We start from the raw sequence: 52,090 nt of genomic DNA, 5'->3' as shown, positions 1-52,090 counted from the left end.
GGCGACCGGTTTGCCGGTGGTCGTGTTCCAGATCCGCACGGTGCCGTCGTCTCCGGCGGTGGCCAGGGTGTGGCCGTCCGGGCTGAACGCCACCGAGCGCACCGCGCCAGTGTGGCCGGTGAGTGGGGCGCCGATCTGCCGGCCGGTGGCCGCGTCCCAGATCCGCACCGTGTTGTCGTCTCCGCCGCTGGCCAGGCGTTTGCCGTCCGGGCTGAACGCCACCGAGTTCACCTCGTCGGTGTGGCCGGTGAGTGGGGCGCCGATCTGCCGGCCGGTGGTCGTGTTCCAGATCCGCACGGTGCCGTCGTCTCCGGCGGTGGCCAGGGTGTGGCCGTCCGGGCTGAACGCCACCGAGAACACCGGGCCGGTGTGGCCGGTGAGTGGGGCGCCGATCTGCCGGCCGGTGGCCGCGTCCCAGATCCGCACCGTGTTGTCGTCTCCGCCGCTGGCCAGGCGTTTGCCGTCCGGGCTGAACGCCACCGAGTTCACCTCGTCGGTGTGGCCGGTGAGTGGGGCGCCGATCTGCCGGCCGGTGGTCGTGTTCCAGATCCGCACCGTGCCGTCGTCTCCGGCGGTGGCCAGGGTGTGGCCGTCCGGGCTGAACGCCACCGAGAACACCGGGCCGGTGTGGCCGGTCAGGACGGCGCGTGCGGGTTGGCCAAGGAGCGCGGCCATGCTCACCCGCGCCTCGTCGGTCGGGGCGAGGGCCTGCGCCGCGGCGGCCAGCCGCGCCGAGGTCGCCGGGTCGCCGGGCAGGGCTTGGCTGTCGGCGGCCGCGTCCCGGGATGCGGCCTGGGCACTGCGGGCCAGTGCCAACGCGCGTTGCTGGTTGGCGTCCTGGGCGGAGCGCACCGCGACCACCACGGTGATGATCGCGACCACCAGCAGCCCGGCCAACGCGGTGAACACGGCTTGTCGGCGGCGGGTCCGGGTGGCGGCCCGGGTGCCGGCGTGCAGGAAGGCCGCCGCAGACCCGGGCAGGCCGAAGGCCCCATAGCGGCTCGGGTCGGCCTGCCAGCGGGCGGCGGCCTCCTCGGCGGCCTGCAGGCGGACCCCGCGATATAGAAACGACGCATCCCGGTCGCGCTGGTCCCACTCGTCGGTGTCCTGCAGGATCTCGGTGTGCAGGGCGCGGTCGGCGCGCTCGTCGGCCAGCCAGGCGCGCAGTCGCGGCCAGGAGCTCAGCAGCACGTCGTGGGAGATCTGCACCCGGTCGGCGTCGACGACGATGAGCCGCCGGCGGGCGAAGACCTCCAGCACCTCCTCGACCGCGGCGCGCCCGGCCTCGGGGCGGCCGGTGTGCAACGCGGTGCGCTCGACGGTGCGGCGGGCCAGTACGTCGTCGCCGGTGACGGCCGTCAACTGTTCGAACACCCGCTGGGTCGTTTCCTGGCGGTCGGGGGCCAGGGCGGTGTAGGTGGTCTCGGCGCTGGTGGCCACCGCGTGGGTCACCCCGCCGGTGCGCGCGTATCCCCGGCTGGTCAGGCGGTCGCCTTCGCGGTGCTCCCAGACGGTGAGCATGGTCTGCGACAGCAGCGGCAACACCCCCGCCTCACACCCGCCGCCCGGGGCGCGCAGCTCGCTGAGGATGACGTCGACCAGGCCGGGCTCGATTTCCAGGCCGGCTGCGTCGGCGGGGCCGGTGACCACCCGCCGCAGGTCCGCCTCGCGCATCGGGCCGACGACGAACGGCCCGTCCTGCAGCGCGGCGGCCAGGTGCGGGTGGGCGGCGCAGCGGTCGACGAAATCGCCGCGCACCGCGACCACCACCAACGCCGCCGGAGCCTCGCCCGGTCCGCACGGGACGGTCGCGGCCGCGTGCAAGGCGGCGATGAACGCCTCCCGCTCCGCCACGGCCTGCGTCGCCTGGGTCGCCTGCTCGCCGGTGTCGGGGGTGAGGGTGAGGGTGAAGATCTCCTCGAACTGGTCGACGACCAGCACCAGCCTGCCCCCCGCCGCAACCTGGGCCGGGAGGGTGCGGCGGCGGGCGTCGGTCTCCACAGCCTGGCGCACCAGCAGCGGCGCCTGCCGCGGATCGCCGGACAGGCTGCGCACCACCTCCGGAGCCGGGAGGTTCGCCAGCGCGGCCAAAGCACCGGCCAAGCGCGTCAGCGGGGAGCCGGTCGGCTCCACAACCAGCACCGGCCAATCCCGCGCCGCCTCCGTCAGCTCCCCCCGGCCGACCGCTGGCAACAGGCCCGCGCGCAGCAGCGAGGACTTCCCCGCCCCCGACGCGCCGGTCACCACCACCATCCCCGGGAAGGACAGCCGCCGGGACACGGAGGTGACCAGCTGCGCGGTGGTCACCTCCCGGCCGTAGAACACCTCGGCGTCGGCCTCGGTGAAGGGCACCAGCCCCCGATACGGGCACCCCTCCCCCCACCGCACCCGCCCGCCGCCGAGCGCGCCGTCCGGGGGTTGGCGGGGAAGCTCCGACACCAGCTGCAACAGCAGCCGGATATCGGTCGCCTGCCGATACTGCAACCCCACCACCACACCCAGCTGCGCCCCCTGCGCATCCTGGCCGTCCCGCAGCACCCGCAGCCGATCCTCAACAGCCGCCAAAGTGAAGCCGAACTCGGCGAACTCCCGCCCCAACCCGGCCAACCCACAGGCCAGCTGTTCTTGCAGGTCACGATCCCCGGCCTGGATCGCCGCCTCGATCGCCGCACCGACCGCACCGACCCGGTCCAGCAGACGCGCGATCTCCGCACGCAGCTCCTCGGCCTCCTGGCCGCCGCCTTCCAGGATCTGCTGGATCCGCCGCTCCAGCTCTGTCTCCAACCCCTGCCGCGACGGCTCACCATCGCCGCCGTCACCGGTGTTGCCGCCGAGGCGGGCGATGGCGGCTTTGACGATGTCGGTCAGCAGGTTCCCGCCAACCGCGGTCGCGGCTCCCAGCAGCGCGGCCCCCGACGCGGCCCCGGCCGTGGCGTTCTGGGGGTCACAAAACGCCCCGAACGCCCCCGCCGACAACACCGCCAGCAACACCGGAGACGACCAGCGGCGCGCCCCGGCACCGGTGGTGTGCGCCAGCCGCGCCACCCGGGCCCGTACCCCGGCCCGCATCAGCTCCGATCGAACCTCGTTCTCCTCGTACTCCCTGTGCTCCCTGTTCTCCTCGCGCTCTTCAATGCTCACCCCGCCAATATCACGTACCCATGATCGGAAAATCCGCATAATCACTGATCATCTGCCGATCCACAGGAAGATCGGCTGAAAACAGCCCCGCCCCCTGGCTCGGGGAAGAGTCTCGCGAGGCACTCGCGCAGGCGCGCCTGCCGATCCCCCGACCCGGCGGAGGCGGGCGTCGGCCACCGGCACTCCCCACCCCCTCTGAAACTCCGTGGCCCACGGAGTTCGGGGGGCTTCCCGGGGGCCTCGGCGACCGCGCGGGGGCGGGGGTTTCGCGGCCTTGGCCCCGCCCCGGGGCGGCCTTGGGGCTGGCTACCGGGAATGGGTATTCCCAGAACCTCCTGGGACGGCCTTCGGGGAGGATCGGAACCGAACCGTTGTCAACCCCGCCGGGCTACCGCCAAAAACCGGTCCGATCCTCCCTCAGGCCGATACCGCCGGGATGTGGCCGTGAGGTTCGGAGCTGGAGAGAGTCCGGCTGCCTAGCCGTCGCCGTGTGGGGGAAGCCGACGGTCCGGTCACCTCACCTGAGGCTGTGTGCTCAGCCAGTGAAAGTGAAGGGGATGGTCGGGGTTCCTTTGGAGAGGAAGTGGTCGATCAGCGTTGTGAGCCCGACCGGGTAGACCACCTGGTCGGTGGCACGCAGGTCCGCCGGAGCCCACCACTCCCAGCCCAGGATGCCGTCGGTCTGGGTGGCGCGGGCGGGGGCGACGCGGGCGGCCGGGATCCGGACGACGAAGTAGCGCTCGATCTGCCGGACGGACTCCCCCTGGATCAGATGCTCCTTGATGCGGGTGGCGATCTGCGGGCCGAGTTCCACGTCGGTGACGCCGAGCTCCTCGCCGAGTTCCCGGCGAAGGGCGGCCTGGTAGTCCTCACCTGGGTTGAGCGCGCCTCCGGGAGTGGCCCAGAAGACCTTGCCGCCCTCGTCGTAGCGGAGTAGCAGGACGCGGCCGCCGTCGTCCAGGACGATGGCGCGGGCGGCCTCGCGGATCCTCGGGGTGCTCATCTCCCTATCGTCCCAGCACGCCCACCTCATCGGATCTTCTCCACCAGATAGTCCCCCAGGCACAGCACATCCAAGTCGCTCGCCTGGAATGTCGCGAGTGCATCGGCCGGGGTCTCCACGATCGGCTCGCGGTCGTTGAAGCTGGTGTTGAGTACGACGGGCACGCCGGTGAGGGCTCTGAAGTGTTCGATGAGCGCGGCGAAGCTCGGAGAGGTCGCCCGGTCGACGGTCTGGACGCGGGCGGTCCCGTCGACGTGGACCACGCCGGGGATCCGGTTCCTGGCACCGTGGCGGACGGCGGGTGCGAGCAGCATGAACGGGGACGGGCCGTCCAGGTCAAACCAGCGGGAGGCGTCGGCGGAGAGGACGGCGGGGGCGAACGGCCGGAAGGGCTCTCGGTGCTTGATCCGGCTGTTCAGTGCGTCCCGGCCGGTGGCGCTGCGCGGGTCGGCCAGGATCGAGCGGTTGCCCAGTGCCCGGGGGCCGAGCTCGCTGCCGCCCTGGAACCAGCCGACCAGGCGCCCGTCGGTAAGCATCTGCGCCGCGCAGGCGGGGATGTCGCTCTCCCGGCGCCAGGTGAAGGGGGCGAATCGGCGTTCAACGAGGCCCGAGCGGGGATCGCGGTTCAACGCCAACTCGATCTCCTCGTCGGAGTAGGAACGGCCGAAGGAATCCACGGTCAGAGGACGGCGAGGCAACTCGCCGGTGAGGTGGTGCAGGCCGTACAGGGCGTTGCCGAGGGCCTGGCCGCGGTCGGAGGCCGAGGGCGGGACGAACAGACCGGCCACCTCGGGCAGACGGCGGATCCTGTCGTTGGCGACGCAGTTGAGCGCGACCCCGCCGGCCATGCACACCTCGCTCACCCCGGTGATCGAGACGATCGCCTGGACGAGCGCGCACAGCACCTGCTCCACCTGGTCTTGGAGATAGGCCGCGGCGTCGATGCCACGCGGGTGATTGCCCTGGCTGCCGGGCGGGCCGAAGTCGAAGCCGGTCGCCGCGGCGAGGGTGGCGACACCCCGAGCGTGGGTGGTCTCCAACCGTCCGTAGACGCGGGTGTCGTGGATGTCGAACAACGGCGCGAGGTAGGCGGCCGGATTCCCATAGGAGGCCAGGGCCATCGTCTTGCCCGCCTCCTGCGGGTGCCAGCCGAGGTGTTCGGTGAAGGCCTCGTAGGTGGCGCCGATCCCACCGTGGCGACCTCGCTTGGGGTCGTTGCCGCCGAGCCGTTCGATGCCGTCGGGGCCGGCCAGGTAGAAGGTTTCGGTGTCGGCGTGGTTGCCCGCACCGTCGGCGACCAGCACGGTGGCCATGTCGTAGGGGCCCAGGCAGTAGGCGGTGTAGGCATGGGAGAGATGGTGGTCGAGGACGCGGATCCTGCTCTCCTCGACGCCGAGATGGAACAGCCCGGTGTCGGACGGGACGGCCGGAGTGCGACCGACGTTGCTGACCACGATCAGGTCGACGTCGTCCAGGCGCAGCCCGGCGGCTCGCAGGCAGTACAGCAGGGCGGCCTGCCAGCCGGGGCTGTAACGGGTGCGGTTGAGGCGCTCCTCGCCGATGGCGATCATCTCATCGGGAGTAACCAGGGCGGCGCCTCCGTCGTGTCCGAGGTTGATGCCCACCGCGCACGGCGTCTTTCTGCTCATGAGCCGGTCTCCGTGAACCGGCCGGACCCGAGGGGGTTCCAGAGGGAGGTGCGGTCGCCGGCCTGGTGCAGGGCGGCGAGCTGGAACATCTGCATCAGCCCGCCCCGGTAGATGAAGGCGGGGGTGACGGGATTGCCGAGAACGGCGGCTCCGCCTGCGGCGTTGTGAGCGATCGCGAAGGCGTCGTCGACGAGAGGTCTGGGATCGATCGGCCACACGTCCGATGGGAGTGAGACCCCGGCCACGGCCAGTTCGGTGGCCACGATCTCCAGAACGGCCTGTCGGCTGAGCGGCCCGGTGTCGATGACCAGCGGCGGTCGGGGGCACAGCCCGGGCGCGTGCTCACGGTAGAACAGATCCATCTGTTCCAGGAGGTCCGGGTCGTACCACTGCTGCCAACGGGGGTGGGCGGGATGCCCGCCACGACGGTGCAGGCTGTCCCCGGCTCCGACCTGAAGGATCACCGTGCGCATGTCGGCGGGCAGCACCGGTGCGATGTGCTTCCGGTGGTAGTCCAGGGCCTTGGCGTAGGGAAGCGCGTCGGGATGGCGGGTGGCGAAACAGTAGGCCAGCACTCCCAGGTGGTTGCGGTCCAGTAACACCACCTGGGCGTCGTGCTTCACCGCGCAGTCCGACAGGACGGCGGCGCGTAGTCGTTCCGATCGCAGATACCACAGGGTGTGGGCCGCGGTGCCGGGGTGGACGGGCGCCTCCGTGCCGCTGACGAGCTTGATGTTGGGTTCGGAGAAGAACACGCACCGGTCACCGAGCGTGGGAACGAGGGCGGCGAGCAGGCTGGTCTTGCCCGCGCCGGGTGGCCCTTCGAAGGCGAGTGTCACGGAGGGGGAAGCCTCCAGGCGCGTCACGATCATCGTGGATGACCTCCCTCACGTTCGTGGAGTACACGGGGGACGTCGATCCACGCTCCGTCGGCCTGGGCGGAGGTCGCCGCGGCCTGGGCCAGGGCCAGGGTGCGCAGATGGTCGCCGACGTGGTGAGGCGGGAGCCGGTCATCGGCGAGAGCCTGCGCGAACGCGGTGTAGGCGGCCAGGATCCCGTCGGGCACCCACTCTCCGGGCGGGGTCCGGGAGATGGTCTTCCCCGTGGCGGTGTGCAGGGTCGCGGTGGTGTAGGTGAGGTGTGCGTCTCCCTTGGTGCCGTTGACGAACCAGTTGCTCGCCCACGCCGCCACCGAGCGGGTCGCGTCGTACAGGGCTAGAGAGGCGACCAAGGGCGGGTCGTCGAATCGCAGCATGATCGTGTAGGCCAGCGGGCAGAACGCGCTCTGACCTGGGATGCGGACGGTGCGGGCGGCGACGGCGACCGGCTCACGCCCGGTGTGCCAGCGGACCAGGTCCAGGTAGTGCAGACCGTGGTCAACGAACAGGTAGTCGGGGTGGTCGGTGTACCAGGTGCGTTCGTCCTCACCGAAGTGGTGCACGTGGGCCAGATGCACGATCTCCCCCAGTTTCCCGGCGGCGATCCACCCGGTGAGCACCCGTTGGGGCGGTGCCCAGCGCAGGTTGTGGTTAACCGCGACCGGTACCCCCGCGGCCGCCGCCTGCTCAGTGATCGTGACGGCCTCCTCAAGGGTGTAGGCGAGGGGCTTCTGAACCAGGAGCGGCTTGCCATACGGCAGTAGCGAGGCGATCAGCGCGGCCCGGCCGGTCGGCGGGGTCGCGATGTCGATGAGGGCGACATTCGGATCTGCGGCCAGTTCGGCGGCGCTTGCGTGGACCCGCAAGGGGTCACCCGGCCAGGCGGCCGCAAGGTTCTGCGCGGAGGTTCCGGTGGCGCTGCAGACGGCGACCAGTGGGACGCCACCGGCGGCGTAGGCGGGCAGGTGGCCGGTACGGGCGATCCGGCCCGCACCGATCAGTCCTACCCGCGGTCGCCTCCCCGGCGGTTGTTCCGTGCTGTTGTCGTTCATGCGAGGAGCCGCCTCTCCATGAGGGGAACGGTTTCGTTCGGGATGGAGGCGAGAAGGGCGAGATCCAGGGCGAGCCGCTCGATCCGTTCCGCCAATTCGGTACTGCCCACCTGCTGCCAGACAGGTTCCGCTCCGAGTACGGGAAGACCGGAGGCACGGCGCAGGCGGACATCGATACCGCTCCACATCGAGGCGAACGCCCGGTGTGGCGATCCCGCCTTCTGCTGTCCTTCGCCTCCCGACAGGCCCGTCAGGTACGGCGAGGCGAACGCGAGGGTCTCCGAGCGGTTGCCGATGTCGAGATGAATCTCGTCGCGATAGATCCCGGTCGACGCGCCGGTGATGATCACGGTGAACACGGCGTCACCACCGCGGACGAGGGCGTGGAGGGTCCCCACTCCGAGGGTGGTGACGCAGGCGAGCGCCGTAAGCTCGGGGCAGATCACCGCCAGAGTCGTGAGCTGGTGGTATCCCTGCCACAGCAGCACCTGCAGTACCCGCATCCGGTGCGCGTCCAGCCTGGCCGGCAACGACGGCGGCGGATCGGCGCCGAAGGTGTACGGCGCGAAGCCCGCCGGAAGAAACGCGGCCCTGGCGGCCTGGTCGGTCCCGTCGGCCTTGGTGAGAACACCACCGTTGATCTTCCCGGCCGGGACCGTCTCCAGCAGCGCGTGCAAGGCCGGGTCGTAGGCACGCATCGCCCCCACCTCCAGCAGCAGGCCCGCCCGGAGTGCTTGCTGACGCAACTCGGCGGTACGCCCGGCGTTCAGGCTGAGGGGCTTCTCGGTGAAGACATGTGTCCCCGTCTCCAGGGCCAGCTCGATCAAAGGTTCGTGTACGCCGGTGAGGACCAGGAGCATGTCGGCTTCGTCGAGCACCTCGACCACGTTGGTCGCGAAGCGCGGAACGGCGAAGCGGCGTGCCGCCTCCCAGGCTCGGTCCACCTCGCGGTCGGCGACGGCCATCACCTCGAACGCCGGATGAGTGGCGAGGAGCGGCAGGTGGATCCCGAACGCCGCTCCGCCGCACCCGGCGATCGCCAGCCGCCATCTCCGGCGCTCACCGGTCCCGGTGTTCATGCGGTGTCCACGATCGCTCGGGTGGTCAGGTAGGCACGGGTGGCGATCTCGGCCTCCGGCAGCAGCCGCAGCTCGGGGTTGAACAGTTCGACCGACAGCGGCCCGCCGTACCCCGCGGTTTCGATCGCTCGTACGAACGCTGCCCAGTTCAGGGCCCCTGCTCCGGGAAGCAGCCGCATCTTGTCGGTCCACTGGTCCGGCGGCTGCTCAGCCGGAATGTCGGCGATCTGCACGTGTTCGATCGGCAGTGGGGCCAGTCCGGTCAGGTGCGTGGGGTCGGCACCGGTGGCGGCCCAGTGGAAGGAGTCCACGCACACGCCCACGTCGTCACGGCCGACGCGCTCCAGGAGTTCGGCCAGGCGTGGGAGACTGGCGGCGACCTCGTGCGGCCCTTCCAGGCAGGCGTCCAGACCGGCACGGGTTCCGACGGCCTCGACGGCCAGCCGTACTCCGTGGTCGGCAGCCGCCTCGGCCAGGCTCCGCAGTCGCTTAACCGCGGTCGTGATCGCGGCCCGTGGGTCGCCTCCGGTGCGCGGGTTGAGCAGTACGGTGGCGACCGGGCAGCCAATCATGCGGAATGCGGCCAGTCGTTCGGGAAGGTCGGCCAGCGCCGCGGTGTAGGCGTCGTCGGTGATCAGCAGCGGCGCCGGCAGCACCGGCCCGGCCGGGACGATGCCGCTGGCGGCGGCCACGCTCAGCCCGAGCTCGGTCAGGAGCTCGGCGGTTTTCTCCGGCCCGTAGGCGATCGCCTGCTGGATCGACAGCTCTACGGTGCGGAAAGATGTCGCGGCGGCCAGGTACAGGAAGTCCTCTATGTCCAGGCCGGTAACGGTGGCCGGGTTAAGGCAGGGTGCCAGGGGCGGCCGACCGGAATGGGAGATCATGGGGTCGCTCCTTCAGACGGTGGGGAGCGCGCCGTCCAGCAGCGCGGTACGGATGTCGTCCAGGTCGTCCATCACGACCGTCACCGCCTTGCGGATCAGGTCGAGGTCGAGGCGTTCGTCTCCGGAGGCCTGCACCAGGACCTGCCAAGGGTCTGTGAGGTCGCGTCCCGACTGGGAGACCAGCGCCACGGCGTACGTCCGGCCGGTCTCCTCATGCAGCCTCACCGCGACCCGCTGGGCGGCCAGGTTGTAGAGCTTGCCGACGTGGTAGACGGAGTTCTTGCCCGAGACGCCTTCCATGGACATGGGGCGGAACATCGAGATCAGCCCGTTGACGCGGTTGCCTCGCCCGACCACCCCCTCGTCCCCGGACTCGATCGAGGAGCCGATCGCGGTCAGGTACAGCTCGCGGCGCGCGTCGTCGTCGCGGGTGTTGACCGCCACCTGCACCCGATGGCCGGGAGCCAGGTCGGCGGCGAGGTCGGTGATCAGCTCTCCGGCCTGGGCTCGATGGGCGACGTAGGCGTCCAAGTCGGGAGTGTGCGCGGCGATCTGCGGAACACACGCGGTCACGTGCAACCGCGTCCCGGTGCGCACCACCATGAGCTTGACATCCGTCCCGAACTGCGGGTGCACGGCGGTGAACTTCGGGGACGTCAGAAGGGACTCGACCTTCAGCGCGAGCCGTTCGGCCACGCCGAGCGGGGCGTATCCGACCCCTGCGGAGGTGTCGTTGGCGAACATCCGCTCCAACTCGGGCAGGTCTTCCAGGCTGCGCGGCATGAACCAGAACCGGCGCCCTGCCCGCTGGTCATCGGTCGGCCCGGCGACGGCTCCCGGGCTGGACGCCTGCGACATGCGGGAGCGGATGACCAGGTCGGTCTCCGCGTTCAGCAGCGGCAGGGCGTGGCCGAGGAAGTCCGTCGTCGCGGTGGCGATGATCTCCTCGACCGGGATGACGTGGTCGCCGAGGGCGGGGGTGAGCCGCCCGTTGACCAGGGCGACGATCGGCTCGGTGAGGTGCCCGTGCCCGAAGCCCACCTCGGCCGCGCCGCCGAGCAGCGCGGTCTTGTCGGTGTTGTGGTGCAGGATCGCGCCGAAGTGCTCCAGGCAGTAGATGCTGTACAGACGGGAGACCGCCTCGGCGACGCCGTCGGCGAGTGTGTCAGGGTGTCCGGCTCCTTTGCGCTCGACGAGTTCCATGTCGAGCCGGTCGACGGCGGTCAGGCCGGTCGTGGTGATGAGGTTCATGACGTCAGCACTCCTTGGGAGAAGACAGGGTCGGCAGGCGGAAAGCCGCCCACCGGTGCGGGGAGCGATGGAGGAGGCGGAGGCGTTCGGTGTGGTAGGCGCCGATGCGGATCAGGTCTCGCGCGCCGCGCACCGCACTCGCGCGGTCGAGGAAGCCCCACCCCATGACGAGCGCTTCGAACGCCAGCGCCATGGCCTGCCGGTCGGCCTGGATCGCCGCGGGATGCACTCGCACGCTGGAGTGCATCCGCGCCACGCAGACGCCGTGGCAGAGCCCCTGGGTGAGGAACCAGCGTGCGGTGGTCTCCCGGCGGCCGATGGGGTGGGTGACGACGGCGGCCGGTTCGATCACCGCTGTCAGGCCTCGCTGGACGGCGCGGTCGACCCATTCCAGGTCCTCGCAGTCCAGTGGCAGTCGGCCGCGCCGTCCCAGATCGGTCCGGAATGGGCCGATCCGCAGCGCGGCCGCGCGGTCGATGAGCATGTTGGCCGTGGTGATCCAGTACGGCCAGCCGTAGCCGGTGCGCGCCTGCGGCCACTTCGGCGGGCCGTGGCATTCGAGAAGTGGCAGGCCGGAGGAGACGTGCAGAGGCACGACGGTCCCGCCGGGATAGACGGTGTCCGTACGGCCTCCCACGACTGCGGCTCCTTCCTCCTCGGCCGCGTCGACCAGGAGGGTGAGCCAGTAGGGGTCCGGGGTGACGTCGGGGTCGGTAAGTGCGACGAACCGCCCCCGGGCGGCGAGGATGCCCTGGTTGCGTCCCCGGCTGAGCCCGGCGCGGGGCTCCCGCACGACTCGGACCGGGAACGGCCGGACACCGCGGGCGGCGAGCTCCACGGCGCCGTGCCGCCAGGGTGGATCGTTGTCCACGAGGACGACTTCCAGCCTTTCCAGGGGAAACCTCTGCTCGGCGAGCGAGGCCAGAAGGCTCCGCACGTGGAGCCCGTTTCCTCGTACCGAGGTCACCAGCGACACCAGGGGCTGCCGCTCACGCATCGTCGTCCCGCCCTTCACCGTCCGTTCGAACCCGGTGAACGCATGACAGCAAGCACTCTCGGTGTCTGACTACGGACAACGTGTTGCCGGAGTGTTGCCGACTTCCCCTGACCGCCTTGTCAGGCAAGTACGGTGAGCGTGCAGGGACCGGTTGTGGTTGAGGAGCCGCGCGATGGGAAGTGAGTCCTACCGGCACCCGCTGGCCGCGTTACGCGCCCAGCTGGGCCTGTCCGCCAGTGAGTACCTGACTCTGCTGGACCGCCGGCATCGCGAGCTCGGTCACGGAGCGATGGCAATACGCCGGGAGAAGGTCGCCCGCTGGGAGGCGGGCCGGTACACGCCCGAGCTGACCGCCCAACTGGCCATCGCCAGCCTGCACGGCATCGCCGAGCAGGCCGTACATGAACTCGGCTGGCCTGACTGGCTCCTGCTCACCTTTCCCGACGACCGAACTGCCCTTGGCGCCCCCTGGACCCTGGAAGGTACCGTGGCTTCAATGGCCGCTTCCAGGCGGGGAGGATCCATGGACCGTCGAGGATTCCTGATAGCCACTGGGGCGACACTGGGTGGCATCGTCACACAGTGGAGCGAGTCGTTCAACCAACTGCCCACCGCATCGGCGGGACGGCGAACCATTACCGTTGACACGGTCACCCGCCTCGAGCAACGCCTCGACGACCTGCGCCACCTGGACGACGTCCTCGGTGGAGGAGAGCTCCGGCAAATCGCCACCGCGGAGCTCCAATTGATCAGCTCTCTCGCCGACAAGGCCACCTACACCTCCGAGACAGGACGCCGCCTGTTCACGACCGTCTGTGAGGCCGCACGCATCTGCGGCTGGCAGCACTTCGACGCGGGCCGGCAGGCCGCCGCGCAGAAGTACTTCATCACCGCGCTACGGGCCTCGGCCACCGCCGGAGACCCGGAGGCCGGCGCGCATGTTCTGGCCTTCATGGCGATCCAGACCTACTCCGTCGGGAACCCGCAGGACGCGGTCAACCTCGTCCAGACCGCGCAGAACCAGACCGGGCGGCGCACCACTCCCCGGGTCCGGTCGATGCTTCACGTCCGGGCGGCCCGTGCCCTGTCCAAGACACCCCACGGTCGGAACGCCTGCGCCCATGAGCTGTCCCTGGCCCGCGAGACCTTCGCCCAGGGATCACACGACGACGACCCGCCCTGGACCTACTGGATGACCGAAGGCGAGATCGAGATGCTCGCCGGGGCGTGCGCCCTCGACCTGGGCGACCCTCGGCAGGCGCTCCGTTCCTTCGAGGCCGCCCGTGTCGCGGAGTACTCCGCCGACGGCTACGTCCGCGACAACGCTCTCTATCTCACCCGGGCGGCTGAGGCCCACTTTGCGCTCGGCGAGATCGAAGAGGCTTGCACGGCCGCACGGCAGGCTTTCGAGCAGAGCGGCGGTGTGGACTCCACCCGCCCATCCGGAGCCATCGCCGACCTCCGTAAACGACTGAGGCCCCACCGCCAGACCCCGATCGTGCGAAACTTCCTCGAACTCACCGCCTGACGGAACCGCGCGGGAAAATTCGGCTTCCGAACATTGGTCATTCGCCCCGGAATCCCGAAGGTCTACATTCACGACCTGCGGCACACGGGCAACACCCTGGCGGCGCTGACCGGGGCGTCGCTCAAGGAGCTGATGGCGCGGATGGGCCACTCCAGCACCAAGGCGGCGATGGTCTACTTGCACGCGGCCAAGGACCGAGACCGAGCTATCGCCGACGCCCTCGGGGAGATCGTCAGGGAAGGACTCAAGCCTGAAGAAGACGAGCCTCCCGCCAAGAGCAAGATCAACTGATCTGGCACGGAACTGGCACGCGAGGGGGAAATGACCCCGGAAACAATCAAGGCCCAGATCGGGAAACCGTCCCTGACCTGGGCCTTCATGGTGAGAGCGGGTGACGGGAATCGAACCCGCGCTGTCAGCTTGGGAAGCTGATGTTCTGCCATTGAACTACACCCGCAGCGGTGGGCCGCGCCCTCTACTGTAGCGGAAACTCGGAGGGCTCTTGCCGTTGTCGGAGGGGAGTTTCCCGGTCTGTGGGGTGGTGGGGCGTTGGTAGGTTGCCTCACGTGCTGCTTTCCGACCGTGACATCCGTACCGAGATCGAGTCCGGCAGGGTCAAAATCGATCCCTTCCAGCCGGAGATGATCCAGCCGTCGAGCATCGACGTGCGGCTGGACCGCTACTTCAGAGTCTTCGAAAACCACCGATATCCCCACATCGATCCGTCGATCGAGCAGCCGGACCTGACACGGGTGGTCGAGCCCGAGGGGGACGAGCCGTTCATCCTGCATCCCGGTGAGTTCGTCCTGGCCAGTACCTACGAGGTCATCACGCTTCCCGACGACGTCGCCTCGCGGCTGGAGGGGAAGAGTTCGCTGGGCAGGCTGGGCCTGCTCACCCATTCCACGGCGGGTTTCATCGACCCGGGGTTCAGTGGGCATGTGACGCTGGAGCTGTCCAATGTCGCGACGCTGCCGATCAAGCTCTGGCCCGGTATGAAGATCGGCCAGTTGTGCATGTTCCGTCTCAGCTCGCCCGCCGAGCATCCGTACGGCTCGCAGAAGTACGGCTCGCGGTATCAGGGGCAGCGGGGGCCGACGCCGAGTCGTTCCTATCTGAACTTTCACCGGAGCCGGATCTAAAGGGACCCTGCTCACCGGTCGTGGTGGCCGGCCGTCGCCCTCAGGGCGGTGCCGTCGTCCTCAGGCCGGTGTCGTCGTGTCGCTCGATGGTGGTTCGGGCGTCTGCGGTACATCCGGTGGCCGTCGTGCCGATCGGGATTCAACCGGATGAATGGTCTGATCTGACATCAATCATCCTTACTGGCCGTTTACATAGGTCAACACGACGAAGTCAGCCGAGAGGGTGAGATTCCTGAGAGTGGGGCGGTTCGACGGCCTTATGTTTATAGGAATGTATGCATAAGTGTAGCTAAGGGTTGGCATACCTGGCATAAGAGGCCGGTAGGTGAGGACAAGATGAAGGTTCGCCCCAAAAAGGTTAGGGAAGAGGAGGGTGGCTCCATTTGGGGCGCGTGACGGCGTAGCGTGACCGCAAGTCAATGCGATGGTCACCGGAAACGGAAACCCTGGAGGACCCTCGACCCTGATGTCGTCGGCCACGTTATGGCCGGCGGCGATAGGAAAGGTCGGGTGTTCAAAAAGGTGAGGCCCTATCTCCGCCGGTGACCGTACGTTTCCAACGTCCCATCCCCGCATATCTGGAGAGCGACGTGCCCCTGCGCCTTACGCCCAGCGAGGACAGCTACTACGAGATGTTCGCCGCCTTGGGGAATAACCTCGTCACAGCGTCCCACCTGCTGTCGGAAATCGTCAGCGACGGATCGGACAGGCGGGCTCTGGCCGAAAAGCTGCGTGCCTGTGAGCACGCCGGCGACGAGCGTACTCACTCGATCATGAGCCTGCTCAGCAGGAGCTTCATCACCCCCTTCGACCGAGAGGACATCTACCGTCTCGCGTCGGCCCTCGACGACGTGATGGACCACATGGAGGCCGCCGCCGACCTCATGGTCCTCTACCAGGTCGACGAGCTCCCCAAGGACGTCGTCCAGCAGGTCGAGGTTCTGACGATGGCCGCCGAGCTGACCGCCGAGGCCATGCCCCGGCTGCGCTCGATGAAGAATCTGAGCGACTACTGGATAGAGATCAACCGGCTGGAGAACCAGGCCGACCGGATCTACCGTCACCTCCTCGCCTCCCTCTTCAACGGCGAAAGCGAAGGGTTGGCCTGGTTCAAGGTGAAGGAGGTCGTCGACCAGCTGGAGATGGCCGCGGACGCGTTCGAGCGGGTGGCCAATACCATCGAGTCGATCGCGGTCAAGGATAGCTAGTGGACCTGACGCTGGTACTCATCATCGGCGTGGTGGTCGTGGCCTTGGCCTTCGACTACACCAACGGCTTCCACGACGCCGCCAACGCGGTCGCGACCGCGGTTTCGACACAGGCGTTGAAGCCGAAGACCGCTTTGATCATGGCCGCGGGGATGAACTTCCTGGGTGCGAACCTCGGCACACAGGTGGCGTCGACCGTCGGAAAAGGCATCATCGACGCCCCCAAGGGCACGCACGGCCTGGTGATCGTGGCCGCGAGCCTGCTCGGCGCGATCGCCTGGAACATCGTCACCTGGTACTTCGGCCTGCCCTCGTCGAGCAGTCACGCGCTGATCGGCGGCATGGTCGGTGCGGCGCTCGCCTCGTCGAGCATCATCCATTGGGAGGGCGTGTTCCACAAGGTCGTCATCCCGATGATTCTCTCGCCGTTGGTCGGGTTCACCCTGGCGGGGGCCATCATGATCGGCTTCCTGTGGACCTTCCGCCGCTCCAACGCACCCAAGGTCAACCAGGGCTTCCGCCGCTCGCAGATCATCTCGTCCGGGGCGCTGGCCCTCGGACACGGTCTGCAGGACGCGCAGAAGACCATGGGTGTGATCTTCCTGGCGCTCGTGGTCGGCGGGTTCAAGAACAACGGTGATCCGATCCCGCAATGGGTCATCCTCTCCGCCGCGACGGCCATCTCGCTGGGCACCTACGCCGGTGGCTGGCGGATCATGCGGACGCTCGGCCGCCGGATCTCCACGGTCACCCCTCCCCAGGGGTTCGCCTCGGAGTCCGCCGCCGCGTCCGTGCTCTACATCGCGGCCTTGGGCTTCGGCGCGCCCATCTCCACCACCCACACGGTTACGAGTTCGATCATGGGTGTGGGTGCGGCCCGGCGTCTGTCGGCGGTGCGCTGGGGGGTCGCGGCCAACATCGTGACCGGCTGGGTTCTCACGATCCCCGCCGCGGCGCTCGTCGGAGCACTGGTCTACTACGGGTTCCACTGGGTTTTCGAGTAGAACCCGGACGAACGCGATGGGACGTCGATCGAGTGGCTGCGATCGGCGTTCCATCGCGTCTCGTCATTTCCGGTACATGACGTCGACGTCCCACCGGGTGAAGCCCAGCTTCTCGTAGAGGCGGATCGCCGCGGTGTTGCTCTCGTCCACGTACAACATCACCTGGGCCAGGCCCCGCGACCTCAGGTGGGCCAGGCCCGCGAGCGTCAGCGCCCTGCCCAGTCCGCCGCCCTGCTCGGCGGGATCGACGCCGACGACGTAGACCTCGCCGATCGGCTCGTGTCCGTGGCCGTCGTCGCCGTGCACCTTGGTCCAGTGGAAGCCCACCAGTCGCTCGCCGCCCGCCGAGCCGTCCCGCCCCTTCACGACGCCGGTTGGGCCGGTCCGCTCCGTGAAACCGGTGGCCCCGACCTGCCGTTCCGCGAGGCTCTCGGCCCGGGTCCGCCGTTCCGTGGGGCTCTCGGACCCGGTCAGCCGCTCCGTGAGCTGCGTGGGGGCGGTTTCACGCACCGCGAGGAAGAACCCCGCCGGGTCGAACCACGGCTCCTGCTCGCGCCGCCTCAGATCCTCGACGGTCCACGCTCCCTGCTCGGGGTGGTCGGCGAACGCCTGGGCGTTGAGCGCCACCAAGGACTCCTCGTCGGAGGATCCCGGCTCGAATGCGCGCAGCCGTACGCCGGGGGGGAGGTCGAAGCCGGGGACCGCCGCGAGCAGGGGGCGGCGCATCTGCCACAGCGATCTGACCTTGGTGAACCCGGCCGACACGGCGAGGGCCTCGGCTCCCGTGTGGTCGCCGTGCGCCCACAGGCGGAGCCGCCCTCCACTCCGCTCCAGTACGGCGCGGAGCAGACGCCGCCCGTACCCGCGCCTCCGGAACGCGGGGTGGATCACCAGTTCCCCGCTGGGCCCCTCGACGGGGTCGGTCGGGTCCACGTGCGCGTAGCCCACGAGGTCGTCCCCGGCGTACAGGAGTACGGCCCCCGCCTGCTCGTCCCCGCCGTAGCGGAGGTGCAGCATCACATGTTCGTTGAGCGGCCTGACCCCGTCGGCCTCCGTGGCGGCCTCGACGACTTCGAGGACGGCGGCCACCTGTTGTTCGTCAAGTCGTCCCCTGTGTTCCACGCGCACGTTCATGTCCTGGACTCTAGGCGGCCCCGGATTCCAGGGGATCGCCGGGGACTGGCAAAAACCGCCATGTGATGCATCGGTTAATCGTTACCTCTCGGACATTCCTTCCATGGGTTGCCGATTTAATGTCGTGGTTCATGATGCCTCGCTCCTTTCAGCGGTTGGTCATGGCCGGGGTCCTCGCCGGAACCGGTCTCGTGCTCGTGACGGGTCCGGCGGAGGCGGGCGGCAAGCCTCCCAAGACGGTGCCGGTCCGCCTGCTCGCCCTGAACGACTTCCACGGCAACCTCGAACCGCCGACCGGCTCGTCCGGCCGGATGGTCGACGAGACCGGCGCCACCGTCGAGGCGGGCGGCGCCGCCTACGTGGCCACGTATCTCAGGCGGTTGTCCGACGAGAACACGCTCAAGGTCGCCCAGGGCGACCTGATCGGCGCCACCCCGCTGCTGTCGGCGGCCTACCACGACGAGCCGTCGGTGGAGTTCCTCGGCAAGGTGGGCGTCACCGCCTCGGCCGTCGGCAACCACGAGTTCGACGAGGGCTACGCCGAGCTGAGGCGGATCATGCGTGGTGGCTGCCACCCGGTGGACGGCTGCTCGCCCGCCGGCACGTGGAAGGGGGCGGGCTACAGCTATCTCGGCGCCAATGTGATCTTCAAGCGGCCGGACGGGGCCGCCGAGCGGGAGGCGCTCGCCGCGTTCGGCGGGCAGAACACCGGCCCGCTGCGCGCGCCGCTGAAGGACTACGGCATCCCCGCGCTCCCCCCGGTCACCGTCCGCTGGATGAACGGTGTGCCGATCGGCTTCATCGGCCTGGTCACCCGGACCACCCCGAACATCGTCACCTCCGAGGGGGTCGAGGACCTGGAGTTCGTCGACGAGGTCAAGGCGGCCAACGTCGCCTCCCGGCTGCTCAGGCTCGTCGGCGTCAAGGCCCAGGTCGTGCTGGTGCACGAGGGCGACCAGGTCACCCCCGGCCGGTCGCCCGACGCCTGTAGCGCCCAGCCGGGGGTGGGCAACCGGATCGCCACCCAGGTCGACGCCGAGATCGACATGATCCTCAGCGGTCACTCCCACCAGGCATACCTGTGTACGGTGTCCGACCCCAAGGGCGGTACGCGCCTGTTCAGCCAGGGCGGCTCCTTCGGCAGGGTGATCACCAAGGTCGACTTCCAGGTGGACGTCCGTACCCGTGACGTCGTGCGCTCCTCGGTTGTGGCCGACAACCAGGTCGTGACCAGGACCGTCACCCCGGACCCGGAGATCGCCGCGTTCGTCCAGAGCTGGAAGGACCGCGTCGCACCGGTGGCCAACCGGCCGATCGGCAGGATCACGGCCGACATCGTCAACACCCCGTCCCCGTCGGGAGAGTCCCCCCTGGGCAACCTCATCGCCGACGGCCAGCTCGCCGCGACCAGGACCGGCGGCACCGCCCAGGTCGCGCTGATGAACCCGGGCGGCGTGCGCGCCGGCCTCACCTACCCGAGTTCGCCCGCGGGCGAGGGCGACGGCGTGGTGACCTACGGCGAGGCCTTCACGGTGCAGCCGTTCAACAACCTCACGCAGGTGGTCACCCTCACCGGTGCCCAGCTCAAGACCGTTCTGGAGCAGCAGTTCACCGGCGGTCCCAACGCCCAGCCCTTCAACAAGATCCTGCAGCCGTCGTCGAACCTCACCTATACCTACAGCAGGGGCGCGGCCTGGGGGGCGAAGGTCTCGGACATCAAGATCGACGGTGTCGCGGTGACGGATACCCGGAGCGTCCGGGTCGCCGCCAACAACTTCCTGGTCGGCGGGGGTGACGCCTTCCTGGAGTTCAGGAACGGCACGGACCTGTGGAGCGGCCCGCTCGACATCGACGCCTTCGCGGCCCACTTCGCCGCGAACCCGCTGATCACGCCCCCGGTTCCCAACCACATCACCGTCGTCCCCTAGGCGGTCCGGGGTGCCCGGCACGGGCGCGGGGCCGTACCCGTGCCGGTAAAGACAGGGGGCGCGCCGGGTAAAACTCGTGACACGTTCCCGGTGCTCAACGGTCAGTCATCGCAGTTCGGGCATGTTTCAGGAAGGCGGGGCGAACTACGCCAACCGGAGGTGGCGGCTGTGTCAGACCGTCTGTTCCAGGATCGGCGGGATGCCGGTCGCGTCCTGGCGAGTCTTCTGAGGCGTTACCGGGGCATGCCGGATGTCGTCGTCGTGGGGCTGCCCCGGGGCGGCGTGCCCGTGGCCTATGAGATCGCCATGGCCCTCGGTGTCCCGCTCGACGTCTTCCTCGTCCGCAAGCTGGGCCTCCCCGGCCGGGAGGAGCTGGCGATGGGGGCGATCGCCGGGGGCGGGGTCATCGTGCTCAACGAGGACGTCGTCCGGGCGCTGGGTGTCTCGCCGGAGACCGTCCGGCAGGTCGCCGAGCGCGAGGGCCGCGAACTTCTCAGACGGGAGCGGGTCTACCGGGAGGGGCGCCCGCCGCCCGACCTCATGGGCAGGACCGTCGTCGTGGTGGACGACGGGCTCGCGACGGGCGCGAGCATGCGTGCCGCCGTCGAGGCCCTCCGCCGCCGGCGTCCGGCCGAGATCGTCGTCGCGGTCCCCGCCGCGCCGGAGTCGACCTGCCGCGAGCTCGGCGTCCTGGCCGACGAGGTGGTCTGCGCCACCACGCCCTCTCCCTTCGTGGCGGTCGGGATGTCCTACTGGGACTTCACCCAGACGACCGACGAGGAGGTGCAGGAGCTCCTCCGCGCCGCGTCGAGATCACGGCCGGTGGAGGCCGACCCGCAGGACCCCCCCGAGGTGGCGGTCGTCCGCGCGCAGGCCCTGCCCACCGAGGAGGGGGTGCCGCGCGACGAGGATCTCTTTGATCTGGTGGGTGACGCGCGTCTTGTCCTGATCGGGGAGTCCTCGCACGGCAGCCACGAGTTCTATCGGGCGCGTGCCCGCATGACACGGCGGCTCATCGAGGAGCGCGGCTTCTGCGCGGTGGCGGTGGAGGCGGACTGGCCCGACGCCTACCGGGTGAGCCGCTACGTCCTCGGACGCGACGACGACGCCACCGCCGAGGAGGCGCTGCGCGGCTTCGAGCGTTTCCCGACCTGGATGTGGCGCAACGCGGAGGTGCTGGACTTCGTCGGGTGGCTGCGCGGGCACAATGACCGGGCCGGGGAGGAGGAGAGGGCGAAGGCCGGTTTCTACGGGCTGGACCTCTACAGCCTGTACCGGTCGATCCACGAGGTCGTCGCCATCCTCGAACGGGTCGATCCGGAGGCCGCGGCGCGCGCCAGGGAGCGCTACGCCTGCTTCGACCATCACGCCGGTGGCGACGGCCAGGCGTACGGCTTCGCCGCCGCGTTCGGGGCCGGTGAGTCGTGCCAGGGGCAGGTGGTCGAGCAGCTGGCCGACCTGCAGCGCCACGCGCTGGAGTACATCCGGCGGGACGGGACGCTCGTCGAGGACGAGGTCTTCCACGCCGAGCGGAACGCGCGGACCGTCAAGGCGGCCGAGGAGTACTACCGCACGATGTTCAGCGGGAGGGTCTCCTCCTGGAACCTGCGCGACCGCCACATGGCCGACACCCTGGACGCGCTCGCCGACCACCTCACCCGCGGGTACGGCCGGCCCGCGAAGATCGTCGTATGGGCCCACAACTCCCACGTCGGCGACGCCCGGGCGACGGAGGCCGCGGCCCGCGGCGAGCTCACCATCGGTCAGCTGGTCCGCGAGCGGCATCCGGGGGACTCCCGCCTCATCGGCTTCACCACCTACACCGGCACCGTGACGGCGGCCGACGACTGGGGCGCCCCGGCCGAGCGCAAGCGGGTACGGCCCGCGCTCGCCGGATCGGTCGAGGAACTGCTCCACGAGACCGGCAAGAAGGAGTTCATGCTCCTGTTCGGCTCCGCGTCCCCGGCCGCGGAGGCGCTCCGCCCACCGCGGCTGGAACGGGCGATCGGCGTCGTCTACCGCCCGAGGACCGAACGGCGGAGCCACTACTTCCACGCCCGGGTGGCCGACCGGTACGACGCGCTGATCCACATCGACGAGACGCGGGCGGTCGAGCCGCTGGAGCGGACGGCCGGCTGGGAGCGGGGAGAGGTCCCCGAGACCTACCCGGCCGGTGTCTGACCAGCCGGGGGCGCGCGGGTGTCCGGGTTCGAGGGGGAGGGCCCAGGAAGAAGGGGGAAGACATGTCGAAGGGGAGAACATGAACGCCGTCCGGATGAATCTGGAGCATCTGGAGATCCCCGCCGCGGGCGTCACGCTGGGGGCGGACGTGGTGGTGCCGCGGCCGGCGCACGGGGCGGTGCTGTTCGCGCACGGCAGCGGCAGCAGCCGGCACAGCCCGCGCAACCGCTACGTGGCGGGTGAGCTTCACCGGGCGGGACTGGCCACGATCCTCACCGATCTGCTCACACCGGCGGAGGAGCAGGCCGACTTCCGGACGGGCGAGCTCCGTTTCGACATCGGCCTGCTCACCGTACGGCTGGCGGCACTCACCGACTGGCTGGTGGCGCACGAGCCCACCGCCGGCCTGTACGTCGGGCTCTTCGGCGCGAGCACGGGGGCGGCCGCGGCGCTCGCCGCCGCCGCGACCAGGCCGGACGCGGTGAAGGCGGTCGTCTCCCGGGGCGGGCGGCCGGACCTCGCCGGTGACGCGCTCCGGTCGGTTCACCAGCCCACGCTGTTGATCGTCGGAGAGGCCGACCCCGCCGTCGTCAAACTCAACCGTGAGGCTGCGCGGGAGCTGCGCGGTGAGACACGTCTGGAGATCGTCCCGGGCGCCTCGCACCTCTTCGAGGAACCCGGCGCGCTGGAGCAGGTCGCCTATCTGGCCAGGGAGTGGTTCCTGCGCCATCTGTCGCGGGCTCCGGACGGCGGGGAGGAGGGCCCGTCGTGACATCGGGCCGGGTGCGGAACGCGGGACTAGCTGTGGGCGGGTTCGCGGTCTTCTGAGGGCTCGTTGCCGCGTTCGGGGACGAAGCGGTAGCCGACGTTGCGCACGGTGCCGATCAGCGCCTCGTACTCGGCGCCGAGTTTGGCGCGCAGCCGCCGGACGTGGACGTCCACGGTCCGCGTGCCGCCGAAGTAGTCGTACCCCCACACCTCCTGCAGGAGCTGGGCGCGGGTGAAGACCCGCCCGGGGTGTTGCGCCAGATACTTCAGGAGCTCGAACTCCTTGAAGGTCAGGTCGAGCGCGCGGCCGCGGAGCCGGGCGGTGTAGGTGGCCTCGTCGATCGTCAGGTCGCCGTTGCGGATCTCGTCCGGGGCCTCCCCGGCGGCGGACAGGTTCAGGCGGCCCGCGGTGATCCGCAGTCGTGCCTCGACCTCGGCGGGACCGGCGCTGTTCAGGATGACGTCGTCGGCGCCCCAGTCGGCGGTCATCGCGGCCAGGCCGCCCTCGGTGACGATCACCAGCAGGGGACAGGTGATGCCCGTGGTCCGCAGTAGCCGGCAGAGGCTCTTGGCATGGGCGAGTTCGCGGCGTGCGTCGATCAGGACGGCGTCGGCGGGTGGGGTGTTGATCAGCGCGGTGGCCTCAGCGGGGGCGACCCGGATCGAGTGCAGCAGCAGCCCCAGCGCCGGAAGCACCTCGGCCGAGGGCTCAAGGGCGTTGGTGAGCAGCAGTAGGTTGCTCACGATGCCTCCTTCCCCGTGTTATGTCGGCAGTAGCCGTACAAAACGGCTATAGCCATACAAAACACGTAAGGACCCGGGGGCTACGTCGCCCAGGTCCCGTAGTAAGTGAGGATAGCCCACGGGGATGAAGCGTCCAGTGAGGGTCCACCGGGTGAACGTCCTCCTCTCCGTGGATTCCCCGTAACGGGACGGTGGCCGTGCGTGTGTCGAAGGAGTTGGTCGTAGATGGCGAAGGGCACGATTCACTACTGGGCTGCGGCGAAGGACGCCGCGGGTGTCGCCGAGGAGTCCTTTGAGGCGGAGACGCTGGCCGAGTTGATGGCCAACGTCACGCTGGGCCGCGATGAGCTGGCCCGCGTGGTCGGGAGGTCCTCCTTCCTGGTCGACGGCGACCCGGTGGGCAGGAGGGCGCACGGCGCCGTCGTCCTCGCGGAGGGGGCGACGGTCGAGGTGCTTCCCCCGTTCGCGGGTGGCTGATCGGCCGGTGACGGTGGATGCTCGACGAGATGACAGTCAGGTGTAAAGGTGGTCAGGGAGGCATGGGCGATCCTTGAGGAAGTGGACACCCGGGCCGATCTGATCGTTGGTGTGGCGTTTTGGAAACGATTGCCAGGGGATGGGCTGCGGTGACACTCTGGCCGGACCCGGAGAATGAACAGGGAGTCGGATGCGCAAGCTCGCCGCTTTTCTGGTTTTACTGCTCGTTCTCATCGCGATCCTGGACAGGGTGGCCGTCACCGGCGCGCAGCGGGAGATCGCCACGCGGGCGGCCGCGAAGTACGACCTCGACCCCGCGCCCGAGGTGACCATCCTCGGTATCCCGTTCCTGACCCAGGCGATCGCCGGGCGGTACGACGAGGTCAGGGTCGCCGCGGGCCCGATGAGCCTGGCCGGTGTCCACATGTCCAAGGTGGACTTCACCCTCTACGGGGTCACCGCCCCGCTGGAGGACCTGGTACTCCGCGCCGATCGGGTGAACATGCGCGCGGAGCGGGTGGCGGGCACCGTGATCGTCCCGCTGGAGACGCTGAACCAGCGGGCCCCGCGCGGGATCAAGATCAGTGTCAACGGTGACGCCCTCGCCGTCACCGGCGAGATCAGCGTGCTGGGCCGGAAGGTGCCGGTGAAGGCCGACATGAAGATCGAGATGACCGGTGGCGAGGTACGGTTCGTCCCCGGGAGGATCACGCTGGGCGGCGGCATCCCGGTGCCACAGCCCGAGCGGTTTATCACCTACCGGATCCCGATCAAGAACCTGCCGTTCAACCTGAAGGTGACCGATGTGAAGGCCGTTCCGCAGGGAATCCGGATCGCCGGTGAGGCGGCGGACGTACCGCTCCGCGGCTGAGACCGGCTGAGACCGCTTGAGACCGGCTGCGGGTCGGGACAGGCGATAAGCCGGTTGGGGGCGGCTCCGTGGCGTACGCTCGGCAGGCCGCCCCGCAGCCGTCCCATGACCGCCCCGTCTCCCCGGCCGACCCCCCGGACGGCCCCGTGGTCAGCCGTCCTCGAACCCGGATCCGACGCCGTGACAGAGCCAACGCCATGATCGAACCGACTCCGACCGTACCGACCCCGACTGGGCCGCACCGTGACTGGGCCGCACCGTGACTGAACCGATCCGTCCCGCCGTACGTCGTGGGGATGTGAGTCACGCCGGAACCGCCGATGAGCAGCTCGTCAGAGCCCTCTTCGACGAACACGGCGGGCCACTCTACGGCTACGTTCTGCGGCTGACGGGTGACCCGGGGAGAGCGGAGGACGTCGTGCAGGAGACGCTGCTGCGAGCCTGGCGGCATCCTGACGCCTTCAGCGGGCGTCCGATCCGCGCGTGGCTGTTCACGGTGGCCCGCAACCTCGTCGTCGATCAGCACCGGGCGCGCAAGTCGCGTCCTCCGGAGACGGGGGCCGAGGCGCTCGCCGTCGTGCCGGCCGACGACGAGCTGGAGCGGGCCGTCGAGTCCTGGGCGATCGCCGAGGCGCTGGCCACGCTGCGCCCTGAGCACCGCGAGGTACTCGCCGAGGTCTATTACCAGGGAAAGTCGGTCAAGGAAGCCTCCGAGGCGCTCGGTATCCCTGCCGGAACGGTGAAGTCGCGCACGTATTACGCGCTTCGGGCGCTCAAGCTGGCGCTGGAGGAGCGGGGGCTCGCGCCATGATGATGAACTGCGAAGAGGTACGGATGTCGCTCGGGGCGTACGCGCTCGGGGCGCTGGAGCCCGAGGAGTGCGTGTTCGTCGAGGCGCATCTCGCCGAATGCGACGGCTGCCGGGCGGAGTTCGAGGAGCTGACCGGGGTGGTCGCGTTCCTCGGCCGGGTGTCGGAGGAGGACGTGACGCAGGTGGCCAGCCCGCCCCAGGCGGTGCTCGACCGGCTGCTCAACGCCAAGGTCAGACGGCGCAGGATGACCCGGATGCTGCTGTCGCTGGCGGCCTCGGTCCTGGTGGTCGGACTGGGCGGGACCCTGTGGGCGGCCAACCGGCCCGCGCAGGACGGGGGCGGCACCATGGCGCAGTCCCAGGAGCCGGCCGCGGACAGGGCCGGCACCGCTCTCTCGGCGAAGGAGAGCGCGCCCTCGGCCGGGTCCGGCGACGCCCGGATCCTGGTGGGCACCCCGGCCCCCGGCCGCAGGCTGGAGCGCCGGGGCGACGAGGGGCCCGTTCAGGCCACGGTGACCGCGACGGAGCGGGAGGGGACGATCACGGTCAGGATCGTGCTCTCCGGGGTCGCCAGGGGCACTCCCTGCCGGCTGGACGTGATCGGCGCCGACGGTGCCCGGCAGACGGCGGGGAACTGGGTCGTCGACAGGGCCGCCTACGACAAGTCGATCGCCTTCCCCGGGACCACCACGATCCCGCTCGGGAGCATCGCGAAGTTCGAGATCGTCACCGCCCAGGGCCGGATGCTGCTCAGCATCCCCGCGCGCTGAGCCGGTCCCGCCCCCGGGTGGGATCGGGGGCGGGGAATGGTCCGGCGCGGCCGTGTGTTGTCGTGCTCCGTGACCGGATTGACAGTGGTGCTCGTCACACTCGCCGCGGCCACCCTGGTGGGTGTGCTGGTACGGCGGCGCGACGGCGTGCCCCGTGAGGCCGGAGGCGATGTGGAGAGGCTGACGTCCGGCGAGCTCGACGCCCCGCTCGGGGAGCGCGCCACGCTCGTGCAGTTCTCCAGCGCGTTCTGTCAGCCGTGCCGGGCGACCCGCCGGATCCTGTCCGAGGTGGCCGAGCTGGTGCCGGGGGTGGCGCACCTGGAGATCGACGCGGAGTCCCGGCTCGACCTCGTCCGATCCCTGAACATTCTGCGGACCCCGACCGTACTGATCCTTGACGCGTCGGGGCGTGTGGTGAAACGCGCCTCCGGGCAGCCCCGTAAGGCCGACGTCATCGGGGCCCTGGGCCTCGCCGTCGGAGAGTGAAACAGGGCACCCTACTGCTCGCCAAGCCTTTTGGTCTCACAAACTGGACAGGGATGTGACAGACGATGGAACGTCGGGGTAGTGTCATGGGCATGCACCCCACGACAGAGCTGCTGACGAAGCGGCGCGCGGTTGACTTCTGCCGCGTGGCCACCTCACTCTGTCGTACTTCCTAAGGGCGATCTCAAGCGGACTTCGAGCCGCACCGATCTGTGTACCCCCTTCAGGAGCATCGAACGATGCAAGCTGATCCCCGGGCTCTCCGCTTCTCCGCGGCCCTTACCGCCGCTGTTCTCGCGCTCGTCCTGCTGACCGGCAGCGCGTGGCTGCTGGCGGCTCAGGCGGCGGTGTTCGCACTGGGACTCCTCGGCGCCTCGCCGTACGGGATGATATTCAAAGAGATGGTGAAGAGCCCTCCCGCGGAGCCGGAGGACGCGACCCCGCCGCGTTTCGCGCAGGGGGTGGGCCTTCTCTTCGCTCTGATGGGTCTGGTCGGATACGCCGTACAGATCACGCCGCTGGCCCTCGGCGCCGTCGCCGCGGCACTGTTCGCCGCCTTTCTCAACGCAGCCTTCCGTCTCTGTCTCGGCTGCGAGATGTTCCTGATCGTTCGCCGTCTACTACCCGCCGCAAAGTAATCCCGGAGGATCCATGAGCCGTTCCGCCGTCCTGGTGGACGCTGACTGGGTCGAGGCCAACCTCGACACCGCTGGCATCGTTCTCGTCGAGGTTGACGAGGACACCAGTGCCTACGCCAAGGGCCACATCCGTGGCGCCGTAAGGATCGATTGGAAGACCGACCTTCAGGATCCGGTCCGCCGTGACTTCGTGGACCGCGAGGGCTTTCAGGCGCTGCTGTCCGCCCGGGGGATCGGCAACGACGACACCGTGATCCTCTACGGTGGCAACAACAACTGGTTCGCCTCCTACGCCTACTGGTACTTCAAGCTCTACGGCCACGACAACGTCAAGCTGCTCGACGGTGGCCGCAAGAAGTGGGAGCTCGACTCCCGCGAGCTGGTGGAGGACGTCCCCAACCGTCCGGCCACCGACTATCGGGCCAAGGAGCAGGACCTGTCCATCCGCGCCTTCCGTGACGAGGTCGTCGCCGCGATCGGCAAGCTCAACCTGGTCGACGTGCGCTCGCCCGACGAGTTCACCGGCAAGCTGCTCGCTCCGGCGCACGTCCCGCAGGAGGCGGCGCAGCGTGCCGGCCACGTGCCGACCGCCCGTAACATTCCGTGGTCCAAGGCGGCCAACGACGACGGCACCTTCAAGTCCGACGAGGAACTGAAGGCCCTCTACGAGGGTGAGGGCGTCGACTTCGCCAGGGACACCATCGCCTACTGCCGTATCGGCGAGCGCTCGGCCCACTCGTGGTTCGTCCTGCACGAGCTTCTCGACCAGGCCGGCGTCAAGAACTACGACGGCTCGTGGACAGAGTACGGCTCGCTCGTGGGCGTGCCGATCGAACTGGGAGAGGCCCGATAATGACTCAGGGATGCGCTGCTCCGGCACAGACGATCGCCCTTCCGGCCGGGATCGACCTTTCGACCCAGGCCGTCATCCAGGGGGTGGTCTCCGGCACGGGTACGGCTTACGCCCGCCTGCTGGACCACTCCGGCGAGTTCACCGGTGAGGTCGTGGTGTCCGACGAGGGCATCTTCCGCTTCTTCGCCGCTCCCGGTGATTGGACCGTTCGCATCATCGCGAGCGGCGGCGTCACCAAGGACGTCCCCGCCCAGGCCCGCCTGGGCGAGGTCACTCAGCTCGCCGTGGCTGTCTGACCCGCGTCCGATCCACGTCCGGTCACTGTCCGAACCACCTCCGGACCGCGCCCGGCCACCGTCTGATCCGTGTCCGATCCGCTCGGCGGACTCGACGGAGGCGGCACGGGCCCGGCGGAGACGGAACGGACGGAGTTCGGCGAACCCGGCGAAGACGGAACGGAACCGGCATCCCCACCGCGGGGATGCCGGTTCTTTCGCGTCCGGCATCCCCGCGGTCCCTGCCGGAGGGGCCCGGACACGATCCCGCCCCCCGGTGGGCCGGCCGGGGAGGGCACCGCGGACGTTTGGCCGTGGCCGCCCCCGGTGGGGCGCTACCATGCGTCGGGTGTCCGGAACGTCTGCTCTGCCGTCACCGCCCGCCGCCCCCCGGACGCTCTCGGCGTACGGGCTTCCGGTGCACGCGCTCAGGATCTTCGGCGCCTGCGCCCTCTCCCTGGTGCTCTGGTTCTCCACCGGCCGCGCGGTCCGCGCCGGTCTGATGTGGGCGGGCACCGAGGTCTCCCACGGCGATCACCGGCAGGCACGGCTCGTTCTCACCATGCTCATCCTCACGTTGATCGTGCTGAACCAGCTCGTGGTCACGGTCGGCATGCTGTACGCGGTGCGCGGCGCGCTCCGGGAGGTCCGGGTACGGCGAGCCGGGAACGAGGCGCAGGAGAGCCTGTTCGGCGCGCTCAACCGGGCCACGCTGGTCTTCGCCACCGTCTACCTGGCCTGGAGCCTCCACGTCGAGGACGCTCGCGAGTTCACCTCACTCGACATGGTGAGACGGGCCGACCAGGACCTGAAGGGCATCCTGGCCGGAGTTCAGGGAGAGGGAGGCACCGCGCTCACCACGCTGGACGTGCGGCCGGCCGTGGCGATCGCCGCGGCGGCCTACCTGCTGAAGGTCCTGTTCGGCCGGTGGCGGACCGGCGGCAGGGGCGGCGGCGCGCTCGTCACCCTCTTCGAGCTGACCTTCGCCCTCTACGGTGTCGGCGCGCTGTTCGCCTTCGTCTCGGCACGGTCGGAGTGGATGTCGCAGCGGGTCGTCGTGAGCGCGGTCGCCGACTGGGTCGAGCGGGCCGAGCAGGCCGTTCCGTGGTGGAAGACGTTCCTGACCGGGGTCGGCGAGGTCTGGCCGTACGTGGTGGACGCGCTGATCGTCCCGTTCACCTGGCTCACCGTCGCCTCGCTCGTCTACGGCGCCTTCGCCGAGGACACGCGGGCGAGCGTGCGGGGGGCCGGACCGGGCGCCGTGGCCGGCCGGACGGGAGAGCGGCCCCACTCGCTCACCCGCTCCACCCTGTCCCGGGCCGCGGCCGGCCTCCGGGAGCGGTGGGTCCCGCCCGCGAACGCCCTCCGGCTCGCCACCCGCGGCGGCGCCGTGCTCCTCGGCACGTTCTGCCTGTGCTACGTGACGCTCCGGGTGGGGGCCGACTACGCGGATCGGGGCGTGCGGACGCTGATCGGCGCAGAGGAGCCGTACCTCTGGCTGGTCATCAGCCCTCCCCTGGAGTTCGCCAGGGACCTGGTCGTGACGGTGCCGACGATCTGCCTGCTGGCGGCGGCGTTCGACATCGCGGCCACCCGAGGCCGCGAGGCCGGCGAGGCGCTCACCGCCTGAACAGCAGCACCTGATCCCCCGGCTCGACCTTCTCGGTGCCCACCCGATCGAACAGGTCCACCGCCGGCTCCTCCCGCGGCGGTATCCGGAGCGTGCTCGGCCTGATCCGGACCTCGACCTGACCGGCGACCGCCCTGGGCACCAGGCTGGTCGCCTCGTAGTCGTATCCGATGCCGATCCTGTGGTCCTCGCCCTCCGGGGGGAGCCCGTCCTCGTCGATCTCCGCCCGCCAGGTGCGGCCGTCGGGGTGCTGGACCTCGATGTCGGGTTCGCCGCGCCGGATCACGCCTTCGGCGTTCAGGGACGTTCTGGTCACCGTGATCCTCAGCCACCGCTGGTCGGGCTTGATCGGCGGTTTGCCCGGGAGGTTGTCCGCCTGCTCGACCCTGACCCGCCAGGACACGTTCATCAGTGTCCCGGTGCCTCCGGCGGCCACGGTGTGGATCCGGTGGCCGGGTACGCCGCCGCGGTAGAGGCTGTATCCCTGCCAGGTGGGGATGCCGATGGCCAGTGCCACGGCGAGGACCGCGCCGCCGACCCGCAGCGCCGTACGGCGGCGCGGCGGCGGTGCGGCGGCGCCGGGAACCGTGGCGCCCTCCCCCCGCGCCGCCGGATCCCGGGAGCCGGAGCCGACTCCGGAGCCGTCGGAGTCACCGGAACCGGAACCGTCTCCGGGGCCGGCGGGACCGGGGCCGGTTCCGGGGCCGATTCCGAGGGTGGGGACGGGGGCTCCGGGGGCGGAGACTCCGGCGTTGGAGACGGGGCCGGAAGCACGGGGTGGGCCGGGTGAGGGGGCCGCGGGGACGGCCGGGAACGGCTGGGTCGAGGCTCCTGGAGGCTCGTCGGCCGGTCTCGGCGGCGGCGGCCAGACCTGTTCGTCGGGGAACGTCCGCCGGTGGCCGAGCATCCAGTGGGCGTCGGCGGCGGGCCGGGGCTGCGGAGCCTCGGGGGGCCGCCCGGGAACGTCCTGGGGGCCACCGGGGGCATCCCGGGCGATCGGCTGCTCTTCGGCCGCCCGGTCGGCGCTCCGGTCTTCGGAGGCGGTTCGAGGGGCCGGCTGCTCTTCGGACGGGGGGGACCTGTGACCGGGGGCGGACGGGGGCGTTGGCCAGGAACCGGCGGTGGACCAGGGAACCCCCCGGTAGGCGTCCTGCGAGAGGGAGGCCGGGGGTGGTCTGTCCGGTGCGGGGACCTGCTCCCGGCTCTCCTGGGCGGGAGGTCCGGCCGGGGAGGGGAGCCGGTCGTGGCGGCTCTCGTGCTCCGGGGCCGGCGTGCCGGTCACTTGTTGCTCGCCAACTGGTAGACGTCCTTCGCGTTCGAGATCAAGCGCTCTGCGGCGGCCCCGTCGAGCCCCAGGTCGATCTCCACCTCGGGCAGGAGTGCCTCTTCGATGAATCCGTTCTGCGGGGCGAGCACGATCCGGGATCCCGCCAGGGCGGCGGCCGGGATCTCGAACACCACCACGCCCTCGGTCCACCAGCCCACCTGGATGTCGGGGTCGGTGATGGTGAGGGAGCCGTCGATCTTGTCGGTGGCCGCGTACCGCCCGCCGGTCTCGGTCAGCAGCACCGGACGGCCGAGCTTCTGCGGTCCGCGCCCGGCCGTGGCCTCCACGTCGGCGACCAGGAAGATCCCCGAGGTGCCGGCCGACTCCACCCTACCGGTCATATCCGTTGTCTCGACGGCTCTGGTGACATGTATGGTCTTCACCCGTGCGGAGAATCGGGATGCGGAGATCTCGTCCCCCACGCCTCCGGTCCACGTCAGGTGGGCCGTACGCTCCTCGGGAGTCAGGCCGGCGGACTGCAGGCCCACCGCGGCGGCGGCCAGTGCCAGGCCCACGGCCAGCAGACCCGCCCGGCGCGCCGGGCTCGGCGCCCCCAAGGCGGGACGGTGGCGGCGCACGGCCGTTCCGGACTCCGCCGGGGGCGTTCCACGTTCCGCCGGGGACATCCCGGACTCCGCCGGGGGCGTCCCGGGTTCCGTGGCGGCCGTTCCGCGTTCCGCCGGGGACACACCGTTCATCACACCCTTCCCGCCGTCCGGACCGGAAGGGTGACCCGTGCGACGACCTTGGGCGGGGCGTCGGCCTCCTCGCAGTCCCTGACCAGGGACCACTCGCGTTCGAGGTGCGTGAACGACCCCTCGCGCCGCTCGAACGCCCCGACGTCGAACCTGACCCGCGGTGGCACGCTCCCGCTGTCCGGCAGTTCGTACCTGAGCACGACGGTCGCGGGCAGGTCCGGATGCAACTGCCTGCTCGGCGCGGTCTCGCCGCCCCCGCCGCCGCTCCCGAGGTTCCCGCCGTCTTCGCCGGTCTCGCCGCTCCCGGCGGCCGTGCCGGGGATGGAGACGACCGGGCCCGCGTCGCCCTCGACGGCCGGGGTCATTCGCAGCAGGGACTCCGCGTAGAAGAGGCCGGACGTCCCCCCGTCGCCGGGGGCTCCCACCCCGACGGTCTCGTCGCCCCTGTTGGTGACCTGGAGTTCGACCTCCAGAAAGCGCCTGCCCGTCCCGCCGAAAGGATTCGGCCAGACGACGGCGCGGGACTCCACGAACCTGGTGGTGAACCCGCCCTGATCCAGGCTCGCGCCGGGGCCGAGCCGCCTGGGCGGCTCCTCGGGTGCCCGGCGGAGTCCACCGAGGGCTACGGTGACCCCCAGACCGGTGGCCACGGTCAGTGCGATCGCCGGAACCGCGACCGGGCGCCGTCGCCTACGTGCGCCACCAAGGGGAGACGTCATGGCAATGGATGGTAATCGCTGGGCTCCGTCCCACCCGACTCATTCGTCCCTGAAGTAGCGGTGAACATGGGGAAAATACAGCAGATTGGCGGGAACGCTGCCCGAATCGGAGGTCCAACTCTTACGCTGTCTCCGAGGCGGCGAGAGCCCTATGGCGGAGGTTCCGTGGCGGACGTGCATCCCGAGCATGCGCAGCTCCAGGCGGACCGGATCTACCTGGGCTGGCAGTATGCCCTGCTGCACCCTGATCCGGGTCCGGCACCCAGGCGCCCCTCTCCCGTCGACGAGGCCGTCGAGCAGGTCGATCCCGAGTGGATGCGCAGGGAGCGGCTCAACGAGGACCTGCTGAACCGGCCGGTGAAGATCTTCCGGACGCTCATGGCCGGGCTCGCCGCACTGATCCTTCTCCTCGGCCTCACCGAGCTGCTGAGCTGGTCGTTCGCCATCCTGGGGCTGATCGCCTCCGGAGGCGTGGCGGTGTTCTGCAGCTACGCGATCCACCAGGGTGACCGGGCGGTCCGCCACCGTATCCGGGAGCACCAGGCGGTCGGGGACCGGCGGCGCGAGGAACGCGACAGGGAGCTCTTCCACGCCCAGGAGGAGCACGCCGCCCGCTATCGGGAGTGGGCCGAGAAAAAGGAACGCTACGACCGGCAGCTCACCTGGTACGCCGTGACCGTGCCGGATGAGATCGACCGGATCGACGTGGCCGGGGGCACCCTGCCCGGCTGGTCGGCGTTGATCACCCTGCTCGGCGCCACCCGCCTCTACAGCGGCGGTCACCTGACCGTGCTCGACCTGTCCGAGGGCGCGATCGCCAAGGACCTCGTCGAGCTGGCGCGCAGGGGCGGTGACGATCCGCTGGTCTGGGTGCTGCCGGTGGACCTCCCCAGGCTCGACCTGGGGGCGGCGCTCTCCCCCGAGGCCTTCGCCGACGTGCTCGCCCACGTGGTGAGCGTCAGCGAGGAGCACCGTACGACCAGGGACCTGTCGTTCGACAACGCGATCCTGGAGCGGGTCCTGGGGGTCCTCGGCGCGAGCGCCACGATCAACCAGGTCACCGCGGCTCTCCGGGCGCTGGCCCAGGTCGGTGATCCGCGCGACGACCTCGGGCGCGGCCTGATCACCGCGAGTCAGCTGGAGCGGATCGGCACGCTGTTCGGGCGGGGGGTCAGCGACCGGGTGGTGATCGAGCGCGCCTGGGCGCTGGAGTCGCAGCTGCGCAAGCTGGAGACCCTCGGCTCCGAGGCCGTACGGCTGCCGCCCGCGCGCCTGCGGGTGGTCTCCATGGACCGGCAGGCCGGCGTGTTCGGCAACCGCGTCCTCGGGACCTACGTGACCACCGCGCTCACCCACATCCTGCGCCAGTCGCCGGCCTCGGAGCGGCCCTGGTACCACACGATCATCGTCGCGGGCGCGGACAAGCTCCGCGGCGACGTGCTCGACCGGCTGATGGACGCCTGCGAGACCTCCAGGACCGGCCTGGTGCTCACCTACCGGTCGCTCACCCCGACCGTGCGGGAACGGCTCGGCCGGGGGCACGCGGCGGTCACGTTCATGCGGCTGGGCAACGCGGAGGACGCCCGGATCGCCAGCGAGCACGTCGGCACCGAGCACCGCCTGGAGCTCGCCCAGCTCACCGAGACGATCAGCGCCGCCGGGGCCGGGCTCGACGGCGGCTACGTCTCCACCGTCGGCCAGGCCGATGACGGAGAGGACGCCCGGGACGTCAACCACGCGGATCTGAGGGAGGACATCACCTTCTCCACCGAGTGGGGACGCCGCGCGACCGAGGCCATGGGCGAGACCGAACGTGTTCTGCACCGTTCGAGGGAGTTCCTGGTCGAGCCGCACCAGCTCCAGCAGCTCCCCACCACCTCGGTGATCGTCACCGACGCCACCGCCCAGGGGCGCAGGGTCCGTCTCGCCGACGCGAACCCGGCCATCCTGACCTTTCCCAAGACGACGCTGGGGGAGTTCGACGAGATCAAGGAGGCCGTGCTGGAACGGGCGGAGAAGGAGGAGGAGAAGAGCCGCGAACCCAGCCTTTTCGAGAACGCGCCGCCCAACCTCGGCCCGCCGCCCGCCAGGCTCGACTGGCGCAGACGCCAATGAAACGCCAATGAAACGTCCGTTTGTGGTAATGGCCTGGTCAATGCGGAGGTGCGATCCCCGAGGAAGGTTCGACCTTGGTTGCCGGGGTACCCCGCCCCCGGACCCCCGCCGGCCGGTACGGCGGGGCGATCCGTGAAGCGTCAACCCCTCAGCCTTGAGCCGGGCCCCCCGGGTGGAGAGCAAATGCAGCCAAGCGTGTCCCGTCCTCCCAATCCCCTGGCCGGTCCCTGGTACCGGATTCAGTCGATCACCGCCCCCTCGCGCAGCTCGTCGGCGGAGTGGGACTTCGTCACGGTCCTGCCCGCCGTGCTCTCCGCCGCCCAGCGGAACCGGCCCTTCGTGGTCGGCTGGCTCTCCCGGGGCTCCGGCGCCCCGCTGGAGCTCGTCACCAACGCCGGGCCGCTGACCCCGCCGCGCCCGCCGCGCCGGGCGGCGGCCGAGGCCGAACCGGTCCCCACCGGCCCCGAGCCGCTGCTCTTTCCCAGCGGTGCCCGGGGGGTACGGATCGGTGACGAGTGGCTCCGCGACCTGTCCGACCTGGCCTGGGCCGTCTGCCCCGGCCGCCAGGCCCCGCCGCTCGGCGGGCGGCGCGAGCCGGACGCCGACGAGACCAAGCGGCCCACGCTGTTCGAGTCCACCCTGGTCACGCTCATGTCGAGGCCCTTCGCCTGGCTGGTGGTGGCCGAGCGGACGGACCTGCTGGACGCGGAGGTGGCGCACCTGCGTACCCAGCTCAACGTGCTGAGGCAGTACGGCGACGCCTCCGAGCGCTCCCGCTACGACGCCGAGCGTGCCGAGCGGCGGATGCAGGAGCTGGACGCCTTCCGGGAGGCCGGGCTCTGGAGCGTGCGGGTGCTCGCCGGTGCCGCGGGGCCCGAGGAGCTGCGGCAGATCGCCCCGGTGCTGGTCGGCTCGGCCGAGATGAGCCACCACCCCTACCGGCTGCGCAGCGCGCTGTCAGGCCCGGTGTACGGCTTCACCGAGGCGCTCTCGGTGACCCTGCAGGACCCGGCGGACGGCACCGCCGCGCCGTTCGCGGCCACCGCGGGCGCGCTGGCCGCGCTGGCCGGTCTGCCCCGCAGGGAGGTGCCGGGGGTCCGGGTGCTCGACGCGGGCTTCTTCGACGTGACCAGCGAGACGGACGTCTCCTCCGGCACGCTCACCGTCGACCTCGGCTCGATCCTGGACGGGCAGGACAGGGCGGTCGGCTCGTTCAGGGTCCCGCTCGCCACCCTGAACCGGCACGCCTTCATCACCGGGGCCACCGGTTCCGGCAAGTCCCAGACCGTCAGGCATCTGCTGGAGCAGCTCACCCGCGCCGGCATTCCGTGGCTGGCCATCGAGCCCGCCAAGTCCGAATACGCCGCGATGGGCGGCCGGGTCGAGCACCTCGCCCCGGTCACAGTGATCAACCCGTCGGCCCCGGACAGCGTGCCGTTCAGCGTCAACCCGCTCGCCCCGGAGCCCGGCTATCCGGTCCAGGCCCACATCGACATGGTGCGGGCGCTGTTCATGGCGGCCTTCGACGCCGAGGAGCCGTTCCCGCAGATCATGTCGCTCGCGCTGCAACGGGTCTACGAGACCAACGGCTGGGACGTGGTCACCGGCTGGGCCGCGCCGGGCGCGGCGGTGCGGCCCGCCGTACCGACGCTTGAGCAGCTGCAGCAGCACGCGATGGACGTGATCAAGGAGATCGGCTACGGCAGGGAGGTCCAGGCCGACGTCGAGGGCTTCATCTCGCTCCGGCTGAGGTCGCTGCGGGTGGGGTCGGCGGGCCGGTTCTTCGAGGGCGGTCACCCCGCGGACATCGGCGACCTGCTCCAGCGGAACGTGGTGCTGGCCATCGAGGACGTGGCCAACGACGAGGACAAGGCGTTCCTGATGGGCACGCTGATCATCCGGATCGTGGAGCACCTGCGGATGCGGGCCAGGAAGGAGCGGAGCAGCGGGCTCCGGCACGTCATCGTGATCGAGGAGGCGCACCGGCTGCTCCGCGACCGAGGCGCCGGACGGGCCAGCACGCACGCGGTCGAACTCCTCGCCGGCATGCTCGCCGAGATCCGCGCGTACGGCGAGGGCATCGTGGTGGCCGAGCAGATCCCCACCAAGCTCGTCTCCGACGTGGTGAAGAACACCGCGCTGAAGGTCGTGCACCGGCTCCCGGCCGAGGATGACCGCCAGCTGGTCGGGGCCGCGATGAACCTCAGCGAGGAGCAGTCCCGGCAGGTCGTCTCGCTCCAGCCGGGGGTCGCGGCGGTCTTCGCCGACGGGATGGACCGGCCGCTGCGGGTACAGGTGCCGCTGGGCGAGCACCGCGAGCGCCTGCTCCCCGGCCACATGCCGCCGATCTGCGGCCGTCGCTCGGTGGCCTGCGGCCAGGAGTGCCGGACCGGCAGGGCGTGCACGCTCGTCGAGCTCCGTGAGGCCGACCTGCTGGCCGACGCGCCCGAGTGGGCTTGGCTGCGGATCTGGACCGACACCGTGGTGCTGGCGTTCTGCACCAACCGGCCGGTGCCCGGCGTGCCGAGGGCGCTGGCCGACCTCTGGGCCGAGCTGCCGCTGCGGCGGCGCGAGTGCCTGCTGGCCACGGCGGTGGAGCGCGGCGTCGGCCGCCGGGCGTGGTCGCTGCGGACCGTCGGCGACCCGGCGAAGCTGACCGAGCAGGTCGCCGCGGCCGCCACCCGGCTGCTGAGTCCCGACAGGGAGTCCGGCGAACGGCCCGGTCCCTCCTGGGTCATCCCGCAGGTCCGCTGGCTGCACGAGGTGGACCGGCTCTTCCCCTACGGCCATCCCGCGCCCAGCCCGCGAGACTCCGCGCCGGTCATGGAGTACAACCTGTTCAACCGTCCCGGAAACGGCACCGAGCTGCTCGGCCACCGGGCCAAGGCGCTCCGCCACCACCCGCTCTCCATGGAGGTGGACCGCAACCGGGCGCTGGCCTGGCGGGCCATCCTCGGCGACGACGAGCACGAGGGCGTGGAGCGGGACATCGTCACGGTCACGATCGGCGTGGACCCGGCCGACCGGCTGCGGCATGTGGCGCAGACGATGGGGGCGGTGTGGATGGAGAGCGTGCTGGCGTGGCCGCACCGGTTCGTGCTGCCGTTCGACGCCGCGTCGCCGGAGACCGCGGAACTGGCTTTCACCGTTTGACGTCCTCCCCTCCCTGAAGGGAGGGGATTCCTGGCTCAGGCAGCCTCCTGGAGCGGCGCTCCAGGAGGTCTTACGCCCTCGACACCAGCCGGGTTGAGACCAGCCCGGACGAGCATCACCCGCGCGGAGTTCTTGTCCCTGGGGGAGGCGGCTCCGCACGTGGTGCAGGTGTAGGTGCGTTCCGACAGCGGCAGCGCGCGCTTGGTTCTCGCTCCGCACCTTCCGCAGTCCATGGTGGTGTGCGCGGGGTTGACCAGGTGGACGGTGCGCCCGTGTTTGCGCGCCATCTCGATCAGCGCGTTCTTGGTGGCGCCGATCGCCGCGTCGGCGGCCTTGCGGGCCATGGTGGAGCGGGCCAGGAACGTCGGCTTGAAGTCCTCCACCGCGATCTGATCGAAGTCCGCCGTCACACGTTTCGCCCATTTGCGGGCGGTGTCCCTCCGCTGCCGGGCGATCTTCTTGTGAACCTTCGCCGCCTGACGCTTAGCCTTCCCGTACCCCTTCGAGGCGGCCTGCCCACGCCTCGGTCTCCGCCGGGCCATCATCTTCTGGTACCGGGCGAGCCGGTCGGCCGCCTTCTTCCCATGCTCGGGGTGGGGCAGGTCATGGTCGTCGCCGGTGGTGGTCGCGGTCTCCGCCACCCCCCAGTCGATCCCGATCGCCCGGCCGGTGGCGGGCAGCGCCTCGGTCCGGGCGGGCACGACGAAGGAGGCGTACCAGTGGCCGAGGCCGTCGCGGTAGACGCGCACACTGGACGGCTCGGCTGGAAGGTCACGGGACCACACCACGGTCAGAGCGATTCCCCCGGCCAGGTGCAGGCGGCCGTCTCTGAGGCGGAACCCGCGCCGCGTGTAGTTCAGCGTCGGCGCGGCCAGGTCCTTCCTCTTGAAGCGGGGCATGCCCGCGCGGCGGCGCAGCGGCAGCTTGGCCTTGATGTCCTTGAGCGCCTTGGCACGGGACGTGCCGAAGTCGCGGATGATCTGCTGCTGTGGTACCGACCCGCCGTCGCGCAGCCACCCGTGCTCGGCGCGCCAGCCGGTCAGCATCTTGTCCAGGGCGGCCGGCCCGCAGTTCTCCCCGGCTTTGTGCGCGGCGCGGGAGGTGGCGACGCACTGGTTCCACACCCACCGGCACCGGTCCCACTCGGCCGTCAGAGCGGCGAGCGCGGTGGACGACACGCGCAGCCGGTAGGTGTACCGGGCGTGCCCGGCCTCCTCCACAACGCCCGGCGCCATCATACGACCATCATACCATCATCTTGGGACTATTATGGTGTCATGGAATCCGAAGTCCGCATCACTCTCAGAGTCCCCGGCGACCTGCACACCCGGCTCACCACCCGCGCCCAGCGCGAGCGGCGCTCACTCAACTCCGAGATCCTCCACCTCCTGGAGGGCGCCCTCACCGCCGATTCCGGCGAATCAGCGACCCCTGCCCCGCTACGCGGGAGGCCGAATTCCTCCCCGGCCTGAAGACCGGAGCATCCCCCGGTTTTCCTGGTGACCTGGCGCGGGCGTCGTCGGACGGTGAACATGCCCAACCACGGCTAGGATCTGCGGCATGAGCGATTCGGCGAAACCGGCCCGTCCGGCTGCCGGGTCGTCCTGTGACGGGCCGCTAGGCGAGGAGACGGCATGACTCAGCTTCCGCTGCGAGCGCAGCTCGCGAGCGCTCTCGGCCGTACGGCCGCGACCCTGTCCAGGGCGACCGGCCGGGGCGACGGATCGGTGATCGGCGGCCGGGTCGGCCTGGCGCTGGAGCCCGACCTGCTGCGTAAGCTCGCACAGGACCGCAAGCTGGCGCTGGTGAGCGCGACCAACGGCAAGACCACCACGACCAGGCTGATCACCTCCGCCCTTCAGGAGCTCGGCGACGTCGCCACCAACGCCTTCGGCGCCAACATGCCCGCCGGGCACGTCTCGGCGCTGTCGTCGGCCAAGCACGCCCCCTACGGCGTTCTGGAGGTCGACGAGAAGTACCTTCCCGAGGTGATCGAGACCACCGGCGCCGGGGTGATCGTCCTGATGAACCTCAGCCGCGACCAGATGGACCGGGCCGGGGAGATCTGGCTGCTGGCCCAGAAGTGGCGGCGGGCGCTGGCCGGCAAGGCCACCCACGTGATCGCCAACGCCGACGACCCGCTGGTGGCCTGGGGCGCCTCCACGGCCGCCACGGTGACCTGGGTGTCGGCGGGGCAGCCGTGGAAGGAGGACTCCTGGTGCTGCCCGGAGTGCGGAGGCCCGCTGGACCGCAAGGGGATGGAGTACACCCCGCCCGGCGGCCACCTGTCGGGCGCGGTCACCTCCCACACGGCGGAGAACGACTGGGCCTGCCGAGAGTGCACCTTCCGGCGGCCCGAGCCGACCTGGTTCCTCGACGACGACGCGGTGATCGACCCGCGCGGACAGCGCTGGGTGCTGAACATCCAGCTCCCCGGCCGGGCCAACCGGGCCAACGCCGTGGTCGCGCTGGCCACCGCCGAGACGTTCGGCATGCCGGTCCAGCGGGCCCTGCCCCGGCTCCGTGAGGTCACCTCCGTGGCGGGCCGCTACACCACGGTCCAGCGGGACGGCAGGCACGCCCGGCTGCTGCTGGCCAAGAACCCGGCCGGCTGGCTGGAGGCGTTCGACGTCCTGGATCGCTCCCTGCCGGTGATCCTCTCGGTGAACGCCCAGGGGCCCGACGGCCGCGACACCTCCTGGCTCTGGGACGTCGACTACCGTGTGCTGCGCGGCAGACCGGTCTACGTGGCGGGGGAGCGGCGGCTCGACCTCGCGCTCCGGCTCGACGTGGCGGGTGTGCCGTTCCAGCTGGCGAACTCCTTCGAGGAGGCGCTCGCCGCGCAGCCGCCGGGCAAGGTCGATGTGATCGCCAACTACACCGCCTTCCAGCAGATTCGATCGGAGTTCGGTCGTGCAGTCTGACAGCGTCCTGCGACTTGTCTGGATTTATCCGGACCTGTTGAGCACCTACGGCGACCAGGGCAACGTTCTGGTCCTGGAGCAGCGGGCCCGGCGCCGCGGCATCGCGGTCGAGACCGTCCACGTGCGTTCGGCGGACCCGGTGCCCGAGGGCGGTGACATCTACCTGATCGGCGGCGGTGAGGACCGGCCGCAGATCCTGGCGGCCGAGCGGCTGCGCCGGGACGGCGGGCTGCAGCGGGCCCTGGCGCGGGGCGCGTCCCTGCTGGCCGTCTGCGCGGGCTACCAGATCATGGGAACCACGTTCGGCGGCGAGGAGGGCCAGCCGGTGGAGGGCCTCGGGCTGATCGACATCTCCAGCGGTCGCGGCACCGGCCGCGCGGTCGGCGAACTGGCCGGTGAGGCCGACTCGGCGCTCGGCATCCCGACGCTGACCGGTTTCGAGAACCACATGGGCGTCACCCGGCTCGGCCCCGGCGTCCGGCCGCTGGCCCGCACCACGGTCGGCACCGGCAACGGCGACGGCACCGAGGGCTGCCACATCGGCAAGGTCGTCGGTACCTACCTGCACGGCCCCGCGCTCGCCCGCAACCCCGGTCTCGCCGACCTCCTGCTGACCTGGGCGGTCGGCGCCCAGCTGCCGCCGATCGACGACACCTGGTTCGAACGGCTCCGCCGGGAACGGCTGGCCGCGGTCCTGCCGCACTGAGAGCCGGCCACGGCGTTGTCCCGGAGAGAGCCGGTACGGTGCCGCCTCGCCGAGAGCCGGCCGTGACGCCGCCCGCGGTCGCCTCCGGGGGACCGCGGGGGACTCCGCGTTCGCGGGACCTTCCAGTCCGTGGAGTGGGGGGTCCCGCGGAGGGCGAGGTGAGGTCCTCCCGTCAGTAGACGAGCGCCTGGACCCCCTCGCCGAAGATCTCCTCGACGAAGGTGGGGGCGCCCGCGATGCGCACGCCCTCGATCACGTCGTCCACCGTGATGTCCCGCCGGGCCGCGCACTGCGTGCAGAGCGTCACCCTGCCCGCGGCGAGCACCGCGTCGAGCAGGTCGCCGAGCTGGGCCGCGTGCGGCAGGCTGAACTCCTTCGTCCGCCCGGGAAGGGCGAACCACGCCGCCTCCCCGGTCAGCCAGAGCGAGACAGGAATCCCGCTGGCCAGCGCGGACGCCGCCACCGTGAACGCCTGGTTGCACCGTTCGGGCGCGTCCGCGCCGACGGTCACCTTGATAACCAGTGATCGTGCCATGCCCGCAGCCTATGCGGCTCCGTGTCACGGGCGCGAGCCGTACCGGGACGGCTCCGGTACGGCGGGCGGTGGGGCGGCCCGGCCGGCGCCGGTGAGCGACGCGTGACCCGGTGAACAACCGTGGCCGCCGCATTAGGCTCGGATCCATGGACGTTCCTGAGCTGCATCCCGCCCTTGAGCAGATCGCCTTTCTTCTGGGCCGGTGGGAGGGCGCCGGAGTGGGTGGATACCCGACGATCGACAGTTTCAACTTCGGCCAGGAGGTCGTCTTCGGTCACAACGGCAAGCCGTTCCTGACCTACACCAGCCGCACCTGGCTCCTTGACGAGGCGGGTGACAAGGTCCGCCCGCTGGGCACCGAGACCGGTTTCTGGCGCAGCCTTCCCGACCGTCAGCTTGAGGTGTGCCTGTCGCATCCGACGGGCATCGTGGAGATCTACTACGGCGAGGTGGTCTTCAACAAGATCGAGCTGCGCACCGACGTGGTCGCCCGCACCACCACGGCCAAGGAGTACACCGCGGGTCACCGTCTCTACGGCCTGGTCAACGGCAACCTGATGTGGGCCTACGACATGGCCGCCATGGGCCGGCCGCTCCAGTCCCACCTCTCCGCCGAGCTCAAGAAGGTGGCCGACTTCGTGCCCGAGGCGGTCTAGGGGTCGGTGTCCGAAATGGACTGGATACGATCGCGGACATGAGTACTCCCTTCACCTCCGACGTGGTTCAGGCCATCAAGCGTCACATGAACGACGACCACGGCGACGACGCGCTGTTGATCTGCAAGGGCCTCGGTGGCCAGCCCGAGGCCGTCAGCGCGACCACGACGGACGTGGACGCCGAGGCGATCGAGTTCGTCGCGGTGGTCGACGGCCGGGACGTCACGGTCCGGGTGCCGTGGAGCACCACGCTGACCGAGCGGGCCCAGGTCCGCAGGGAGGTGGTCCGCCTCTACCAGGAGGCGTGCGCCGCCCTCGGAGTCCCGGCCCGTGGTGAGCACTGAGCGGTCCTGAGCGGAGGCCGTGCCCCCGGGCCGGTGGAGGTCCCGGCCCGGGGCCGATCGACACGGGCCGCGCCCTGGAAGGCTCCCGGGAGGACCTGGGAGGCTTCGGCGAAGCCCGGAGGCGGAGGGGCGCGAGGCGCCGGGGCCGGGGAGTTCCGGAGGGGGCGGGGTCGTGAGAAAGGGGGAACCCCGGGCCTGCTCCTCCCGCGGTGCGGGAGGGCCAGATGGACCAATGGCGGGATCGTGCCCGCCCTCTGGCGGCCCGGGGTTCCGGTGACCGTCGTGGATTCGCCGAACGTCGCCGGACGTCCGGACAGAGTCCGGGGCCGGGGCGTCCTAGCGGACAGCCACCTCGCTAGCCCAACTATGATCAACCATTGTTCGGACCACCTCCTTTCGGCGTGTTCGTACAGTACGAAACTCGTCCGGCCGGAGCAAATGAATATTCGAAGCCGGATATTTCGTCTTACTTCCCCGGCTCTGAGCAGGCCGGATGGGTTCCGAACAGGCTCAGCGGGAGCAGCGCGCCGGCCGTCCCGCCTCCCGCGGCCCGGCCTCGGTGAGGAGACAAACTCGGCGACGCCACAATGCTCTTAGACTCTGGTCATGACCGAGACGTCGTGGCACGAGCAACTGCGGGCGCGTGGTTACCGGGTCACTCCGCAGCGCCAGTTGGTGCTTGAGGCGATCAAGGCCGCCGAGCACGCCACTCCCGAGGAGATCTGCGCCCTGGTACGGCAGACCGCTCGCGGAGTCAACATCTCGACCGTCTACCGGACCCTCGAACTGCTTGAGGAGCTCGGCATGGTCACCCACACGCATCTCGGGCACGGCGCCCCCACCTACCACCTGGCCGCCGACGCCGACCACGTGCACCTGGTCTGCCACGAGTGCGGGGAGATCGCCGAGGCCCGTCCCGAGCTGGTGAGGGAGTTCGCCGACAAGCTCGACGAGGAGCTCGGCTTCGCCGTGGACGTGCACCACCTCACGGTCTTCGGCCGCTGCCGCAAGTGTCGCTGAGGACCTCGTAGGCTTGGCCCATGCGAAGCCCTCTGCTGGACACTCCCGGCGCGGTCGCGGCCGAGACGCCCGACGCCGACGTCGCCGGACACTACGGTGACCCGTTCGCCGAGCAGCGCGCCCTGCTCGCCGGTGAGGCGATGGTCGACCGGAGCAACCGCGAGGTCGTCCGGGTCTCCGGGCCCGACCGGCTGAGCTGGCTCAACAGCCTGAGCTCGCAGAAGCTCGACGATCTGAAACCCGGCCAGGTCACCCAGACGCTGCTGCTGGACGCCCAGGGCAGGGTGGAGCACCACCTCACGCTCGTCGACGACGGCGAGGCCGTCTGGGCGCATGTGGAGCCGGGCACGTCGGCCGAGCTCGTCGCGTTCCTCGACAAGATGCGGTTCATGCTCCGGGTCGAGGTCGCCGACGTGACGTCCGAGTACGCGGTGGTCACCGTGACGGACGTCTCGCGGCTCGGCCTGCCCGCCGGGGCCGTCCCCGTCGGCGACGACGTGCTGCTCCCGCGTGACCTGCTGGCCGAGCGGCTCGGCGGTCTCCGGCTCGCCGGGCTCTGGGCCCACGAGGCGCTGCGGATCGAGGGGCACCGCCCCCGTCTGGGCTTCGAGACCGACCACAAGACGATCCCGCACGAGGTGGGCTGGATCGGCTCCGCCCTCCACCTGAGCAAGGGGTGCTACCGGGGGCAGGAGACCGTGGCCCGCGTCCACAATCTCGGCCATCCCCCGCGCCGCCTGGTCTTCCTGCACCTGGACGGCGGCGCCGACACCCTTCCGCGGCACGGCGCCCCCGTCGTCCACGACGGCACGGAGGTCGGCTTCGTCGGCAGCTCCGCCCGGCACCACGAGCTCGGTCCGATCGCGCTGGCCGTGGTCAAGCGGACCGTCCCGGTGGAGGCCGTGCTCCAGGCCGGCGGGGTGGCGGCCTCCCAGGAGGTCGTGGTGCCGCCGGACGCCGGGCGTAACGTTCAGATCGACCCGTCGCTCCGCCGCCGCATCCGCTGAGACCCGATCCGCGCGGACCCGATCCGTGCAGGCCCGATCCGCGCGGACCCGGCGGCGCTGGGAGGCCGGGCCCGCGCGCGGGTCAGTTCTTCGCCCAGACGGCCGTGTACCGGCCCTCCTCCGTGTCCAGCCGTACGGGGAAGAAGCCCTTGGCCTTCAGGTCGTCGAAGCGCCGCTGGTAGCCGCTCGCGCTCATCCCGGTGTACTCGTACCAGGGGGCGCCGCCGTCCTTGACCCATACGGTCGTGTAGGTGCCGCCAGGGCCGACCGAGACCAGCGAGGGCTTCTCGCCCCTCTTGGTGCGGGCGGCGAACTCCGCGGCGTGCCCGGCGAGGGTTCTGCCCGTGGTGACGGACCAGCTCTGCGAGCCCTGCGTCCAGACGGCGACGTAGCGCGGGTTGTCGGCGGTGCCGTAGACGTTCGCCGCGGTGAGGACGTAGCCCCGCCGGGCCGCGTCCGCGTTGGCCGCGGTGAACCGGTCGGTGCCGATGTCGTGCTTGGCGAAGAACCGGCCGGGCACCTTCTCGAAGATCGCGGCGAAGACGGCGTCGCCGCCGGAGCCGGTGGCGCTCACCGACGTCGGACGGTAGCCCCGGGCGAGATGGTCGTTGAAACGTTTCTGGTAGCCGCTGGACGACATGCCCTGGATCATCGCCCAGGCCGGACCGGGGCTCTTGGCCCAGACGGCGCCGTAACGCGGCGAACCCGCGTTGTCCACGGTGAAGGTGATGGGCCGGTAGCCCTGGCCGCGCAGAGCCTGGAAGCGCTCCGTCTGCTGATCGCCGGTGACGCCGTGGTAGGCGGCGATCGCCGGTCCGGCCTGCGCGTGGACCGCGGGGGCTCCCGCTGTGACGAGCGCGGCGGCGGTGATGGACGCGGCGGTGACGGACGTGAAGGTGCGCATGACCCTCCCCAGGGGTAACGGCTCTCCTGATGATTCATCACGGACAAGCCGTGACCCTAGCGGATCATGCCGGGAAAGGCGGAGGGAGAGGCCGGAAAGGGGCGGCGACGAACCGGCTCAGACCTCCAGAATCAGGGTGATCGGGCCGTCGTTGGTCAGCCCGACCCGCATGTCGGCGCCGAACACCCCGGTCTCCACCTGGGCGCCCAGCCCGCGCAGTTCGGCGCAGACCGCCTCCACCAGCGGCTCGGCCACCGGTCCCGGCGCCGCGGCCTGCCAGGTGGGGCGGCGGCCCTTGCGCGCGTCGCCGTACAGGGTGAACTGACTGACCACGAGCAGTGGCGCCCCGATGTCGGAGCAGGACTTCTCGCCGGACAGGATCCGCAGCCCCCAGAGCTTGGCGGCGAGCCTGGCCGACTCCGCCGGGGTGTCGGTATGGGTCACCCCGACCAGCACCAGAAGTCCGGGCTCGTCGATCGCCCCGACCGTCACCCCGTCCACCTTCACCGAAGCGGAACTCACCCGCTGCACGACCGCACGCATACCTGCCATCATCTCGTCTTCCTCGCCCTCCATAGAATCCTGGCGAAAGGAGACACGTTGTCTGCTGAGTCGTTGGTCGTCGAGGTTGTCCGTTCGGGGTTCGTGGAGTCCGTTCACCGGGCGCGGATGCTGGTGGTGGACGCGGGTGGGGCCCCGGTGAGGGTGCACGGCGCGGTGGACGCCCTGGTCTCCCCGCGTTCGTCGATGAAGCCGTTCCAGGCGCTCGGCATGGTGCGCGCCGGGCTGGCCCTGGAGGGGGAGTCGCTCGCCCTGTCGTGTGCCAGCCACATGGGGGAGTCGTTCCACGTGGAGGGAGTTCAGAAGATCCTCATCGGCGCCGGGCTCGATGAGAGCGCGTTGCGCTGCCCCGAGGACCTTCCCGGGGACGTCGCCTCCCGTGAGAAGGTGCTGCGATCGGGTGGCGGACCGTCACGGATCTCCATGAACTGCTCGGGCAAGCACTCGGCGATGCTCGCCACCTGCGTGATCAACGACTGGCCGCTGGAGACCTACCTGGAGCCGGCGCATCCGCTGCAGAGGGTCATCCGTGACACGGTCGGCGAGCTGACCGGCGAGCGTGTCGCCGCCACCGGAGTGGACGGCTGCGGCGCTCCGCTGCTCTTCGTGTCGATGATGGGTGTGATCCGGGCCTTCCGCGCCCTCGTCCGGGCCGAGCCCGGCACCCCCGAGCGCCGTATCGCCGACGCGTTCCGGGCCCATCCCGAATGGACCTGCGGCACGACCCGGCCCGAGGTCCGGCTGATGCGGGCCTTCCCCGGTCTGATGGTCAAGTCCGGCGCGGAGGCGTTCAACGCGTTCGCCTTCGCCGACGGCCGCGCCGGAGTCGTCAAGATCGAGGACGGCGGCAACCGGGCCCAGGCCCCGGTCACCGTCGCGGCTCTGCGCGCCCTCGGCTTCGAGGCCGGGGAGCTCGACGACCTGGCGACCGGTGTGCTGCTCGGTGGCGGCCGTCCCGTCGGGGAGATCCGCCTGCGCTGATTCCCGGTACCGCGCCGAGTCCGTGTCGCGTCCGTGCCGGGCCCGCGCCGGACGGGTCCGGGTTCCCGCCTGTTCAGCAAGAACTCCGTGATCTGCCGGTTGCCCGTCCGGCCCGGATAGAATGCCGAACTGCTTTAGACGACCCTCTCGGGTGTTGACGCGAGGACCACCGTGCCGGGGAGCGTGGGTTCTGGCCGGTGAGTTCGAGCCGCCGTCCGCGCCCGTGCGGGTCGGTGCTCATATCGGCAGCCTGGAACATCCCCGAGGTGGCATGCGCGGGACTGTGTGTGGACGACCCCGAGCAGCCTTCGCCGCCGTTCTTGTGGTGATTTTCTGTCTTATTTCGGGATGTGGCGATGAAGCGGGGATCTATCCGAGCCCGGTCTCGGCGCCCGTATCCGTCCCCTCCCACCCCGTGGTCCCGATCCCCGCGCCGGGGCCGTTCAGGGCTCCGCTGGTCATGATCGTCGGAGACAGCTTCACCGTCGGGTCGGGCCCGGTCGAGCGCTGGGAGAGTTATCCGGCGCAGGTCGCGCGGGCGCTGGGCTGGCAGCTCGTCACCGCGGGCGCGCCCGGGACGGGCTTCGTCAATCCGGGGAGGGTGCGGCGGACCTTCCAGCGTTCGTTCGCCGAGGAGCTCTCCTGGCGCCCGGCCCCCGACCTGCTGATCATCTCCGGCGGGCACAACGACCGCACCACCCCCGGCAGGGTCCACGCGGCCGTGAGACGTCTGCTGGGGCTGATCCGCGTTCACTGGCCGCAGACCCGGATCGTGGTGGTCGGCCCCATCTGGATGGGGCCGGCCCCCCGCTGGGCCTACGGCGTCAGGGATGCCGTCGCGGTCGCCGCGGGGGAGGAGAAGGTGTCCTTCCTGGACCCGCTCGGCCAGAACTGGGGAAATGGGGCGATCCTGCCGGACGGCGTCCACCCCACCCCCCGGGGCCACGTACGGCTCGCGCACTGGCTGGTCACCGCGCTCCGCGAGCACGGAGCGGGAATGGACGGCTGAGGAGGGGTACGGGGCCGGGGGCGGCCTCGTTCACAGGGGGTCGCCGGTGAGTTGCCGGGGTTCGGGGTGCTGTTCACGCAGGCGGGTGTAGTGGAGGGCGACCCGCTGGGCGGCTCGCTCGGGCTCGCTCGCCCTGTGTGAGGCGTAGACCGATCGGCGCTGCCGGGTGTCCCACCCCGCGCACCACCAGAACCGGTCGCCGTTGGACCAGACCACCAGGCCGGTCCAGACCGATATGAGCGCCAGGCCGTAGCCGTCGTGAACGTCGACGGTGATTCCGTGCCGGATCAGGGCCTCGCGCAGCCGTTCGGCCGCCCGCACCGCTCTGGAGCCGTGCGGCGACATCGCGATCACGCCCTGTGTCCTGCTGTGCTCGTCACCCCGTCGTGCGCCATCTTGGCCTCCAAGGTCGGAATCATTGGATTCGGGCGGCGAAGGCCGTGCTTTTCTCCGCCATGGCGACCTTATGAATCATCACGGCCGTCAAAGTTCACGGTTCCCGTGAACAAATCGTTCGAATGTGGATTAGAACACCATGCGATTCTCTAGTCTGCGGAGCTCCTCCGGAATGCTGCGGTGGTAAAAACCGAGCTGCCGGACGGTCTCTCGCGCCGTAGGGTGCAGCCGCACCATTTGTGGGGCAATTCGCTCGGCATTGAGTATGCGCCTCAGCGCCCTGTCGTGATCGTTGAGCGACAGGTGGGCTCTGGCCATGTCGATCTCGTGGTGGGCCCTGCGCTCGGCGTAGAGCCCGGGGGGCGGTCTGAAGTCCGCGTCCAGACGGACGGCCTTGTCGTAGTCGCCCAGCTCCGTCGCCACCGCGCAGCCGTGGATCACCACGTTGAACGGGTTGACCTGCAGCCCGTACGGATCGAGCCGATCGCGCGGGCTGATCCGGGAGGCCGCCTCGCCCGCGAGGCCGTGGTGCTCCCAGGCCTCCGACTGCCGCCCCAGCCGGGCGGCTGAGACGGCCGCGCGCAGGTGGAGCGACCCGTAGACCTCCAGTCCCACCGGTCCGGAACGATCCACATCGCGCGCCGCCCGTCTCACCATGGCCAGCGCGATGTCCTCCGACCCGAGGGTGAGCAGCAGGAGCGCGCGGGACAGCGAGACCAGGTGTCGCAGATGCGGGTCGTCGGCGCGGAGCGCGGCGACCGCGGCCCGTTCGACGGCGACGTGAGCCAGGTCGTGGTAGCCGAGGCGGCGGGTTAGGGAGATCGCGATGGCGTACGCGTGGTTCAGGAGGCGCCAGGCCCTTGACGCCCCCGACTCCACCGCGTGAACCGTCAGCTCCTCCATGATCGCCGGTAGGCGGCCTCCGAGGCTGATGTGCGCGGCGGCCCCCTGGAGCCTCTGGAGCCTGCCCAGCTCCAGGGTCAACTCGTTGAGCGACCTCGGGGGGACCTCCAGCTCCGGAGAGATGTCGGCGTACGACAGCGCGCGCCTGACCGCGGGCATCGTCGCGTGTACGGCGTCGGTGCGCTTGTCCGAGCCCCTGTAGGGCTGACCGTTGATCTCGGCGGCGTCGACCGCGCAGGCCCTGGCCACCGCCGCGACAAACGACGGGGTGGCCGGTTTATGGCCCGACTCGACCTGTGCGATCAGACTGCGGGAGACATTTGCCTTGGCCGCCAGGCCGGTCTGGGTGAGTCCTCGCCGTTTCCGCGCCCGAGCGATTCGGCGACCTGTCGTTTCGCTCTCGCCACCGCCTGGATCAAGGTTCCAATCGCGCCCGGACATCTCTGCTCCCCCTCGCGTTCGCGCGGCAATTCCACGATAACGGCCCGTCGCTTTGGAGAGGCGAATATTCGTTTCGGGCGTCCCATTGGTTTTCCCGTTCGCGGGTGATTTCGCGGGTGGCCTTAAGGCGGTGGGCCGGTGGCGCTGAGGGTATGCGGCGGTGCCGGGCACGCGGTGCGGTGGGAGCCGGACGTGGGCGGTCCGTCGAGCGGCGGCCACCGGTGGGTTCCGGTGGCCGCCGCCGTCCGTGGCGCTCCGCCCGGCCCTTCCTGACCCGGCGCCCGGTCAGGCCGGCGTGACCGCCACGAGCTTGTCCGGCGACTTCCGTCCCCGGCGGGACTCGTCGATCAGGGGCTCTGTTCCGCGCCGGTCGCCGTCGTCGCCCATCGCCGCGAGTGGTACGGCGTGCCGCTCCCTGAGCGAACCCGGCGGGTGTCCGGGACGTGATGGGGACCCCTGCCTCCGTGGTGGTCGGGGGAGGCGCGGGTGGACCCGGCATGCTCCCCCTGTGCAGATTCTGTGCGGGTAAGAGCGCTTCGGTGAACGTAGCATCGCCTCAGAGGCGTCAGGAGACGTTTCCGGAAAATTGCTGAACAGGTCTCAGGTTTTCCGCGCCGCCCAGTCGGGGGCGAGGATCGACATCATGATCGCGTTGTGCCAGCCGCCGTTCCAGCGCAGCGCGTCGCGGCGCACCCCCTCCTCGACGAAGCCGACCTTGCGGTACACATGGGCCGCCCGGTCGTTGAAGTCGAAGACCTCCAGGCTGATCCGGTGCAGATCCGTGGTGCTGAAGGTGTGGTCGAGCACCAGCCGGATCGCCTCGGTGCCGTAGCCCCTGCCGAACGCCCGGGGGCCGACCAGGGCGATGCGCAGGTTGCAGGAGAGGTTGTCGGCGTCGAGTTCGTTGAGCACCACCTCGCCGACGTAGGCGTCGTCCTCGGCGGTGCAGATCGCCAGGTCCAGCCGGTCGTCGTGGTCGCCGCGAGAGCCGTACCACCAGCCGACGCCGAACCGGTCGAACGGGGCGTGGGATCCGGTCAGCCGGACGGTCTCCGGATTGTTGACCAGCTCCCAGAGGCCGTCCACGTACTCGGGACCGACGGGCCGGAGCGTCACGCGCTCCCCTGCCAGGGTGGGTTTCCTCGCGAACATCACCCCGAGTGTCTACCTGTCCGAATGTGATTCGGGCAACTGTGTTCTCGGGCGTCCCCCGGCAGGCCCGGGGCAGGGCGGGAACGCCGGGGAGCGGCGAGGGGCCGGCTGAGGGGCGTCGCCGGCGCGGGTCGCCGGTTACCAGGGGCCGTAGGGG

General features: G+C 70.5%; 51 protein-coding genes and 1 tRNA gene (1 of these 52 only partly in view). 29 read left to right on the top strand and 23 right to left on the bottom strand.

Going from position 1 to position 52,090, the window contains the following annotated elements:
* From ACWEF2_RS20730 to ACWEF2_RS20690, 9 genes are all read right to left on the bottom strand, one after another.
* A partial coding sequence (locus ACWEF2_RS20730; protein ID WP_453817450.1) for an nSTAND1 domain-containing NTPase occupies window positions 1-3,141 on the bottom strand: 3,141 nt, incomplete at its 3' end.
* Between the two features lie 535 nt (window positions 3,142-3,676).
* Window positions 3,677-4,144 (bottom strand): NUDIX hydrolase, encoded by a 468-nt coding sequence (locus tag ACWEF2_RS20725; RefSeq protein WP_453817448.1) that lies wholly within the window; start codon window positions 4,142-4,144, stop codon window positions 3,677-3,679.
* Between the two features lie 26 nt (window positions 4,145-4,170).
* Window positions 4,171-5,793, bottom strand: coding sequence for a carbamoyltransferase family protein (locus tag ACWEF2_RS20720; protein WP_453817446.1), 1,623 nt, complete (start codon window positions 5,791-5,793; stop codon window positions 4,171-4,173).
* The gene (locus tag ACWEF2_RS20715; protein WP_453817445.1) at window positions 5,790-6,665 is read right to left on the bottom strand and encodes a hypothetical protein; all 876 of its coding nucleotides are present in this window, start codon (window positions 6,663-6,665) and stop codon (window positions 5,790-5,792) included. Before ACWEF2_RS20715 ends, ACWEF2_RS20720 begins: the two co-directional genes overlap by 4 nt.
* Complete coding sequence (locus ACWEF2_RS20710; RefSeq protein WP_453817443.1) at window positions 6,662-7,723, bottom strand: Gfo/Idh/MocA family protein; 1,062 nt, start codon at window positions 7,721-7,723, stop codon at window positions 6,662-6,664. Before ACWEF2_RS20710 ends, ACWEF2_RS20715 begins: the two co-directional genes overlap by 4 nt.
* Window positions 7,720-8,802, bottom strand: coding sequence for a Gfo/Idh/MocA family protein (locus tag ACWEF2_RS20705; protein ID WP_453817441.1), 1,083 nt, complete (start codon window positions 8,800-8,802; stop codon window positions 7,720-7,722). Before ACWEF2_RS20705 ends, ACWEF2_RS20710 begins: the two co-directional genes overlap by 4 nt.
* Window positions 8,799-9,686, bottom strand: a complete 888-nt coding sequence (locus ACWEF2_RS20700; RefSeq protein WP_453817439.1) for a sugar phosphate isomerase/epimerase family protein — start codon at window positions 9,684-9,686, stop codon at window positions 8,799-8,801. The genes ACWEF2_RS20705 and ACWEF2_RS20700 overlap by 4 nt, the downstream gene beginning before the upstream one ends.
* A 12-nt stretch (window positions 9,687-9,698) precedes the next feature.
* Entirely contained in the window at window positions 9,699-10,937 is a 1,239-nt protein-coding gene (locus tag ACWEF2_RS20695; RefSeq protein WP_453817437.1) for a methionine adenosyltransferase, read from the bottom strand.
* A 4-nt stretch (window positions 10,938-10,941) separates the two neighbouring features.
* A complete protein-coding gene (locus tag ACWEF2_RS20690; RefSeq protein WP_453817435.1) occupies window positions 10,942-11,934 on the bottom strand; it encodes a glycosyltransferase family 2 protein in 993 nt (330 codons plus the stop codon).
* A gap of 172 nt (window positions 11,935-12,106) precedes the next feature.
* Between ACWEF2_RS20690 and ACWEF2_RS20685 the strand changes: the two genes are divergently transcribed.
* Together ACWEF2_RS20685 and ACWEF2_RS20680 are read left to right on the top strand one after the other, a co-directional pair.
* Entirely contained in the window at window positions 12,107-13,462 is a 1,356-nt protein-coding gene (locus tag ACWEF2_RS20685; protein WP_453817433.1) for a tetratricopeptide repeat protein, read from the top strand.
* A 33-nt stretch (window positions 13,463-13,495) separates the two neighbouring features.
* Complete coding sequence (locus ACWEF2_RS20680) at window positions 13,496-13,753, top strand: hypothetical protein (RefSeq protein ID WP_453817431.1); 258 nt, start codon at window positions 13,496-13,498, stop codon at window positions 13,751-13,753.
* Window positions 13,754-13,848: 95 nt separating this feature from the next.
* Here ACWEF2_RS20680 and ACWEF2_RS20675 read toward each other — a convergent pair.
* A tRNA-Gly gene (locus ACWEF2_RS20675) sits at window positions 13,849-13,919 on the bottom strand.
* A 109-nt stretch (window positions 13,920-14,028) separates the two neighbouring features.
* On the opposite strand from ACWEF2_RS20675, the gene dcd reads away from it, so the two are divergent.
* From dcd to ACWEF2_RS20660, 3 genes are all read left to right on the top strand, one after another.
* The gene (dcd, locus tag ACWEF2_RS20670) at window positions 14,029-14,604 is read left to right on the top strand and encodes a dCTP deaminase (protein WP_453817429.1); all 576 of its coding nucleotides are present in this window, start codon (window positions 14,029-14,031) and stop codon (window positions 14,602-14,604) included.
* A gap of 590 nt (window positions 14,605-15,194) precedes the next feature.
* On the top strand, window positions 15,195-15,812 hold the full coding sequence (locus ACWEF2_RS20665) for a DUF47 domain-containing protein (protein ID WP_453817427.1): 618 nt from the start codon (window positions 15,195-15,197) through the stop codon (window positions 15,810-15,812).
* The gene (locus tag ACWEF2_RS20660; RefSeq protein ID WP_453817425.1) at window positions 15,812-16,816 is read left to right on the top strand and encodes an anion permease; all 1,005 of its coding nucleotides are present in this window, start codon (window positions 15,812-15,814) and stop codon (window positions 16,814-16,816) included. The genes ACWEF2_RS20665 and ACWEF2_RS20660 overlap by 1 nt, the downstream gene beginning before the upstream one ends.
* Before the next feature lie 63 nt (window positions 16,817-16,879).
* Here ACWEF2_RS20660 and mshD read toward each other — a convergent pair whose 3' ends face one another.
* Window positions 16,880-17,950 (bottom strand): mycothiol synthase, encoded by a 1,071-nt coding sequence (gene mshD / locus ACWEF2_RS20655; RefSeq protein WP_453817423.1) that lies wholly within the window; start codon window positions 17,948-17,950, stop codon window positions 16,880-16,882.
* Between the two features lie 131 nt (window positions 17,951-18,081).
* On the opposite strand from mshD, the gene ACWEF2_RS20650 reads away from it, so the two are divergent.
* The 3 genes from ACWEF2_RS20650 to ACWEF2_RS20640 all read left to right on the top strand — a co-directional run bounded on the left by ACWEF2_RS20650 (window position 18,082) and on the right by ACWEF2_RS20640 (window position 22,831).
* Window positions 18,082-19,878 (top strand): bifunctional metallophosphatase/5'-nucleotidase, encoded by a 1,797-nt coding sequence (locus ACWEF2_RS20650; protein WP_453817421.1) that lies wholly within the window; start codon window positions 18,082-18,084, stop codon window positions 19,876-19,878.
* Between the two features lie 168 nt (window positions 19,879-20,046).
* Window positions 20,047-22,059, top strand: coding sequence for an erythromycin esterase family protein (locus ACWEF2_RS20645; RefSeq protein WP_453817419.1), 2,013 nt, complete (start codon window positions 20,047-20,049; stop codon window positions 22,057-22,059).
* A gap of 79 nt (window positions 22,060-22,138) precedes the next feature.
* Window positions 22,139-22,831: a dienelactone hydrolase family protein gene (locus ACWEF2_RS20640; RefSeq protein ID WP_453817417.1), complete on the top strand. Its 693-nt coding sequence runs from the start codon at window positions 22,139-22,141 to the stop codon at window positions 22,829-22,831.
* 26 nt (window positions 22,832-22,857) lie between these two features.
* On the opposite strand, the gene ACWEF2_RS20635 is transcribed toward ACWEF2_RS20640, so the two are convergent.
* On the bottom strand, window positions 22,858-23,571 hold the full coding sequence (locus ACWEF2_RS20635; protein WP_453817415.1) for a winged helix-turn-helix transcriptional regulator: 714 nt from the start codon (window positions 23,569-23,571) through the stop codon (window positions 22,858-22,860).
* A gap of 225 nt (window positions 23,572-23,796) precedes the next feature.
* Between ACWEF2_RS20635 and ACWEF2_RS20630 the strand changes: the two genes are divergently transcribed.
* The 10 genes from ACWEF2_RS20630 (at window position 23,797) to ACWEF2_RS20585 (ending at window position 30,382) form a co-directional block, all read left to right on the top strand.
* Window positions 23,797-24,048, top strand: a complete 252-nt coding sequence (locus tag ACWEF2_RS20630; RefSeq protein ID WP_453817413.1) for a MoaD/ThiS family protein — start codon at window positions 23,797-23,799, stop codon at window positions 24,046-24,048.
* 190 nt (window positions 24,049-24,238) lie between these two features.
* On the top strand, window positions 24,239-24,919 hold the full coding sequence (locus tag ACWEF2_RS20625; protein ID WP_453817411.1) for an LmeA family phospholipid-binding protein: 681 nt from the start codon (window positions 24,239-24,241) through the stop codon (window positions 24,917-24,919).
* Window positions 24,920-25,217: 298 nt separating this feature from the next.
* Complete coding sequence (locus ACWEF2_RS20620; RefSeq protein WP_355597964.1) at window positions 25,218-25,730, top strand: sigma-70 family RNA polymerase sigma factor; 513 nt, start codon at window positions 25,218-25,220, stop codon at window positions 25,728-25,730.
* Window positions 25,727-26,500 carry an anti-sigma factor family protein gene (locus ACWEF2_RS20615; protein ID WP_453817409.1) on the top strand — a complete coding sequence of 258 codons (774 nt, stop codon included), beginning with the start codon at window positions 25,727-25,729 and terminating at the stop codon, window positions 26,498-26,500. Before ACWEF2_RS20620 ends, ACWEF2_RS20615 begins: the two co-directional genes overlap by 4 nt.
* A gap of 69 nt (window positions 26,501-26,569) precedes the next feature.
* Window positions 26,570-26,986: a thioredoxin family protein gene (locus tag ACWEF2_RS20610; RefSeq protein ID WP_453817408.1), complete on the top strand. Its 417-nt coding sequence runs from the start codon at window positions 26,570-26,572 to the stop codon at window positions 26,984-26,986.
* A 65-nt stretch (window positions 26,987-27,051) separates the two neighbouring features.
* On the top strand, window positions 27,052-27,162 hold the full coding sequence (locus ACWEF2_RS20605; RefSeq protein WP_355597960.1) for a putative leader peptide: 111 nt from the start codon (window positions 27,052-27,054) through the stop codon (window positions 27,160-27,162).
* Between the two features lie 63 nt (window positions 27,163-27,225).
* Window positions 27,226-27,624, top strand: coding sequence for a DUF4395 domain-containing protein (locus tag ACWEF2_RS20600; protein ID WP_453817405.1), 399 nt, complete (start codon window positions 27,226-27,228; stop codon window positions 27,622-27,624).
* Window positions 27,625-27,637: 13 nt separating this feature from the next.
* On the top strand, window positions 27,638-28,477 hold the full coding sequence (locus ACWEF2_RS20595) for a sulfurtransferase (RefSeq protein WP_453817403.1): 840 nt from the start codon (window positions 27,638-27,640) through the stop codon (window positions 28,475-28,477).
* On the top strand, window positions 28,477-28,773 hold the full coding sequence (locus ACWEF2_RS20590; RefSeq protein ID WP_453817402.1) for a DUF1416 domain-containing protein: 297 nt from the start codon (window positions 28,477-28,479) through the stop codon (window positions 28,771-28,773). Before ACWEF2_RS20595 ends, ACWEF2_RS20590 begins: the two co-directional genes overlap by 1 nt.
* Window positions 28,774-29,092: 319 nt before the next feature.
* Complete coding sequence (locus ACWEF2_RS20585) at window positions 29,093-30,382, top strand: hypothetical protein (protein ID WP_453817401.1); 1,290 nt, start codon at window positions 29,093-29,095, stop codon at window positions 30,380-30,382.
* On the opposite strand, the gene ACWEF2_RS20580 is transcribed toward ACWEF2_RS20585, so the two are convergent.
* From ACWEF2_RS20580 to ACWEF2_RS20570, 3 genes are all read right to left on the bottom strand, one after another.
* Complete coding sequence (locus ACWEF2_RS20580) at window positions 30,372-31,664, bottom strand: hypothetical protein (RefSeq protein WP_453817399.1); 1,293 nt, start codon at window positions 31,662-31,664, stop codon at window positions 30,372-30,374. The genes ACWEF2_RS20585 and ACWEF2_RS20580 overlap by 11 nt on opposite strands.
* A complete protein-coding gene (locus ACWEF2_RS20575; protein WP_453817397.1) occupies window positions 31,661-32,335 on the bottom strand; it encodes a hypothetical protein in 675 nt (224 codons plus the stop codon). The genes ACWEF2_RS20580 and ACWEF2_RS20575 overlap by 4 nt, the downstream gene beginning before the upstream one ends.
* A gap of 71 nt (window positions 32,336-32,406) precedes the next feature.
* Complete coding sequence (locus tag ACWEF2_RS20570) at window positions 32,407-33,126, bottom strand: hypothetical protein (protein ID WP_453817395.1); 720 nt, start codon at window positions 33,124-33,126, stop codon at window positions 32,407-32,409.
* A gap of 165 nt (window positions 33,127-33,291) precedes the next feature.
* On the opposite strand from ACWEF2_RS20570, the gene ACWEF2_RS20565 reads away from it, so the two are divergent.
* Together ACWEF2_RS20565 and ACWEF2_RS20560 are read left to right on the top strand one after the other, a co-directional pair.
* The gene (locus tag ACWEF2_RS20565) at window positions 33,292-35,241 is read left to right on the top strand and encodes a hypothetical protein (protein ID WP_453817393.1); all 1,950 of its coding nucleotides are present in this window, start codon (window positions 33,292-33,294) and stop codon (window positions 35,239-35,241) included.
* A gap of 195 nt (window positions 35,242-35,436) precedes the next feature.
* Window positions 35,437-38,394, top strand: a complete 2,958-nt coding sequence (locus ACWEF2_RS20560) for an ATP-binding protein (protein WP_453817391.1) — start codon at window positions 35,437-35,439, stop codon at window positions 38,392-38,394.
* A 35-nt stretch (window positions 38,395-38,429) separates the two neighbouring features.
* On the opposite strand, the gene ACWEF2_RS20555 is transcribed toward ACWEF2_RS20560, so the two are convergent.
* A complete protein-coding gene (locus ACWEF2_RS20555) occupies window positions 38,430-39,629 on the bottom strand; it encodes an RNA-guided endonuclease InsQ/TnpB family protein (protein WP_453817389.1) in 1,200 nt (399 codons plus the stop codon).
* Between the two features lie 42 nt (window positions 39,630-39,671).
* On the opposite strand from ACWEF2_RS20555, the gene ACWEF2_RS20550 reads away from it, so the two are divergent.
* From ACWEF2_RS20550 to ACWEF2_RS20540, 3 genes are all read left to right on the top strand, one after another.
* Entirely contained in the window at window positions 39,672-39,866 is a 195-nt protein-coding gene (locus tag ACWEF2_RS20550) for an Arc family DNA-binding protein (RefSeq protein ID WP_453817387.1), read from the top strand.
* A 162-nt stretch (window positions 39,867-40,028) separates the two neighbouring features.
* A complete protein-coding gene (locus ACWEF2_RS20545; protein ID WP_355597932.1) occupies window positions 40,029-41,318 on the top strand; it encodes a MurT ligase domain-containing protein in 1,290 nt (429 codons plus the stop codon).
* Entirely contained in the window at window positions 41,308-42,024 is a 717-nt protein-coding gene (locus ACWEF2_RS20540; protein WP_453817384.1) for a type 1 glutamine amidotransferase, read from the top strand. The genes ACWEF2_RS20545 and ACWEF2_RS20540 overlap by 11 nt, the downstream gene beginning before the upstream one ends.
* A 172-nt stretch (window positions 42,025-42,196) precedes the next feature.
* Here ACWEF2_RS20540 and ACWEF2_RS20535 read toward each other — a convergent pair whose 3' ends face one another.
* Window positions 42,197-42,559, bottom strand: a complete 363-nt coding sequence (locus ACWEF2_RS20535) for a DsrE family protein (RefSeq protein WP_453817382.1) — start codon at window positions 42,557-42,559, stop codon at window positions 42,197-42,199.
* 146 nt (window positions 42,560-42,705) lie between these two features.
* Here ACWEF2_RS20535 and ACWEF2_RS20530 point away from each other — a divergent pair, with 146 nt between their 5' ends.
* The 4 genes from ACWEF2_RS20530 to ygfZ all read left to right on the top strand — a co-directional run bounded on the left by ACWEF2_RS20530 (window position 42,706) and on the right by ygfZ (window position 45,586).
* Window positions 42,706-43,215 (top strand): FABP family protein, encoded by a 510-nt coding sequence (locus tag ACWEF2_RS20530; RefSeq protein WP_453817380.1) that lies wholly within the window; start codon window positions 42,706-42,708, stop codon window positions 43,213-43,215.
* A gap of 38 nt (window positions 43,216-43,253) precedes the next feature.
* Window positions 43,254-43,559 carry a DUF2470 domain-containing protein gene (locus ACWEF2_RS20525; RefSeq protein ID WP_453817378.1) on the top strand — a complete coding sequence of 102 codons (306 nt, stop codon included), beginning with the start codon at window positions 43,254-43,256 and terminating at the stop codon, window positions 43,557-43,559.
* Between the two features lie 606 nt (window positions 43,560-44,165).
* Entirely contained in the window at window positions 44,166-44,579 is a 414-nt protein-coding gene (locus ACWEF2_RS20520) for a Fur family transcriptional regulator (RefSeq protein ID WP_355597922.1), read from the top strand.
* Between the two features lie 20 nt (window positions 44,580-44,599).
* The gene (ygfZ, locus tag ACWEF2_RS20515; RefSeq protein WP_453817376.1) at window positions 44,600-45,586 is read left to right on the top strand and encodes a CAF17-like 4Fe-4S cluster assembly/insertion protein YgfZ; all 987 of its coding nucleotides are present in this window, start codon (window positions 44,600-44,602) and stop codon (window positions 45,584-45,586) included.
* 82 nt (window positions 45,587-45,668) lie between these two features.
* Here the strand turns inward: ygfZ and ACWEF2_RS20510 are convergent, their stop codons facing one another.
* Entirely contained in the window at window positions 45,669-46,490 is an 822-nt protein-coding gene (locus ACWEF2_RS20510) for a hypothetical protein (protein WP_453817375.1), read from the bottom strand.
* 117 nt (window positions 46,491-46,607) lie between these two features.
* Entirely contained in the window at window positions 46,608-47,033 is a 426-nt protein-coding gene (gene dtd, locus ACWEF2_RS20505; protein WP_355597918.1) for a D-aminoacyl-tRNA deacylase, read from the bottom strand.
* Window positions 47,034-47,090: 57 nt separating this feature from the next.
* Here dtd and ACWEF2_RS20500 point away from each other — a divergent pair, with 57 nt between their 5' ends.
* Window positions 47,091-48,032 (top strand): asparaginase, encoded by a 942-nt coding sequence (locus tag ACWEF2_RS20500; protein ID WP_453817373.1) that lies wholly within the window; start codon window positions 47,091-47,093, stop codon window positions 48,030-48,032.
* A 460-nt stretch (window positions 48,033-48,492) separates the two neighbouring features.
* Window positions 48,493-49,041 carry an SGNH/GDSL hydrolase family protein gene (locus ACWEF2_RS20495; protein WP_453817371.1) on the top strand — a complete coding sequence of 183 codons (549 nt, stop codon included), beginning with the start codon at window positions 48,493-48,495 and terminating at the stop codon, window positions 49,039-49,041.
* Window positions 49,042-49,071: 30 nt separating this feature from the next.
* On the opposite strand, the gene ACWEF2_RS20490 is transcribed toward ACWEF2_RS20495, so the two are convergent.
* From ACWEF2_RS20490 to ACWEF2_RS20475, 4 genes are all read right to left on the bottom strand, one after another.
* Complete coding sequence (locus ACWEF2_RS20490) at window positions 49,072-49,395, bottom strand: hypothetical protein (protein WP_453817369.1); 324 nt, start codon at window positions 49,393-49,395, stop codon at window positions 49,072-49,074.
* Between the two features lie 171 nt (window positions 49,396-49,566).
* Window positions 49,567-50,781 carry a helix-turn-helix domain-containing protein gene (locus tag ACWEF2_RS20485; RefSeq protein WP_453817367.1) on the bottom strand — a complete coding sequence of 405 codons (1,215 nt, stop codon included), beginning with the start codon at window positions 50,779-50,781 and terminating at the stop codon, window positions 49,567-49,569.
* Window positions 50,782-51,381: 600 nt separating this feature from the next.
* Entirely contained in the window at window positions 51,382-51,897 is a 516-nt protein-coding gene (locus ACWEF2_RS20480; RefSeq protein WP_453817365.1) for a GNAT family N-acetyltransferase, read from the bottom strand.
* A gap of 174 nt (window positions 51,898-52,071) precedes the next feature.
* Window positions 52,072-52,090 carry the final stretch of a DUF2516 family protein gene (locus tag ACWEF2_RS20475; RefSeq protein ID WP_453817363.1) on the bottom strand. The gene runs 314 nt beyond the window's last position, so 19 of the gene's 333 nt are visible here — the last part of the coding sequence; its start codon lies off the right edge, out of view; the stop codon is at window positions 52,072-52,074.

It is taken from the genome of Streptosporangium sp. NPDC004631 (genome assembly GCF_053601935.1).
This window is presented reverse-complemented; position numbering and strand designations above follow the sequence as displayed.

Bases quoted from the DNA above. Each gene is read 5' to 3' on its own strand.
- ACWEF2_RS20545 (WP_355597932.1), top strand. From the start codon at position 40,029: ATGACTCAGCTTCCGCTGCGAGCGCAGCTCGCGAGCGCTCTCGGCCGT.
- ACWEF2_RS20640 (WP_453817417.1), top strand. From the start codon at position 22,139: ATGAACGCCGTCCGGATGAATCTGGAGCATCTGGAGATCCCCGCCGCG.
- ACWEF2_RS20595 (WP_453817403.1), top strand. From the start codon at position 27,638: ATGAGCCGTTCCGCCGTCCTGGTGGACGCTGACTGGGTCGAGGCCAAC.
- ACWEF2_RS20510 (WP_453817375.1), bottom strand. From the start codon at position 46,490: ATGCGCACCTTCACGTCCGTCACCGCCGCGTCCATCACCGCCGCCGCG.
- ACWEF2_RS20550 (WP_453817387.1), top strand. From the start codon at position 39,672: ATGGAATCCGAAGTCCGCATCACTCTCAGAGTCCCCGGCGACCTGCAC.
- dtd (WP_355597918.1), bottom strand. From the start codon at position 47,033: ATGCGTGCGGTCGTGCAGCGGGTGAGTTCCGCTTCGGTGAAGGTGGAC.
- ACWEF2_RS20705 (WP_453817441.1), bottom strand. From the start codon at position 8,802: ATGAACACCGGGACCGGTGAGCGCCGGAGATGGCGGCTGGCGATCGCC.
- ACWEF2_RS20685 (WP_453817433.1), top strand. From the start codon at position 12,107: ATGGGAAGTGAGTCCTACCGGCACCCGCTGGCCGCGTTACGCGCCCAG.
- ACWEF2_RS20725 (WP_453817448.1), bottom strand. From the start codon at position 4,144: ATGAGCACCCCGAGGATCCGCGAGGCCGCCCGCGCCATCGTCCTGGAC.
- ACWEF2_RS20700 (WP_453817439.1), bottom strand. From the start codon at position 9,686: ATGATCTCCCATTCCGGTCGGCCGCCCCTGGCACCCTGCCTTAACCCG.
- ACWEF2_RS20625 (WP_453817411.1), top strand. From the start codon at position 24,239: ATGCGCAAGCTCGCCGCTTTTCTGGTTTTACTGCTCGTTCTCATCGCG.
- ACWEF2_RS20555 (WP_453817389.1), bottom strand. From the start codon at position 39,629: ATGGCGCCGGGCGTTGTGGAGGAGGCCGGGCACGCCCGGTACACCTAC.
- ACWEF2_RS20530 (WP_453817380.1), top strand. From the start codon at position 42,706: ATGGACGTTCCTGAGCTGCATCCCGCCCTTGAGCAGATCGCCTTTCTT.
- ACWEF2_RS20495 (WP_453817371.1), top strand. From the start codon at position 48,493: ATGATCGTCGGAGACAGCTTCACCGTCGGGTCGGGCCCGGTCGAGCGC.
- ACWEF2_RS20615 (WP_453817409.1), top strand. From the start codon at position 25,727: ATGATGATGAACTGCGAAGAGGTACGGATGTCGCTCGGGGCGTACGCG.
- ACWEF2_RS20585 (WP_453817401.1), top strand. From the start codon at position 29,093: ATGCGTCGGGTGTCCGGAACGTCTGCTCTGCCGTCACCGCCCGCCGCC.
- mshD (WP_453817423.1), bottom strand. From the start codon at position 17,950: ATGAACGTGCGCGTGGAACACAGGGGACGACTTGACGAACAACAGGTG.
- ACWEF2_RS20695 (WP_453817437.1), bottom strand. From the start codon at position 10,937: ATGAACCTCATCACCACGACCGGCCTGACCGCCGTCGACCGGCTCGAC.
- ACWEF2_RS20485 (WP_453817367.1), bottom strand. From the start codon at position 50,781: ATGTCCGGGCGCGATTGGAACCTTGATCCAGGCGGTGGCGAGAGCGAA.
- ACWEF2_RS20590 (WP_453817402.1), top strand. From the start codon at position 28,477: ATGACTCAGGGATGCGCTGCTCCGGCACAGACGATCGCCCTTCCGGCC.
- ACWEF2_RS20710 (WP_453817443.1), bottom strand. From the start codon at position 7,723: ATGAACGACAACAGCACGGAACAACCGCCGGGGAGGCGACCGCGGGTA.
- ACWEF2_RS20600 (WP_453817405.1), top strand. From the start codon at position 27,226: ATGCAAGCTGATCCCCGGGCTCTCCGCTTCTCCGCGGCCCTTACCGCC.
- ACWEF2_RS20715 (WP_453817445.1), bottom strand. From the start codon at position 6,665: ATGATCGTGACGCGCCTGGAGGCTTCCCCCTCCGTGACACTCGCCTTC.
- ACWEF2_RS20650 (WP_453817421.1), top strand. From the start codon at position 18,082: ATGATGCCTCGCTCCTTTCAGCGGTTGGTCATGGCCGGGGTCCTCGCC.
- ACWEF2_RS20570 (WP_453817395.1), bottom strand. From the start codon at position 33,126: ATGACGTCTCCCCTTGGTGGCGCACGTAGGCGACGGCGCCCGGTCGCG.
- ygfZ (WP_453817376.1), top strand. From the start codon at position 44,600: ATGCGAAGCCCTCTGCTGGACACTCCCGGCGCGGTCGCGGCCGAGACG.
- ACWEF2_RS20630 (WP_453817413.1), top strand. From the start codon at position 23,797: ATGGCGAAGGGCACGATTCACTACTGGGCTGCGGCGAAGGACGCCGCG.
- ACWEF2_RS20520 (WP_355597922.1), top strand. From the start codon at position 44,166: ATGACCGAGACGTCGTGGCACGAGCAACTGCGGGCGCGTGGTTACCGG.
- ACWEF2_RS20575 (WP_453817397.1), bottom strand. From the start codon at position 32,335: ATGTCCCCGGCGGAACGTGGAACGCCCCCGGCGGAGTCCGGAACGGCC.
- ACWEF2_RS20605 (WP_355597960.1), top strand. From the start codon at position 27,052: ATGGAACGTCGGGGTAGTGTCATGGGCATGCACCCCACGACAGAGCTG.
- ACWEF2_RS20535 (WP_453817382.1), bottom strand. From the start codon at position 42,559: ATGGCACGATCACTGGTTATCAAGGTGACCGTCGGCGCGGACGCGCCC.
- ACWEF2_RS20720 (WP_453817446.1), bottom strand. From the start codon at position 5,793: ATGAGCAGAAAGACGCCGTGCGCGGTGGGCATCAACCTCGGACACGAC.
- ACWEF2_RS20690 (WP_453817435.1), bottom strand. From the start codon at position 11,934: ATGCGTGAGCGGCAGCCCCTGGTGTCGCTGGTGACCTCGGTACGAGGA.
- ACWEF2_RS20525 (WP_453817378.1), top strand. From the start codon at position 43,254: ATGAGTACTCCCTTCACCTCCGACGTGGTTCAGGCCATCAAGCGTCAC.